Genomic DNA, 55,430 nt, shown 5'->3' on the forward strand with positions numbered 1-55,430 from the left:
ATGACAGCGCCGTCAGTCACCCGCATCACCACCCCGGCGATGACCGACACCCGTGCAGAGGCACTGATCGAAGGGGTCGTCAGCGCGGTCCGCGGCGGTCAGGACCAGCGCGTCCGGGAACTGATCACCGCACTCGCCACCGCCGCGGCCGACCCGGCAGACCTGTAGACCCCGCCCACACCCGGACGACGTTCGGTCGACCGCGCTCCGCGGACGGTACGGAGTGTGCGCGGGCATCCGTACCCGGCACTCCCGGTGACTGTCGACAGGCGGGCGGGCAGGGTGGCGAAGGTCAGGCCGGGGTGATGTTCTCCGCCTGGGGGCCCTTCTTCCCTTGCGTGCCGTCGAACGTAAATGCCACGCGCCCACAACGGCCAGTCACCAGAAGAAACGAGGACACGCCACACCTTGGACCAGGTCTTGCGGTCCTGCCGAGGGCAGGCAGGGTGCGCTGCAGCTCAGGCCGCCGTCGCCGGGTTCGCTGGCTGGGCGGCGTGGCGGTGTTCGGCGTTGAGGCGCTGGGCTTCCTCGAGCTGATCTTCAAGGATGATGATCCGGCAGGCGGCCTCGATGGGGGTGCCCTGGTCGACGAGTTCGCGGGCGCGGGCGGCGATGCGCAGCTGGTAGCGGGAGTAGCGGCGGTGTCCGCCGGGTGAGCGGAGGGGAGTGATCAGGCGGTGCTCGCCGATTGCGCGCAGGAAGCCTTGGGTGGTGCCGAGCAGCTCGGCGGCCCGGCCCATCGTGTATGCGGGGAAGTCGTCGTCGTCCAAGTGACCGCCGGGCGGGCCGGCGGGGCTGGCTGCTGTCATTTCACCTCTCTGTCGAACGCGTGGAGGGGCCCGGGAGCATGTGGCTCCCGGGCCCCGAAGGAACTGCTACACCATCTGCCGGCCCTGATACTGCGCCGGCCTTCTGTTTCCGCCGACCCGACCTGAGCTCTGTCGGGATTGCGGGGATCGCGGATGCGTGACCGGAGACCACCTCACTATCGATGTCCTGCGGTACCCGGACTCGCGTGGCGTCCGGGCGATCCTGATGGCGTCTGGTTCCTCCGTTCTTCCCTCTGGATCAATCACTTGCCAAACGGGAACTGCGAACTGCCTCTACTGCTTGGTGTTGCGTACTGCTGGTGACCTGTCACAGCGCCACTTCCGGCAGCCAGCCCCGTCGCCCATCCTGCATCTGCTCTGGCTTAGAACCCCACTGCCGAACTTCCCGGTGCGCGCGCCCGCAGCCGACGCCTTCACCGAGGTACCGCTTCACAACTTCACTGCTGGTACTGCGAACTGCACTACTGCTCACGGCGGCCCCTGATCACTGCGGGCCACCCGGTCCGGTCGTCAGTCCCGTCGCCGTCCTGCAACCGCTCTGGCTTCGAAACTCCACCACCGCACCGTCCTGCGTACTGCACCTGCGGGTACTGCTGCCCGGCAGTTCGTCTCTGCCGGGCCCTGCGGTCTCTCTGCGTTACGAGAGAAACCATAACCACCCCGCCGCCGAATGTCTACTCCGGCCGCCACAGATTTTCACGTGTGCGATGAGGAGGTAATCGGCCTCGAACGCCGGCGGTACATGGGGAGCACTTCGGGTTGAGCGCCTCAGCGACGGACACAGGAACGGACAGGGCCGGCGTCGCCAGGCTCAGAGAGGCCAGGGTGACCTGATGGGGCGATGAGCATCGCCGCTCCGATCATCCTGACGGACAGCACGGGCCTCGCCGTGTCGGTCGGCCCATCCACGGCCTCCCTCGGCGACGCGCGGGCCCGTACGCGGGATTTCCTCGACCGCCTGGTGCAGCCGTAGTCCGATCCCCCCATCCCCGGCCCGGCGGCATCCCCACCGCACCCTCTACTCGGCGAGACAGGCGCGTCACCCACGAGGTCGTCCCCCAGCCGGCGCTTCTGGGCCCCGCAGGGGACGGCACCGACCGTGCGGGGAGGCGCGCATGCGTTCGGTCAAGCCGATGCCGATCAGATACTCGTCCACGCGTCGAGAAAGGCCTTTCGCCGGGCCGGATCCGCTGATTTGTGGTCCGCGTGCAGGACCCGCCAGGCGGTGAGTTCGAGGTCCCGGAGCCACAGCTCGCCGATGACCTGCGTTTTGAGGTCGGGGAGGTGGTCGGACTCGGAGAGCGCCTGGCCGATGACCTCCCCCGCTGCGATGCGCTGGGGCGAGGTCATCTCGTCGACAGCCGAGAGGATCTGTCCGGCCAGACCGGTGCCTTCGCCCGCCAGCGAACTCAGGACGTAGTCCTTGATGTTGGCAGGCAGCAGGTAGAGGGACCCCGAAGACCTCCACAAGTCCGACCAGAAGTGCTCCCCCGCCTCGGTGGGAGCGGGGAGCGCGGCCAGGAGTCCGAGGAGATGCGCGGTGGCCGCGTACCCGTCGGAGTGAGCCGATGCGACGACGGCGATGTCCGCGACGCGCTCCACGTCGATTCGGCCGGCCTCGAGGCGGGGGTCCAGTCCCAGCCGCTGTTCCAGCTGATGGGAGAGGGGGGCGGACGCGTGGGAACTGAACTCGGGAAGCATCGGCGGTCCTTGAGCGTAGGAGAGCGGAGAGGCCGGCTCATTCGGAAGCTCTGATCGTTCCCAGGGCCCGCCGAATTACCCGAGTTCCACGGCCCTGCTTGGCGGAAGACAACGGCACCAACGGTTGGCGGACGCGAGAACTCCCCGGCGGTTGCCGAGGTGGTCGAACGGGCGGCCGACCTGGCGGAACCGATCAAACCGAAGCTTCAAGGCTGGCTTCACGCCGGGATGGTCCCCGCATCGCCGGCTGCGGGCATCGTCCTCATCTGCCTGGCGAAGACACCGCAAGCCACCCTCGGCTGCACCGTGTACGCCGTCACCACCCGGCAGGGTCGCGCCCTGGATCGGGAACGGGACCTTCATCCCCAGAAGCCGGCACGGGCGGGAGCACCGGTACGGCCCGTGTGGGGGGAACCGCTCTGGCCGCCGGAGCGGGGGCGGGAACAGCGGTCGTTCGTGCGAGTGCTGCGGTCCATGGGGGGCCTTCCTCGATGCGGCACGCTTCGTGGAATTCCCGTGACGGCATTCGAGAGAACGGGCCGAAGAAAGACGGGGCAGAACCATGCCGCGAGAAGAGCGGACACGGCTTGCGGAGATAGTGCCGCGCAGGCGTCAAGAAGGCCGGGTGAGCGGCGGGCGACTTACAGCCGACAGTGGGGCCGGGCGGGCGCTGCGTGAGAACGTATCCGCCGGGCCGGACAATGGAGCGGGTCGACGCGAGGCGCCGCTGCCCGCCGGATCTCACGCTGAAACGTCGCGATGCGACGTGGAGTGTGAGGGTGTGAGGGGAAAAAACGAGCTGGGGCCCGCACTCCAAGGTGCGGGCCCCAGCTACGTATACGCGTCAGCGTCAGGCGGGAACGATGTTCTCGGCCTGCGGGCCCTTCTGGCCCTGCGTGACGTCGAAGTTCACCTTCTGGCCTTCCTGAAGCTCGCGGAAGCCGGAGGAGGCGATGTTCGAGTAGTGAGCGAAGACGTCAGCGCCGCCACCGTCCTGCTCGATGAAGCCAAAACCCTTTTCCGCGTTGAACCACTTCACGGTGCCAGATGCCATATTGATCTCCCTTGGGGCAGTGCCCGGAATCACACTGTGCGGTTCCGGAGTCGCCGCGTTGATTGCCCCGACCGGAAAATCGGCGGAAATACAAAGCGTTTCCAGCGGGCGAGGCCAGCAGGGGAAGCGCTTGAATTTTTGCGAACCAAGACTGCAACTGGGAACGACAGTAGCACGTCGGAGCGCCCGCCGCAGGTAAGGTCATTTACTCAGCCCCCGGCGATAAAAACCCTTCGCCTTATGCGCGGCAAATTCTCACCTAACGGTCACAGATTTTGCGCCCGGAACACATGCGCACGACCGAACCGGCCGAGTTCTGCCGGTGGAGGCGCGGTGGAGCGGGCCACCGTCCGGGACCGGTCCCTCAGGTTGCCGAGAGCGATGCGTCGGCGAGGTTGGCGCCGGTCGCGGCGTCCCGTTGGGTGGGGGCGGTGCCGTGCCAGTCCAGGCACATGACGGTCGCGTCGTCCTCCAGATGCCCGTTTCCGGCATCGACGATCGCCCCGATGAGGGTGCGCGCGGCTTCCCGGGGATGCAGGTCGCGGGTGCGGACGATGAGCCGGGACAGGTCCACGGTGTCGGCGTTGCGTTCCAGCATGCCGTCCGTCAACATCACCAGCCGGTCGCCGGGCCGCAGGTCCAGTGACTGCACCCGATAGTCACGCGGGCTGAGGATGCCGAACGGCAAATCGACCTCCGGAACGATCCGGGTCACTTCGCCGTCGCGCATCCGCAGCGGCCAGGGGTGTCCGGCGTTGATGAACTCGGTGGCGCCGTCGAGCAGGCTGATCCGCAGCAGCTGACCGGTCACGTAGCCCTCGCGGCCGTGCTCGCGCATGGCCAGGTCGGCCTGTCGGGCCTGTTCCCGCAGGCCCTCGCCGGCCCGCCGGGCCCGGCGCAGGGCGCCCACCACCAGGGTGGCGAGCAAGGAGGCGGCGACGTCATGACCCATGGCGTCGGTGACCGACAGCTGGACGGTGTCCCGGTCGACCACGTAGTCGAAGGTATCCCCTCCCACGTGGTCGGCCGGCTCCAGCGCCCCGGCCACCGCGAACTGCGCGGCCTCGCACGCCAGCGACGCAGGGAGCAGCCGGTGCTGGATCTCGGCGGCCAAGTTGAGCGGGCGCGTACGCCGGCCCCATTGGTAGACGTCGGTGAAGGAGCGGTTCGCGATGACGATGTAGGCCAGCGCGTGCGCCGTCTCACCGATCTGCCGCATCACGTCCTCGTCCGGCGGCGCGGGCAGGAACAGTTCCAGGAGTCCGATGGCGTCCCCGCGGTTGGTCACCGGAGCGACCACCCGTACCGGCGTCGCCGGGCCTTCGTCCTGCGCGCTCGGGCGCTGGCTGCGGATCACGTCGTCGTACAGCGTGCCCCGCAGCGTGATGCGCCGGGCGCACTCGCCCGTCTCGACGCTGTCCGCGGCGCCCAGCCGTACGACCGAGCTCCCCGTGAAGTCGGTGATCAGGAAGGACACCGACACCGCCCCGAGATGGTCCTTGAGCATGCGCGCGACCACATCAAGGGATTCCACGGGTGGCGCGGCCTCCGCCGCCTCCAGCATCCCCGCGAGCGTCATCCCCTCACGGACGGGACCACCCTCCACGCGAAAACCAGAATCAGGCGCACCGCTCCCGCCTGGCTCTCCTGCGATCACAGACCCTCCATCCGAAGCGATGGCGCGCTCACCAGTCAGCCGCCCTTGCGACACACGGCGCCCGTCCCGGCGAGCGTAGTGGGGTGACCAGGCGGTGCTCACCGATCGCGCGCAGGAAGCCTCGGGTGGTGCCGAGCAGCGCGGCGGCCCGGCTCCTGCTACACCCCGCCGGCCCTGATGCTGCGCCGGCCTTCTGTTTCCGCCGACCCGACCTGAGCTCTGTCGGGAGTGCGGGGATCGCGGATGCGTGACCGGAGTGGGCGGTCGAAGAACGCGTCAGCTGACCCGAAGGCCGACCGCGAGCGTCAGTTCGAGGACCCGGCGCGGGGACCCGAGGTCCGGAAACAGCTCCCGCAGTTGCGACATCCGGTACCGGACGGTCTGGGGGTGGACGAACAGCGACGTCGCCATCTCGTTCCGCTTGCCCTGGTGCAGCAGCCACGCCCACAACGTCTCCTCGAGCCGTCGCGCGGTCGCGACAGGCAGGCTCTGCAACGGTGCGAGGGCTCGGGTACGCAGATCTGCGAACGCGTCCGCGTCGGCGCTCAGTACCAGCTCGGGCAGGTGTTCCTCGGTGTCGCGAATCTCAGGCGAGAGGCCGCGCGCGCGTACGGCTCGTGCGTACGAGGCGGACGCACGCATCCATGGCCGGGCCGGGCCGACCACGGTGGTGTGGTCGGGCAGCTGCCTCAGGAGATGTGCTCGGTCGGCATCGGGGACGAGCAGCACGCCGGAGGCGTCCGGCAGGTCGTCGAGGACGAGGGTGCCCGGGTCGAGCGTGCGGTAGGCCGGCCGGGCCTGGGCGGCGGGCAGCAGGACCGCGGTCAGCGAAACCGGAGGCTGCCATCCGGCCCGTCCGGCAGCGGCGAGGAGCACGTCCGGGCTCGCGCCGGAGAGGAGGTCGCGGGCCAGTTGTTCCAGGTGGCGCTCGTGGGCCCGGCCCCGCGCGGCGAGTTCGTCGGCGTGGCCCGCGGCGCTCGCGGCGGAGAGCTCGTCGATGTAGGCGAAGGTCAGCTCGGCGAACTTGGCGACCTGGGCGGCGGGCAGACCTGCGGGTACGGCACGTGCGGCCAGGCCTCGCCAGGCCACGCGGGCGCCGACGCGGTAGGCGCTGAGCAGGGCGTCCATCGAACGGCCGTCGCGGACCTCGCCGCGGCCCAGCTCGTAGGCCGCGTCGCCGGCGTCGCCGCCCGTGGCGTTCCCGCTCGCGAGGTCGAGGTAGAGGCCCAGGGCGGTGCGGACGGCTCGGCGGATGGTGGCGCCCATGCGGCCCGAAAGGGCGTTGGCGTAGGGCGGGACCTCGTCGATGATCGCCTGGACGATCTCGTCGGCGGTGGTCTTCAGCGCGGCCCGAAGCGCGTTGACCGTCGTCTCATCCAGGACCAGTTCGCCGGCCCTCCGGACTGCATGCCCCACTTTTTGTTCCTTGCGAACAATTCAGCCGATCATTTTCACGTCTTGCGGACAGGACTTTACCCCCTGAAGCACATCAAGCTGGGGTCATGACGAGTGCAGCCCTCCGCAGTAGGGCGTGGAAACTGCTGGAGATGGTCACGACGCCGCTGCTGCCGTCGGACTACCTCGACCTGGTCAGCCCGCTGCGTGCGGGCGCTGACCTGCGGGGGCGCATCGAGGCCGTGCACCCCGAGACGGCCGACGCCGCCACCCTCGTGATCAGGCCGGGACGGGGCTGGCGCGGTCACACGGCCGGTCAGTACGTGCGGATCGGGGTCGATGTCGACGGGGTGCGCCTGTGGCGTGCCTACTCGCTCACCTCGCCGACGAACCGCCAGGACGGCCGCATCACGATCACCGTGAAGGCGATCCCGGACGGCAAGGTCAGCAATCACCTGGTCCGCAGCGCGAAACCGGGCACGCTGATCCAGCTCGACCAGGCGGCCGGTGACTTCGTACTGCCGCAGGCCAGGCCCGCCAAGGTGCTCTTCCTGACGGCCGGCAGCGGCATCACGCCGGTGATGGGCATGCTGCGCGACACCGAGTTCGACGACGTCGTCATGGTCCACTCCGCGCCACAGCCGCACGACGTGATCTTCCGCAAGGATCTGCACGACCTGGTCGCGGAGAAGAGGCTGCGGCTCACCGAGCTGCACACCGACACGGACGGTACGCTCGACGTCGCACGTCTCGGCGAACTCGTGCCCGACTGGGCCGAGCGCGAGACCTGGGCTTGCGGGCCCGGGGGCCTGCTCGACGCCGCCGAAGATCACTGGCGTGAGCACGGCGTCCAGGAGCGCCTGCACACCGAACGCTTCCGCCCCGGCATCGTCGTCGCCGGTGACGGTGGCCGGGTCACGTTCAGCACCACCGGCAAGACCGTCGACGCGGACGGCGCCACGCCGCTGCTGGACGTCGGCGAGGAGGCCGGTGTACTCATGCCGTCCGGATGCCGCATGGGCATCTGCTTCGGCTGCGTCACGCCGCTCAAGGCGGGCGCCGTCCGCGACCTGCGCACCGGTGAGATCACCGAAGCCGAGCCGGGCGTCCTCATCCAGACCTGCGTGTCCGCCGCGGCGGGCCCCTGCGACATCGAACGATAGGAGCACATTGACCGCCATCGACCCCACCGCCCACCTGACCGCGGAGCAGATCGAGGAACTCGGCCGCGAACTGGACGCGATCCGCGAGGAGGTGATCGCCGGCCGGGGCGAGAAGGACGCCGCCTACATCCGCAAGGTCATCGCGGCGCAGCGCAAGCTCGAGCTGGCCAGCAGGGGCGTGCTGCTGTTCTCGTTCTTCCCGCCCGCGTGGCTGATCGGCACCGCCGGTCTGTCCGTGGCGAAGATCATGGACAACATGGAGATCGGCCACAACATCCTGCACGGCCAGTGGGACTGGATGCGGGACCCGAAGATCCACTCCACCACCTGGGACTGGGACCACGTCTCGCCGGCCGAGCAGTGGAAGCACTCGCACAATGAGCTGCACCACACGTACACCAACGTGATCGGCAAGGACAACGACCTCGGCTACGGCATCATGCGCGTCGACGAGGACCAGAAGTGGCACCCGTTCCACCTCGGCCAGCCGCTGTGGAACTTCATCAACGCCTGCTTCTTCGAGTACGGCATCGCCGCCTACGACCTGGAACTCGGCAAGAACCTGCCCAAGCACCGCCGCAAGAACCCGGAGTTCCGCGCGCGGGCCCGGGCCGTGGGCCGCAAGATCCGCAAACAGGTGCTCAAGGACTACGTGATCCACCCGCTGCTGTCGGGCCCGTCGTTCCTCACCACGCTCGCCGCCACGTTCACCGCGAATCTGGTCCGCAACATCTGGACCCACTCGGTGATCATGTGCGGGCACTTCCCCGAGGGCGTGCAGGTCTTCGAGCGCCGGTCGATCAATGGCGAGACGCGCGGCCAGTGGTACCTGCGCCAGATGATGGGCTCGGCGAACATCAGCGGCAGCAAGGCCATGCACTTCATGACCGGCAACCTGTCGCACCAGATCGAGCACCACCTGTTCCCCGACCTGCCGAGCAACCGGTACGCCGAGGTCGCGGTGAAGGTCCGCGCGTTGTTCGAGAAGTACGAGCTGGAGTACGTCACCGGGCCACTGCCCAAGCAGGTGTTCTCCGCGTGGCACAAGGTCTTCCGGCTCTCGCTGCCGAACAGGAAATCCAAGGTCAAGGCGCCGGACCGCAAGCAGGAACTCGTCGCAGCCTGATTCCCGCTACCGGTTCGGATCCGTCGCCCGCCCCGGCGCCACCGCCGGTTCCGGTGAGCTAGCGACACCCTTCCATGGCTGACGACCTGACGGACAGCCTTGACCTACAGGTCAGAGGCCCTTTGCCGCCGGTTCGAGGATCGCGACGCACTCCACGTGGTGGGTCATCGGGAAGAGGTCGAAGACGCGGAGCGTGCGGACCTTGTAGCCGTTCTCCGCGAAGTACGCCAGGTCGCGTGCCAGGGCCGCCGGGTCGCAGGCCACGTAGGCGATGCGGCGGGCCGAGAGGCTCGCGATGTGGCGGACCGTCTGCTTGCCGGCGCCCGCGCGGGGCGGGTCCAGGACTACCAGGTCGCACTCCGTGATGCCGGTGCGCGGGAGGGCGCTGTCGACCTTGCCCTGCTCGATGCGGACCCGCGGGAAGTCCGCCAGGTTGTGGCGGGCGTCCTCCACCGCGCGCTTGCCCGACTCGATGCCGAGGACGGCCCCCGTCTCCCCGAGGCGCTCCGCCAGCGCGCCCGCGAAGATGCCGACGCCGCAGTACAGGTCGAGGGCCATCTCGCCCTTGCGCGGCATCAGGCCCTGCATGACGGCCTTGATCAGCGTGTCGGCGGCCTGCGGGTGGACCTGCCAGAAGCCGCCCATGCCGACCCGGTACGTACGGCCGTCCGCCCGCTCGCGGACGAAGGGGCGGCCGTGGACGCGGTGGACGCCGCCGTCCTTCTCCTCGACCCGGAGCACCGAGACCGGCTTGTCCAGCTCCACCAGGGGCAGGCGGCCGCCGGGGCGGGGAGTCAGGACGACCTGGCGGTCGCCGGAGCCGGAGGCGGCGATCGCCTCGACCGTCGCCATCTGGGGCCAGTCCTGCTTCTCGATGCCGAGCTCCGAGACGCCCTCGGCGGCGATCATGCAGTGGTCGATCGGCTCGATGTCGTGCGAGCGGTGCTTGCGCAGGCCCGCGCGGCCGGTCTCGTCGATGGCGTACTGGACGCGGGTTCGCCACTGGGGGACCTGGCCCGCCGGCAGCTTGTCGCCCTCGGCCGGCATGACGGTGCCGTCCCAGCCGGCCTCCTCCGGGGTGAGACCGGCGAGCCGCTTCAGCTGCTCGGCGACGACCTCGCCCTTGAGCCGGCGCTGGGCGCCCGGCTTGGCGTGCTGCCAGTCGCAGCCGCCGCACTTGCCGGGGCCGGCGTACGGGCAGGGGGCCTCGACGCGGTCCTTGGAGGCCGTCAGGACCGTGACCGCGTCGGCGCGCAGGAAGCGGGAGTCCGTCTCGCCCTCGGTCACGCGGGCGACGACCTTCTCGCCGGGCAGGGTGTGGCGGACGAACAGGACGCGCCCCTCGGCGGTGCGGGCGATGCAGTGGCCGCCGTGCGCGACGGGACCGACCTCGACCTCGTACTCCTCCCCGACCAGTGACTGCTTCTCGTTCTGCTCGGTCATGGTGAGGGGGCTCCAAGGATCAAGGAAAGGAAAACGGCCGGAGGACCGACCCACCAGTTTACGTGGATCTCCTCCGGCCGTTCACCACCAGGACTACTTGCCCGCCGGGTCCTTCGGACGCTGCCGCGGCGTGTCCACGGGTCCGCGGCGCACGGCGCCGGGCGCGTTCCACTCCTGGCGCTTCTTCGCCCGCCGCTTGGCGAGCTCCGAGGACTCCAGCTGGTAGGGCACCGAGGTGACCATCACGCCGGGCGTGAACAGCAGCCGGCCCTTGAGGCGCAGCGCGCTCTGGTTGTGCAGCAGGTGCTCGTACCAGCGTCCGACGACGTATTCGGGGATGTAGACGCTGACCGCGTCGCGCGGGTTCTCGCTGCGCAGCCCCTTCACGTACTCGACCACCGGCCGGGTGATCTCGCGGTACGGCGAGTCGAGGATCTTGAGCGGGACGTTGATCCCGCGCCGCTCCCACTCGGCCCGCAGCGCCTTGGTCTCGGCCGGGTCGACGCTGATGCTGAGCGCTTCCAGGGTGTCCGAGCGGGTCAGCTTGGCGAAGGCCAGGGCGCGCAGCGTCGGCTTGTGGACCTTGGAGACCAGGACGATGGAGTGGACCCGGGAGGGGCGCACGCTGTCGTCGCTGGGGCCTTCGTCGGCGGCGATCTCGGCGGCGACCCGGTCGTAGTGCTTCCGGATCGCGGTCATCGTGCCGTAGAAGATCAGCATGCCCAGCAGGGCGACCCAGGCGCCGTGCGTGAACTTGGTGGCCAGTACGACGACCAGCACCATGCCGGTGAAGAACGCGCCGAAGGTGTTGATGGCCCGCGAGCGGATCATCCGGCGCCGGGCGGCCTGGTCGCGCTCGGCCTTCAGGTGGCGGTTCCAGTGCCGGACCATGCCGATCTGGCTGAGCGTGAAGGAGACGAACACGCCGACGATGTAGAGCTGGATCAGCTTGGTGGAGTCGGCGTCGTAGATCCACACCAGCAGTATGGCGGCGCCCGCGAGGAGCACGATGCCGTTGGAGAAGGCGAGCCGGTCGCCGCGGGTGTGCAGCTGGCGCGGCAGGTAGCGGTCCTGGGCGAGGATCGAGCCGAGCAGCGGGAAGCCGTTGTAGGCGGTGTTCGCGGCCAGGAACAGGACGAGGGCGGTGGCGGTGGCGAGGATGATGAACAGGAAGCTGCCGTTGCCGAAGACGGCCTCGGCGACCTGGGAGATCACCGGGTGCTGGACGAATCCCTCTCCGACCGGGACGCCGTCGTTCAGCAGGTTGGTGGCGGGGGCCTCGGCCATCTTCACGTCGGTGGCCATGGCCAGCCCGATGATCCCGCAGAACATGGTGACCGCCAGGCCGCCCATGAGGGCCAGCGTGGTGGCGGCGTTCTTGCTCTTGGGCTTGCGGAAGGCCGGTACGCCGTTGCTGATCGCCTCGACACCGGTCAGGGCGGCACAGCCGGAGGAGAACGCCCTCAGCAGCAGGAAGACCAGCGCGAAGCCGGCCAGCCCCTGGTGCTCGGCCTTGATCTCCAGGCCGGCGGTCGGCGCCTCCATCGAGTCGCCCATCACGAGGCCGCGCCAGGCGCCCCAGGCGATCATCACGAACACGGCGCCGACGAACACGTACGTCGGGATGGCGAAGAGCTTCCCGGATTCCTTCACACCGCGCAGATTCATCAGCGTGAGCAGCAGAATCATGACGATCGCCGAGAGCACCTTGTGCTCGATGACGAAATCGACGGCAGAGCCGAGATTCTCGACGCCGGAGGAAATGGAGACGGCGACGGTGAGGACGTAGTCGACGAGCAGGGCGCTCGCGACGGTCAGGCCGGCCTGGGGTCCGAGGTTGGTGTTGGCCACCTCGTAGTCGCCGCCGCCGCTCGGGTAGGCGTGGACGTTCTGCCGGTAGGAGGCGACCACGGTGAACATCAGCACGACGACCGCGACCGCGATCCAGGGGCTGAAGTGGTACGCCGACACACCCGCGATGGACAGGACCAGCAGCACCTCGCCGGGCGCATATGCCACCGAGGAGAGGGGGTCGGATGCGAACACGGGAAGGGCGATCCGCTTGGGGAGGAGCGTTTCCCCGAGGCGGTCGCTGCGCAGCGCCCGGCCGATCAGGATCCGTTTGGGCACGTCGGTCAGTTTGGACACGCAGAGGATCGTAAGCGTTCGAAATGTGCCTGACGAACCCCCCACCCCCGATCCGCACCAATGCGCCGCCAATGAAGCACCGGCTGGACCCCAAAGGGCCACACTGGTGACCGCCCGTGTGTAGCTTGGGCCATGGTCTGAGACCCTGATTAGCCAGAGCATGCAATGAGGCTGGAAACCAGCGAGCCGCTGTCAGCCGGAAGGACGGCCGTGCACATCGTCATTATGGGCTGCGGAAGGGTGGGCTCCGCCCTCGCGCAGACCCTGGAACAGCAGGGGCATACGGTCGCCGTGGTCGACCAGGACCCCACCGCATTCCGCCGGCTCGGGGCCTCCTTCGGCGGCCGCCGCGTCACCGGTGTCGGCTTCGACCAGGACACGCTCCGCGAGGCGGGGATCGAGGAGGCGGGTGCCTTCGCCGCCGTCAGCAGTGGTGACAATTCCAACATCATCGCCGCCCGCGTGGCCCGCGAGATGTTCGGCGTGGAGAACGTGGCCGCCCGCATCTACGACCCCAAGCGCGCCGAGGTGTACCAGCGCCTCGGGATCCCCACCGTCGCGACCGTGCGGTGGACCGCCGACCAGATGCTGCGCCGGCTGCTCCCCTCGGGCTCGGAGCCGCTGTGGCGTGACCCGAGCGGCGGGGTGCAGCTCGCGGAGGTGCACACCTCCCCGGCCTGGATCGGGCACAAGGTCAGCACGCTGCAGGAGGAGACCGGCGTCCGCGTCGCGTTCCTCACCCGCCTGGGCGAGGCGACGCTGCCGACTTCGCAGACCGTCCTCCAGGAAGGCGACCTCGTCCACGTGATGATGCGCACGGACGAGATCGACAAGGTCGAGGCGGCCTTCGCCGAGGGCCCCGAGGAGGCACACGCATGAGGGTCGCGATCGCCGGAGCCGGGGCCGTGGGCCGCTCCATCGCGGGTGAGCTGCTGGAGAACGGCCACGAGGTGCTCCTCGTGGACAAGGCGCCGACCGCCATCTCGGTGGAGCGGGTGCCGCAGGCGGAGTGGTTGCTGGCCGACGCCTGCGAGATCACCTCGCTCGACGAGGCGGCACTGCAGCGCTGCAACGTGGTCATCGCCGCGACGGGCGACGACAAGGTCAACCTGGTCGTCTCGCTGCTCGCGAAGACCGAGTACGGGGTGCCCCGGGTGGTGGCCCGGGTGAACAACCCGAAGAACGAGTGGCTCTTCAACGAGTCCTGGGGCGTCGACGTCGCGGTGTCCACGCCGCGCCTGATGTCGGCGCTGGTCGAGGAGGCCGTCAGCGTCGGCGACCTGGTGCGGCTGCTGCGCTTCAGCCACGGCGACGCCAACCTGGTCGAGCTGACCCTGTCGGCGGACTCCTCGGTCGCCGGCACCCAGATCAGCGAGATCTCCTGGCCGGAGGACACCTCCCTGGTCACGATCATCCGGGGCAACCGCGTGCTCACCCCGCACGGCGAGGAGACGCTGGAGCCGGGCGACGAGCTCCTCTTCGTGGCCGCCCAGGCCCGCGAGGAGCAGCTGGAGGACCTCCTCCAGGCCCGCCACTGAGCCGCGGGCACGCTCAAGGGCGGACGTGAAGGGGCGGGGTGGCCTGGTGGTCACCCCGCCCCTTCACGTCACGGACACCGGCGCGGCCCGGTCCCGCCGCTCAGGCCTTCTTCTCCCGGGCGGCCAGCTCCTCGGCCTCGTACTCGGCGATCACGTCGATCGGCGGCGGCGCCTTCGCCAGGAAGACCCAGGTGAAGTACACGGCCAGCACCATCGGCGGGAGCTTCAGCGCGATCAGCACCCAGCCCAGCTGCGTCTCGTCACCCCACCAGTACAGGGGGAAGAGGATCGCGTACTTCGCCAGGAAGACGAGCCCCCAGGCCAGGCTGGCCTTGGTGTACGCCTTCTTGCGCCCCGGGTTGCGGGTGCGCCAGGACAGGTTCTCCTTGAACACCGGCCCCAGGATCACCCCCAGCAGCGGGAACCCCACCAGCGCCGAGACCGTGAAGGCCACGCCCAGGCCGACCCCGTAGATCATGCCGGGCAGGTAGAAGCCCTTGGCGCTGCCCGTGAAGAGGGCGAAGGCCACGCCCACGCCGACGCCGAAGACCCCGCTGAAGGCGTGCTTCACGGTGTCCTTGCGCAGCAGCCGCACGATCACCAGCAGGACCGCGACCACGCCCGCCGCGACGGCGGACATCTTCACGTCCTTGTTGATGGTGTAGATCATGACGAAGAGCAGGCCGGGGAGCATCGTCTCCACGGTGCCCCGGATGCCGCCGAAGGCGTCGAAGAGCGCCGCCTGCGTGACCGCCTTCTGGTCGTCGGCGGGTGCGGCGCCGGGGTCCGGCGTGGTCGGTTTGTCGAGTGACGTCACCGGTCAGTGCTCCTGTCCGAGCGGTCGGAGTTCGTACTTCGGGTTGAAGAGCACCCGGCGCCCGTGGCTCATCGAGATGCGGCCCGAAGCGATCATGCGCCGCCCGGGCTCGATTCCCACGATCGAGCGACGCCCGAGCCAGACCACGTCCAGCGGGGCCGAGCCGTCGAACAGCTCGGCCTCCAGGGCGGGCACCCCGGCCCGCGGCCGCAGGGTGACGGTGCGGAGGGTTCCGGTCACCTTCACGATCTGGCGGTCGTGGCAGTCGCAGATCCGCGTGCACCCCGCGGCTTCTGCGTCCTCCTGCAGTTCCGCCGAATGCAGCTCCTCCTGGGAGGTGGACAGCCGCTCTATCATCCGGCGGAACCGGCCCGCCGGCCTGGCCGGTTTCGCGGGCTTCTCGGGACGCGGTTCAGCACTCATACAGGAAGCCTACCGGCGCCCCGGCCGCCTCTCGAAGCCCCGCTACCGCTCGAAGCGGTACCCCATGCCCGGTTCGGTGATGAAGTGCCGGGGGTGCGAGGGGTCCGCCTCCAGCTTGCGGCGCAGCTGGGCCATGTAGACGCGCAGGTAGTTGGTCTCCTTGCCGTAGGCGGGCCCCCACACCTCCCGCAGCAGCTGCTTCTGGCCGACCAGCCTGCCGCCGCCCCGCACCAGCACCTCCAGCAGGTGCCACTCGGTGGGGGTGAGGCGTACGTCGCGCCCCTCGCGCACCGCCTTCTTGGCGGCGAGGTCCACCGTGAACCCCTCCGTCTCCACGAGCACCTCGTCCCCGCCCGTCCCGGCGGCGGGCTCCGCCCGGCGGACCGCGGCGCGCAGCCGGGCCAGGAGCTCGTCCATGCCGAAGGGCTTGGTGACGTAGTCGTCGGCGCCGGCGTCGAGCGCCTCGACCTTCTCGTCGGAGCTGTGCCGGGCCGAGAGCACCAGGATCGGCACCCGCGTCCAGCCGCGGAGCCCCCTGATCACCTCGACGCCGTCCATGTCGGGCAGGCCGAGGTCGAGGACGACCACGTCGGGGTGGCGGGCGGCCGCGAGCTCCAGGGCGCCCGCCCCGTCGCCGGCCGCGTCGACCTCGTACGCGCGCGCCCTGAGGTTGATCACGAGGGCTCGGACGATCTGCGGCTCGTCGTCCACCACGAGCACCCGGGTCATCGGGGACCTGCTTCCTGTCGTGCGGGGAGGTCCCCGGCTTCCGTCGGTCCCCGCTCCGGGTTCCGCGCTCCGTCCGCGCCGCCGGGCCCCTCCTGCGGGCGGCCGCGGGTCGCCGCGCGCATGCAGAGCACCATCGTCAGCCCGCCCCCGGGGGTGTCCTCGGCGGCGAGGGTGGCGTCCATGGACTCGGCAAAGCCCCGGGCCACCGCCAGCCCCAGGCCGACGCCGGCGCCGCGCGGGGCGTCGCCGTGCCGCTGGAACGGGGCGAATATCCGCTCCTTGGCCTCGTCGGGGACCCCGGGGCCCCGGTCGACGACGCGCACCTCGACCCGGTCGCCGAGGACGCTGGCGGCGACCAGGACCCGCTGCCCGGGAGGGCTGTACTTGACGGCGTTCTCCACCACGTTGGCCACGGCCCGCTCCAGCAGCCCCGGGTCCGCCGCCACCATCGGCAGGGTTTCCGGCACGTCCAGCAGCACGCTGTCCTCCGGTACGCCGCCCAGCGCCACCGGGACCACCTCGTCAAGGTCGACCTCCCGGATCAGGGGCGTCACGCTGCCGGTGCGGAGCCGGGACATGTCCAGCAGGTTGCCGACCAGGTGGTCGAGCCGGTCGGCACCCTCCTCGATGCCGGCCAGGAGCTCGGCCCGGTCCTCCTCGGACCAGTCCACGTCGTCGGAGCGCAGGGAGCTGACGGAGGCCTTGATGGAGGCCAGGGGCGTACGCAGGTCATGGCTGACGGCGGCCAGCAGGGCGGTCCGGATCCGGTTGCCCTCGGCCAGCCGGCGGGCCTCCTCCGCCTCCCCCACGAGCCGCTGCCGGTCCAGCACCACGGCGGCCTGGGCGGCGAAGGCGCCGAGCACCCGGCGGTCCTCGGCGGGCAGCACCCGCCCGGTCAGGGCCAGGGCCATGTGGTCGCCGATCGGCATGTCCACGTCGGCGTCCTCGGGCCGCGCCGCCGGGCGGGGCCCGACGCTGCCGGCCCGGGTCCACGGCTCCGCCCCGCCCGCCCGCTCCAGCAGGGCCACCGACTCCATCGCGAAGGTCTCGCGCACCCGCTCCAGCAGCGCGTCCAGGGCCGCCTCCCCGCGCAGCACGCTCCCGGCCAGGAAGGAGAGGACCTCGGACTCGGCCCGCAGCCGGGCGGCCTGGTGCGTGCGCCGGGCGGCCAGGTCCACCACCGAGGCCACCGCGACGGCGACCCCGAAGAACACGGCGATGGCCATGATGTTCCGGGGGTCGGAGACGGTGAGGCGGTGCAGCGGCGGGGCGAAGAAGTAGTTCAGCAGCAGCGACCCGGAGGCCGCCGAGGCCAGCGCCGGCCACAGCCCGCCCAGCAGCGCGGCGGCGACCGTCAGCGCCAGGAAGAGCAGCATGTCGTTGGCGAGGCCGGGATCGGTGTCGATGTGCGTCAGCAGCGCGCACAGCAGCACGGGCAGGACCACCCCGGCCACCCACCCGGCCGCGATCCGGGTCCGGCCGAGCCGGGCCGCCGAGCGGACCCCGGGCAGCCCCCGCCCCCGGGCGACCTCCTCGTGGGTGACGATGTGCACGTCGAGGTCGGGGCCCGAGTCGCGGGCGACGGTGGCGCCCACCCCGGGCCCCAGGACGTACTGCCAGGCCTTGCGGCGGCTGGAGCCCAGGACGATCTGGGTCGCGTTGACCCCGCGGGCGAAGGCGAGGAGCGCCTCGGGGACGCGGTCGCCGATCACATGATGAAACGTTCCGCCAAGATCCTCGACCAGGGTCCGCTGCACCGCGAGCTCCTTGGGGGTGGCCGAGGTGAGCCCGTCGCTGCGGGCGATGTACACGGCGAGGACCTCGCTGCCGGAGCCCTTGGCGGCCATCCGGGCGGCCCGGCGGATCAGGGTGCGGCCCTCGGGCCCGCCGGTGAGGCCCACGACGATCCGTTCGCGGGCCTGCCAGGTCGAGCGGATGCCGTGCTCACCCCGGTACTGCTGGAGGTGCTCGTCGGCCCGGTCGGCGACCCACAGGAGCGCCAGCTCCCGCAGCGCGGTCAGGTTGCCGGGCCGGAAGTAGTGGGACAGGGCCGCGTCGACCTTGTCCGGCCGGTAGACGTTGCCGTGCGCCATGCGCCGGCGCAGCGCCTGCGGGGACATGTCGACCAGCTCGATCTGGTCGGCCCGCCGCACCACCTCGTCCGGCACGGTCTCGCGCGGACGCACCCCGGTGATCGTCTCCACCACGTCCCCGAGGGACTCCAGGTGCTGGATGTTGACGGTGGACACCACGTCGATCCCGGCCCGCAGCAGCTCCTCGACGTCCTGCCAGCGCTTGGCGTTGCGCGAGCCGGGGGCGTTGGTGTGCGCGAGCTCGTCGACCAGGGCCACGGCCGGGCGCCGGGCGAGCACGCCGTCCACGTCCATCTCGGAGAAGGCGGCGCCCCGGTCGGACAGAGGCCGCCCGGGCACCTGTTCCAGGCCGTGCAGCACGGCCTCGGTACGCGGCCGCCCGTGGTGCTCGACGAAGCCGACGACGCAGTCGGTGCCCCGCTCCACCCGGCGGTGGCCCTCCGCGAGCATGGCGTACGTCTTGCCCACCCCGGGGGCCGCGCCGAGATAGATCCTTAGCCTGCCGCGTCCCATGCGCTCATTCTCGGGGACGTTCCCGCCGTTCCCGTGCGGATGAGGGCGCCTGACGGACATCCCTGACGCATCCCTGACGCGGTCCTCCGCCCGCCGGGCGCGCCGAAGCCGGCGCGCCCCGCCCGCGAACGGAACGGGGCCCACCGGCGGAAGGCCGCCCTATGGCGTCAGCGGACCTCGGTGATCTCCGGGCCCCGCTCGAGCTGTCCCATGCCGCCGGAGAAGCGCGAGCCCTCCTGGTCCTCGGCCGTCTGCACGCCGTCCGGCACCATCTGCGCGTCGTTCGGCAGCTTCAGGACGATCGGGTCGCGCGGGGCCATGGGGCCGTCGCCGCGGACGACGACGGTGTCCCGGAAGATCTGCTCCAGCACGCCGGCCGCCTCGGGGCGCACCGCGCCCTGGCCGGAGATGACGCCGCGCAGGAACCAGCGCGGGCCGTCGACGCCGACGAAGCGCACCAGCTGGGCGCCGGTCTGTCCGTCGGGCAGCGGTACGGGGACCTGCGCGCGCAGCTCCCAGCCGAGCGCACCGTCGACCTCGTCGATGATGCCGCCCTGCTGGGTGATGCCCGAGGCGATCTCGTCGCGGACCTCGCCCCAGATGCCCTCCTTCTTGGGCGCGGCGAAGGCCTGCAGCTGCACGGCGCTGTCGCCGAGGACCACGGTGGCCGCCACGATCGCGTCACCGGCGACCTCGACGCGCAGTTCCATGCCCTCGACACCGGGTACGAGGATGCCGCCCAGGTCGACCCGGCCGTCAGCCGGGTTGCCGAGCACCTCGGAGACGTCCCACGGGCCGTCGGGCCGCGGGGCGGGGGGCAGGTTCAGCCGGCGCGGTGCGGCGGTTTCCTCGCCGCCGTCCCGCTCGTCGGCAGCCACGCCGTTCGCGACCTGCTCGGCCGCGCCGCCGTCGTTGGCGGAGTCGTTCTTCTTGCGACGTCCGAACACGTCACTGTCCTTCCCGGTCGGATACGACCGAAGCGTAGCCATTCCCACCCTGCTGCTGACCAGCCCCGGATCCGGCCACGGCCGCATGACCGCCGGTGGAGCCGAACCCCCCGTCGGCCCGGGCCGAGCCGGGAAGTTCCGCGACCTCGTGGAAGCGCACCTTCTCGACCCGCTGGACAACCAGCTGGGCAATGCGGTCGAAGCGCTCGAACCGGACGCTCTCGCGCGGGTCGAGATTGACCACGATCACCTTGATCTCCCCACGGTACCCGGCATCCACCGTCCCCGGGGCATTCACGAGCGCGAGCCCGCAGCGGGCGGCCAGGCCCGAGCGCGGGTGCACGAACGCCGCGTACCCGTCGGGCAGGGCGATGGAGACTCCGGTGGGCAGCACGGCCCGCTCCCCCGGCTCCAGCTCGGCGGCCACGGTGGTCACCAGGTCGCAGCCGGCGTCGCCGGGGTGGCCGTAGGCGGGGATGGGCACGTCGGGGTCGACGCGGCGGATCAGCACGTCGACGTCATGGCGGACGGCTTGGCTGTTCTGGGACATCAGGGGTTCACCTCGAAGGCGCGTGCGCGCCTGACCTGGTCCGGGTCGGACATCGCCGCCCGGATCTCCTCGGGCCGACCGTTGTCGATGAAGTGGTCGACCTTCACCTCGATGAAGAGCGCGTCGGCGCGGACGGCGACGGGGCCGTCCGGGCCGCCTATCCGGCCCACCGCCGTGGAGTAGATCTTCCGGCCCGCCACGGCCGTGACCTCCGCCTCCAGGTACAGGACGGTGTCCACGGGGACGGGCCGCACGAAGTCGGTCTCCAGCCGGCCGGTCACCGCTATGACGCGCAGCAGCCAGTTCAGGGAACCGAGCGTCTCGTCGAGCGCGGTGGCCAGCACGCCGCCGTGGGCGAGGCCGGGTGCGCCCTGGTGGGCGGGCTTGACGGTGAACTCCGCGGTGATGCGTACGCCCTCGCCCGCGCGGGCCTCCAGGTGGAGGCCGTGCGGCTGGCCGCCGCCGCAGCCGAAACAGTGCTCGTAGTGCGCGCCGAGCAGCTCCCCGGGCGCCGGGGCGTCGGGGTGCCGGACCGGTGCCGTGGCATCGGCCGGGGGCGTCAACGCTGTGTTTCGTCCACTCACAGCCGCTGACCTTACCCGCGCGGCTACCCGCCGGTCGCCTCGTGGGAGGCTTGGTTCCATGCAGCTCTCCCCCGCGCACCACGACGAACGCCTCTCCGCCCCCCGCTCCTGGTGGGGCATCGCCGCACTGACCGGTCTGGCGTGCGCGCTGATGCTGCTGCCGCTCGGCACGCTGCCGATGCTGGCGGGGCTGGTCGGCGGCGCCGCGCTGGCGGGGCTGCTGGTGAGCTCGTACGGTTCCGCGCGCGTGCGCGTGGTGGGCGGCGCGCTGGCGGCGGGCGACGCCCGGATCCCGGTGGCGGCGCTGGGCGAGCCGGAGGTGCTGGAGGCGGAGGAGGCGCGGGCGTGGCGCACCTACAAGGCCGACCCCCGGGCCTTCATGCTGATGCGCAGCTACGTGCCCACGGCGGTGCGGGTCGAGGTCACCGACCCGGCGGACCCGACCCCTTACGTGTACGTGTCCACGCGCGAGCCCCAGGCCCTGGCGGCGGCCGTCCGGGCGGCGAAGAGCGCCCGCGCCGACGTCTGAGGCCGGCTCCGGCGCAGGCCGCGACGGCGCCCTTCAGCGCCGGGCGTCCGGATCGCCGCCTTCGAGGGCGGCCCTGGTGGCCTCGGGAAGGGCCTCGGAGGGGTGCTCCAGGGGCGGCAGGGCGGGCAGGGCGTCCCACGGCACGGCGCGGCTCCGCAGGTCCCCACGGACCTTCTCGGCGAGTTTCCTGGTGTCGCGGCGGTTCAGGACCGCTCCGACGGCGGCGCCCACCATGAACGGCATCAGGTTCGGCAGGTTGCGGACCATCCGCTTCATGATCTGCTGGCGCAGTTCGCGCTTCATCTGGCCACCGAGGGCCGCGTTGAGCGTGGTCGGCTTGGTCAGGTCGATCCCGCGCTCCTCGGTCCAGGAGGACAGGTAGGCGATGCTGCGGTCCTTCAGGCCGCCCGGCGGGCGCTGCCCGTAGACCTCGTGCAGCTCGGCGATCAGCTTCAGCTCGATCGCGGCGACCGCGGTGATCTCCGCGGCCAGCTCGGCCGGCATCGCGGGAGGGACCGGCAGCATGGCCGCGGCGCCGATGCCCGCGCCCACGGTGGAGGTGCCGTTGGACGCCCCGGCGATCAGCTTGTCGGCCAGCTGGTCGGGACCGAGGCCCGGGAACTGCGCGCGCAGGGTCGCGAGGTCCCGTACCGGAACGCGCGGGGCGTTCTCGATGACCCGGTCGGTGATGTACAGGGCGGCGGCTCGCGCACTCTCGCCGCCCTTGCGCACACCGTTCTTGACGGCTTGCATCCGACGCGTCCCGGGCCTGCCCCGGGACTCCTCGTCCACCCCTGTGGCCGACGGCACCGCCGCTGCGGTGTCGGACGGCACGACGGCCTTTCCGGTGGCCTGGCCGCCGGCGGTCCCGGGGCCCGTTGCCGGGCCCGTTGCCGCCGCCCGGTCCGGTGCCGCCGGATCGCCGGATTTCCGGAAACGTCGCTTGCGGAAGGGCGTCGAGCCGGTCACGACCGACCTCAGTCGCAGTCGCGGCAGATCGGCTGGCCGTTCTTCTCGCGCGCCAGCTGGCTGCGGTGGTGCACCAGGAAGCAGCTCATGCAGGTGAACTCGTCGGCCTGCTTGGGCAGCACCCGGACGGCCAGCTCCTCGTTGGAGAGGTCGGCGCCCGGGAGCTCGAGGCTCTCGGCGCCGTCGAAGTCCTCGATGTCAACGCTGGAGGACGACTTCTCGCTGCGCCGAGCCTTGAGCTCCTCGATGCTGTCGTTGTCGACGTCGTCGTCGGTCTTGCGTGGGGTGTCGTAGTCCGTTGCCATTTTTTCGCTCTCCCCCTCTGGGATTTAGCGGTGTCTCAGCGCACGTAACGCGCGAGAGGCCGGACTTGTGCCCGACCTGAGGCGGAGATTTTGCCTCACATCAAGGTCTGTTACTCAATCGACACCCAGCCGTCGCCCGGGAGAGCTCGTGGCCGGGATGTCGAGCGGGACCGTACACGGTCCGGGGGTCGTCTTGCACAAACGCCACCCCGTGTATTTCCCGCCATACAGGGGGCCGGAAACCCGGACTTCCCGGGCTTTCCGGCCGTCTTGGGGTCACAGAACGCGCATGACCCGACACCCGCCACTGTGATCGATCACACAGGCGGTGTCCACGGACGCCGTCCGGGCGTTCCGCTCACGGCGAACGGAACCCGGGCGGCTCAAAGGGGCAGCGTGACACGCATCACGAGGCCACCGCCCTCCCGGGGCGTCGCGAGGATGCGGCCGCCGTGTGCGCGCGCCACAGAGCGCGCGATCGACAGGCCGAGCCCCACACCCTTGTCACTGCCCGTTCGCTCGGTACGCAGCCGTCTGAAGGGCTCGAAGAGGCTGTCCACCTCGTACGCGGGAACCACGGGACCCGTGTTCGATACGACGAGCACCGCCTGGCCGTGCTGCGCCTCGGTCGTGACCTCCACCCAGCCGCCCTCCGGCACGTTGTACCGGACGGCGTTCTGCACCAGGTTGAGGGCGATCCGCTCCAGCAGGACACCGTTGCCCTGGACCACGGCCGGGGCGCGCTCGCCGCGGATCTCCACGCCCTTGGCGACGGCCTCGCCGCGGGCCTGGTCGATGGCGCGCGAGGCGACCTCCGCGAGGTCCACCGGTTTGCGTTCCACGATCTGGTTCTCGCTGCGGGCGAGCAGCAGCAGGCCCTCGACCAGCTGCTCGCTGCGCTCGTTGGTGGCCAGCAGCGTCCTGCCCAGCTGCTGGAGCTCCACCGGGGCTCCGGGGTCCGAGAGGTGGACCTCCAGCAGCGTCCGGTTGATGGCCAGCGGGGTCCGCAGCTCGTGCGAGGCGTTGGCCACGAAGCGCTGCTGTGCCGTGAAGGCCCGCTCCAGGCGGTCGAGCATCTCGTCGAAGGTGTCCGCGAGCTCCTTGAGCTCGTCGTCCGGGCCGTCCAGCTCGATGCGCCGGGTCAGGTCGGAACCCACCACCCGGCGGGCGGTCCGGGTGATCTTGCCCAGCGGCGAGAGCACCCGGCCGGCCATCGCGTAGCCGAAGGCGAAGGCGATGACGCTGAGGCCCAGGAGGGCCATCAGGGACCGGCTGAGCAGGTCGTCCAAAGCGTGCTTGCGCTGGTCGAGGATGCACTGCGCGATCGCGGCGTTGAACTGGTCGATCGACTGGTCGATGCCGACCCCGGAGCAGGTGGTGCTGGAGACCTCGACCTTCTGCCCGCCGACGATCTTGAACGGGAGCGCGTTGCCCTCCCTCAGGGCCTGCGCGGCCAGCAGGTAGATGATCGACAGCAGCAGGATCCCGGCGATCAGGAACATGCCGCCGTACAGCAGCGTGAGCCTTATCCGGATGGTCGGTCTCAGCCAAGGGAAGGGACCCTCGGGGTGGCCGGGGTCCCAGGTCGGTTTCGGTGGCGCCGCGGGTGGCGCCGGAGTAGAGGCCACCGGGTCAGATCCGGTAGCCGGAGCCGGGCACGGTGACGATCACCGGGGGCTCCCCGAGTTTGCGGCGCAGCGTCATGACGGTCACCCGGACGACGTTGGTGAACGGGTCGGTGTTCTCGTCCCAGGCCTTCTCCAGCAGCTGCTCGGCGGACACCACGGTCCCCTCGCTGCGCATGAGCACCTCCAGCACCGCGAACTCCTTGGGCGCCAGCTGCACCTCGCGGCCCTCGCGGAAGACCTCGCGCCGGTTCGGGTCCAGCTTGATGCCGGCCCGCTCCAGTACGGGCGGCAGCGCGACGGTGGTGCGCCGGCCGAGGGCGCGCACGCGGGCGATCAGCTCGGTGAAGGCGAAGGGCTTGGGAAGGTAGTCGTCGGCCCCCAGCTCCAGGCCCTCGACGCGGTCGCTGACGTCCCCGGACGCCGTGAGCATGAGCACGCGCGTGGGCATGCCGAGCTCGATGATCTTCCGGCAGACGTCGTCGCCGTGCACCAGCGGAAGGTCCCGGTCGAGCACGACCACGTCGTAGTCGTTCACCCCGACGCGCTCCAGGGCCGCGGCACCGTCGTACACGACGTCCACGGCCATGGCCTCCCGGCGCAGGCCGGTGGCCACCGCATCGGCGAGCAGCTGCTCGTCCTCGACGACGAGTACGCGCACGTCGTTTCCTTCCTTCGAGCCCGGCTGGGCAGGCACACGTGTATTGCGCCTCCATCCTGCCGGTTTCGGCCGTAAACCGGCTGTAAGGCGCCCCTGGACCCCGTTCGGAAGGGGATCCGGCGCCGGAACTGAGGATTCCCTCGCCTTACGAGGTTTCTGTGCCCAGGGTGCCGGGGAGGACGACTGCACACCCCAACCACCCTGACGCGGCGGACTGCTTCGCGCTCTCCCGCCGCCGACCCACGCAGAGGGGGCGCACCCACCATGGACGCATTCACCGCGGGTCTCCTGCAGCGCATCAAGGCCACGCAGTCGGACCTGAGCAAGGCCCGTGAGACGGGCGACGACTACCTCGCGGATGTGGAACAGGCCGAACTGGAGGACCTCCAGCGGCTCGCCGCGGAACACGGCGTGCCGGTCACGGCCGCCTGACCCGACGCACCACCGGGCTCCCAGCGCACCCACCGGACCCCGGCCGCCCCATGGCGGCCGGGGTCCGGTGCCGTGCCGTGCCGTGCCGTCAGTCGTGCCAGGCCCCGGCTTCCTCCAGCAGCGGCTGGAGCGAGGCGAAGACCGCCGGGGAGGCCGCCAGCACCAGCTCGCCGGAGGCCGGCCGTCCGGGCCGGCCTCCGGTGAGGGCCCCCGCCTCGCGGGCGATCAGGTCGCCCGCGGCGAGGTCCCAGGGGTTGAGCCCGCGCTCCCAGTACCCGTCGAGGCGCCCGGCCGCGACGTCGCACAGGTCGAGCGCCGCCGAGCCTGCGCGCCGGACGTCCCGGACCAGCGGGATGATCCGCGCGGCCACCTCGGCCTGGTGGGCCCGTCGCGTCTGGACGTACGCGAACCCGGTGGCGACCAGCGCCTGGTCCAGCGGCGCGGCCGCCCGGCAGGCCAGCCGGGCGGTGCCCGACCAGGCGCCGCCGCCCAGCACCGCGTGGTACGTCTCCCCGCGCATCGGCGCCGCCACGACGCCCACCACCGTCTCGCCCCCGTACTCGGCCGCGATGGACACGCCCCAGCCGGGCAGCCCGTAGAGGTAGTTGACGGTGCCGTCGAGCGGGTCGATCACCCAGCGCACCCCGCTCGTGCCGGGGCTGTCCGCGCCCTCCTCGCCCAGCAGCCCGTCCGCGGGCCGCCGTTCGGCGAGGATGTCGGTGATCAGCTTCTCGGCGGCGATGTCCATCTCGGTCACCACGTCGATCGGGCTGCTCTTCGTCGCGGCCACCGCCAGGTCCGCCGGCCTGCCGTCGCGCAGCAGTTCCCCGGCCCGCCGGGCGGCCTCCAGGGCGACGTCCAGCAGTTCGGCCTTCAGCTCTTCGGAGATCATGCCGTCCCCCTACGCGTACGGGCTGTCGGCGCCGGCGGCGGCCGGCCGGGGAGCGCGGGCCGGGCAGCAGCCCACCGCGCACAGGTCGTGGCTCTGGCCCAGGCTGCCCACCCAGCACTCTTGGGCCCGCTCGCCGCGTTCGCGCGCGGCGCGTTCCAGCACCAGCTCCCGTACCGCTGCGGCGAAGCGCGGGTCGGCGCCGACCGTCGCGGAGCGTTGGGCGGGCAGGCCGAGTTCGGCCGCCTTGGCCGTGGCCTCGGTGTCGAGGTCGTACAGGACCTCCATGTGGTCGGAGACGAAGCCGATCGGCACCATGACGACGGCGGGCGCCCCGTCGGCGTGCAGGGCCTCGAGGTGGTCGCAGATGTCGGGCTCCAGCCACGGGACGTGCGGGGCGCCGCTGCGGGACTGGTAGACCAGCTTCCAGGGGTGTGCGCGGCCGGTCTCCACCGCCACGGCGTCCGCGATCACCCGGGCCACGTCCAGGTGCTGCCTGACGTACGCGCCGCCCTCGCCGCCCTCGGTGTGCTCCTCGACCGGGCCGGAGGCGTCGGCGGCGGCCGTCGGGATGGAGTGGGTGGTGAAGGCGAGGTGGGCGCCGTCGCGGACCTCGGCGGGCAGCGCCGCGAGGGAGGCCACCACCCCGTCGATCATGGGCTCCACGAAGCCGGGGTGGTTGAAGTAGTGCCGCAGCTTGTCCACGCGCGGCAGCTCCAGGCCCTCCTCGGCCAGGGCGGCCAGCGCGTCGGCGAGGTTCTCGCGGTACTGGCGGCAGCCCGAGTACGAGGCGTAGGCGCTGGTGGCGAGGACGGCGATGCGGCGGCGCCCGTCGCGGACCATCTCCCGCAGGACGTCGGTCAGGTACGGGGCCCAGTTGCGGTTGCCCCAGTAGACGGGCAGGTCCAGCCCGTGCTCGGCGAAGTCCTTGCGCAGGGCATCCAGCAGCTCGCGGTTCTGCGCGTTGATCGGGCTGACCCCGCCGAAGCCGAAGTAGTGCTGCCCGACCTCCTTGAGCCGCTCGCGCGGGATGCCGCGCCCGCGCGTGACGTTCTCCAGGAACGGCACGACGTCGTCGGGTCCCTCGGGGCCGCCGAAGGACAGCAGCAGCAGGGCGTCGTAGGGGGCGGCGGGGCCTTCGGCCGCGGGCTCGGCGGTGGAACGGAGCTGGTCTGACATGCCCCGAATCCTGCCACCCGGGGTCCGCCGGGGAGAACCGGCCGGTCCGCATCCCGGACGCGTCGCAGGTAAGGTGACCCTAAGTCCATGCGTTGATTCCTCCCCATGCGGGCGCCTTGTCGGCCGTCATAACCTGTATGGGCCGACGACGTCCCTACGGAGCGACCTTGCCCAGTCCCTACCGCGCGATCTTCGCGGCCCCCGGCACCAAGGGGTTCAGCGCGGCCGGCCTCATAGGCCGGCTGCCGATATCCATGGTGGGCGTCGGCATCCTCACGATGATCTCGGAGATGACCGGCCGCTACGCCATGGCCAGCGCCCTCACCGGCACCCTGGCCCTCGCCGTCGCGTTCATGGGCCCGCTGGTGTCCCGCCTCGTGGACCAGTACGGGCAGCGGCGGGTGCTGCGGCCCGCGACCCTGGTCTCGGTCGCCTCGGTCACCGCCCTCGTGCTGGCCGCCGCGAACGGCCTCCCCGACTGGACGCTCTTCGTGTTCGCCGCCGTCGCGGGGTGCGTGCCGAGCGTCGGCTCGATGGTCCGCGCCCGCTGGACGGAGCTGTACCGCGCCTCCCCGCGCGAGCTGCACACCGCGTACTCCTTCGAGTCCGTGGTCGACGAGGTCTGCTTCATCTTCGGCCCGATCCTCGCCATCGGCCTGTCCACCACCTGGTTCCCCGAGGCCGGGCCGGTGATCGCGGCGGGCTGCCTGCTCGTCGGCGTCTGGCTGCTCACCGCCCAGCGCTCCACCGAGCCCGCCCCGCACCCGCGCAGCCCCGACGCCGACCGCGCGTCCGCCCTGCGCTCCCCCGGCCTCCAGGTGCTGACGGCCACCTTCGTGGCGACCGGCGCGATCTTCGGGTCCATCGACGTGTCCACGCTGGCCTTCGCCGAGGAGCAGGGCAGCAAGTCGTCCGCCAGCTTCATCCTGGCGATCTGGGCAGCGGGGTCCTGTATCGCCGGAATCGTCTTCGGGGTGCTGCACCTCAAGGGCAAGGCCGAACGCCGTTGGGTACTGGGCATCTGTGCGATGGCCGTGAGTATGATCCCCCTCCTACTGGCCGGGAACCTTCCGTTTCTGGCCGTGGCGCTCTTCGTCTCGGGCCTCGCCATCGCTCCCACGATGATCACCACGATGGCCCTGATCGAAGCGCACGTACCACGCGCGAAGCTCACCGAGGGCATGACCTGGATCAGCACCGGCCTGGCGGTCGGGGTCGCGGCCGGCTCCTCGGTGACCGGTCTGGTCATCGACGCGGCCGGGGCCCAGCGCGGGTTCGTGGTCTCGATCTCCTCGGGAGTGGCCGCGGCGGCGGTGGCGTTCGCGGGTTACCGCCGGCTGACGAGGCCGGCGCAAGGGGAGGAGCCAGCCAGCGATGGCGACGTCGGGGACAGCAGCAGCGAAGAACGGACAGGCCGCGTGGCGTAACTGGGCGGGCAACGTCCGCGCCACGCCCGCGCGCGTGGTGACTCCGGCCTCGGTCGGGGAACTCCAGGAGGCGGTGCGCCGGGCCGCCGAGGAGGGGCTGCGGGTGAAGGCCGTCGGCACCGGGCACTCCTTCACGGCGGCGGCCGCGACCGACGGGGTGCTCGTACGGCCGCAGGCGCTCAGCGGCGTCCTGTCGGTCGACCGGGCGGCCGGCACCGTCACCGTGGCGGCCGGCACCGCCCTCAAGGACCTGAACCGGGACCTGGCCCGGCAGGGCCTGTCGCTCACGAACATGGGCGACATCATGGAGCAGACGGTCTCCGGCGCCACGAGCACGGGCACCCACGGGACCGGCCGCGACTCGGCCTCCATCGCCGCCCAGATCCGCGCGCTGGAGCTGGTCACGGCGGACGGCAGGCTGATGACCTGTTCGGAGAAGGAGAACCCCGAGGTCTTCGCCGCGGCCCGGCTGGGCATCGGGGCCCTCGGCATCCTCACCTCGATCACCTTCGCGGTGGAGCCGCTCTTCCTGCTGACCGCCCGTGAGGAGCCGATGGGCTTCGAGCGGGTCACCGCCGAGTTCGACCAGCACGTCGCGGAGAACGAGCATTTCGAGTTCTACTGGTTCCCGCACACCGGCAACTGCAACACCAAGCGCAACAACCGCAGCCAGGGCCCCGCCGCCCCGCCCGGCGCGGTCAGTGCCTGGATCGAGGACGAGCTGCTCTCCAACGGCCTCTTCCAGGCCGTCAACTCCCTCGGCCGCGCCGTCCCCGCGGCCATCCCCTCGATCGCCCGCGTCGCCAGCCGCGCCCTGTCGGCCCGTACCTACACGGACATCCCGTACAAGGTCTTCACCAGCCCCCGCCGGGTCCGGTTCGTGGAGATGGAGTACGCCCTTCCGCGCGAGCGCGCGGTCGAGGCGCTGCGGGAGCTCAAGACCATGGTCGACCGCTCCGGCCTGCGGATCAGTTTCCCGGTGGAGGTGCGCACGGCCCCGGCGGACGACCTCACCCTGTCCACGGCCTCGGGGCGGGAGACGGCCTACATCGCGGTGCACATGTACCGGGGCACCCCGTACCAGGCCTATTTCACGGCCGCCGAGCGCATCTTCACCGCCCACGGCGGACGGCCCCACTGGGGCAAGGTGCACACCCGGGACGCGGAGTACCTGGCGGCGGCCTACCCGCGCTTCGGCGAGTTCACCGCGCTGCGGGACCGGCTGGACCCCGACCGGCTGTTCGGCAACGACTACCTGAGGCGGGTCCTCGGGGACTGACCCCCGCTCAGGAGGCTCCGGCGGCCGCCCCCATGCGCCGCCGGCGCCCGTGCCGGGCCCGCCGCCGCTCACCGGCACCCGCGCGAACGGAGCATTCCGTTTCTGTGGATACCGTGGAGCCGGACACCCCGAATCCGGCGCGTACGCAGGTGGACCCGGATGCGGACCCGATTCCGGGCAGGCCAACTCCCGCCGCCCGGGACAACTTCGGCGGCGCGGCGGTCCACCCGGGTGGCCCGAATGGAGTACTGTGGCGAGCCCTGGGACCGTCCTTCCTTGCGGATGTCCGGACCCCGGGAGAGGGGGCCGGCTGATGGAGAAGCGGCACTCAAGACCGGTGATGCCGCGGTATCGCACGGGCTCCTGCTGCGCACAGTAACCACGTGGTCACTGTGCGTGCCCAACAGGTAACCGTGCCATAACGTCGATCAAGGGCGCACGCCCGACACGCCGGTTTAACTCGGCAAGGTTGTGGCAGGCTGCACCCGGGCAGGCCACACTCGACTAGCGGAAGCAGCGACGCACGTGACGTCGGCAGGCACCACCCGGGAGGTCCCCATGCCCGAACTCCGTGTCGTGGCCGTCTCGAACGACGGAACACGACTGGTGCTCAAGGCTGCGGACAGCACGGAGTACACGCTTCCGATCGACGAGCGGCTGCGCGCTGCCGTGCGCAACGACCGCGCGCGCCTGAACCAGATCGAGATCGAGGTGGAGAGCCACCTCCGCCCCCGTGACATCCAGGCCCGCATACGGGCCGGTGCCTCCGCGGAGGAGGTCGCCCAGCTCGCCGGCATCCCGGTCGACCGGGTCCGCCGCTTCGAGGGTCCGGTGCTGGCCGAGCGCGCCTTCATGGCCGAGCGGGCCCGCAAGACTCCCGTACGCCGCCCCGGCGAGAACACCGGACCGCAGCTCGGCGAGGCCGTCCAGGAACGCCTCTCGCTGCGCGGGGCCGACAAGGACTCCGTGCTGTGGGACTCCTGGCGCCGCGACGACGGCACCTGGGAGGTCCTGCTGGTCTACCGGGTGGCGGGCGAGCCGCACTCGGCGAGCTGGACGTACGACCCGCCGCGCCGGCTGGTCGTCGCCGTGGACGACGAGGCCCGCTCCCTGATCGGCGAGGCCGACGACCTGCCGTCGACGCCGGAGCCGAGCTTCCCCTTCGTGCCGAGGATCGCCCGGCTCCCCCGGGACCGGCCGCTGGACCGCGCGCTCGACCGGCAGCTGGAGCGGCCCGAGAACCGGCCCGCCCCGCCGCCGCCGGAGTCCGAGGAGGAACGGGACTCGCTGACCAGCCTGCTGGAGGCGGTGCCCAGCTTCCGGGGCGACCTGGTGGTGCCCGACCGTACGGAGCCGCCCGCCGAGGAGGCCGAGGCCGAGGAGCCCCCTGCCGCTGCGGCATCGGCCGGCGCCGGCGCGGCGTACGCGGACGTGCTCATGCCGCGCACCGTGGCGGGCCACCGCGAGCGGCTGACCGGCACCACCGACCGGCAGGCCGAGGCCGACGGGGTCCGGCCGGGACGCCGGGCGGCCGTGCCCAGCTGGGACGAGATCGTCTTCGGCACCCGGCGCAAGAAGCAGGAGTAGCCCGCGCGGTGGCGCCCCCTCGGGAGGCGCCACCGGCCGGCGGGAGCGTCAGGGGTTGGGGCCGGTGGCGACGGGCCGCTCCGGGTCCGAGGACCACTGCGACCAGCTGCCCGCGTACAGGGCGGCCGGAATGCCCGCCACCTCCAGCGCGAGGACCTCGTGCGCCCCGGAGACCCCGGAACCGCAGTACACGCCCACCGCGGTGTCGCCCGCCGCGCCCAGGGCCGCGAACCGGGCGCGCAGTTCCCCGGCGGAGAGGAACCGCCCGTCCGGGCCGACGTTCTCCGTGGTCGGCGCCGACACCGCGCCGGGGATGTGCCCGCCTACCCGGTCGATCGGCTCGACCTCGCCGCGATAGCGCTCGCCCGCCCGTGCGTCCAGCAGCAGGCCCGTACGGGCCAGCGCGGCCGCGTCATCGGCCTGCAGCAGCCCGAACGACCCCGGGTTTGGCTTGAAATCACCCTCGACCGGTGCCGGCGCCTCGGCGGTCAGCGCACCGCCCGCCGCCGTCCACGCGGCGAGCCCCCCGTCCAGGACGCGCACCGCAGGGTGCCCCGTCCAGCGCAGCAGCCACCAGGCGCGGGCGGCCGCCCAGCCCAGACCCCCGTCGTACACGACCACCGGCTCGTCCGCCCGCACCCCGGCCCGGCGCATCGCGGCGCCGAAGACCTCCGGGTCCGGGAGCGGATGGCGGCCGCCGTCCCCCGGCGGACCTGCCAGTTCGCGGTCGAGGTCGACGTAGACGGCACCGGGGATGTGGCCCGCGTCGTAGGCGGGGCGCTGGTCGGGGCCGCCCAGCTGCCAGCGGACGTCCAGGAGCACCGGCGGCCGGGGAGCGGCCAGCTCGTTCATCAGTTCGGAGGCCGAGAGGATCGCAGTCATGAGCCCATCTTCCTCCCCGCGCTCGAACCCGTGTGACAAGCCGGACACCGACGGGCCGCAGTGATTCGGTCATCTCTGTACCGGGCGCCGTCCACGCGGCCGGTCGGGGGGCGGCGGGCGGTGCGGAGTGGAAGCATCTGCGGGGGAACTCCGCGGGGGAACAGGGACACGACGGCAGGAGACGGCTGACATGACGGAGGCATCTGGGGCTTCGCGGCGCACACCCGGCACACCGTGCTGGGTGAGCCTGATGGTGCACGGCCTCGGGAGCACGGAGGACTTCTACGCCGACCTCTTCGGCTGGGAGTACGAGCCCGGCCCCACCCAGCTCGGGCCGTGCGTCCGGGCGTTCCTCGACGGGGAGGAGGTCGCGGGGATCGGCGAGATGCCCCCGGACCGCCACCTTCCGGTGGCGTGGACCCCGTACTTCGCGACCGACGACGCCGACTGCACCGCCGAGTCGATCCGGGCCTGCGGCGGCACGGTCGCGGTGGGCCCGCTCGACGCGGGGGCCGCGGGGCGGATGGCGATCTGCTCCGACCCGCTGGGTGCGATCTTCGGGATCTGGCAGACCGACGGACACCTCGCGCCCCGGCGGGCGGGGGCGGCGGGCACCCCGGTGTGGAACGAGCTGCTCACCCAGGACACCTCGACGGTGGGCAAGTTCTACGAGCACGTTTTCGGCCACGAGGCCGAACGGCACCCGGACGCCTCCGCCGACTTCGACTACCTGACCCTGCGCCTGGCGGGCCGTCCGGTCGCCGCCGTCCACGGGGTCGGCCGGTCGCTCCCGCACGACCGGGGGCCGCACTGGATGACGTACTTCGAGGTGGCGGACCCGGACGCGGCGGCCGCCCGGGTGACCGAGCTGGGCGGCCGGGTCGTCACCCCGCCCCGGGAGCGGATCACGGGCCGGCTGGCCGTGGTCGCGGACCCGGAGGGGGCGGTCTTCGCCCTGCTGCGGACGGCGCCCGCCTGAGGCCGTCTAGGCCGCCTGGGCCTGGACGGGGAGCAGGTGCGGGCGCTTCGCGCTGCGGCCGTCGCCGGAGGAGGCGCCGCGCAGGCGGCGGCCGAGCCAGGGGCCGAGGAACCCGGCCGCCCAGGCCAGCTCGGCGGCGACGGTCCGGGCGCCGCCGCGGGGCCGGTGGGGCGGCAGCGGGTCCTTCCAGGTCCCGTCGCTGCCGGGCAGCTCCAGGGCCTCGGCCAGGGCCGCGGCGATCCGGGCGTGGCCGAGGGAGCTGGCGTGGAGCCGGTCGGCGGCCCACATGCGCGGGTCGGTGGCGACGGCCTCCCTGCCGGTCTCGGCGACCACGACCCCGTGCCGGGCCGCGGCGGCGCGGACGCGGTCGTTGAGGTCATGCACGCGGGGGCTCAGCGGCCGGGCCAGGGGGACGATCCGTGCCACGTCGGGGAAGGTCACGGTGGCCACCCGGGCGCCCGCGGCCGTGAGCGCGGCGAACATCTCCTCCAGCTCCCCGGCCACCGCGGCGGCGTCGAAGCGCGGCCGGAGCAGGTCGTTGACCCCGGCGGTGACGGTGGCGACGTCCGGCCGCAGCGCCAGGGCCGGTCCGAGCTGTCCGGCGCGGACCTGTCCGGCGAGCCGGCCCCGGACCGCGAGGTTGGCGTACGTCAGCCCGGGGGAGGCCGCCGCGAGGTGCCCGGCGAGCCGGTCGGCGAAGCCGCGCAGGCCCACCGTGTCGTCCCCGTCCCCCAGCCCCTCGGTCTGGCTGTCGCCCAGGGCGACGTAGCGCAGGTACTCACTGTTCCGCACCGATGCTCCCCTTCCTCTTCCTCAGCACGTCCGCGGTCCGCCGGCACCAGTCGCGGTGGCCCTCTTCGAAGGCGATGCCGCGCAGGCAGGTCAGGTAGCCGCCGATCCGCTCGCCCCGGAGCAGGTACTCGTCCTCGTCCAGATCGCCGCGCATGTTCCGCAGCAGCTTGCCGAGGAGTTCGAGCTTGGCCTCGGCGGCGGCCGCCCGCTCCTCGAGCTGCGCGATGACCGGTGCGGTGCCGATGCGGTCGGCGCTCTGGACCTTCACGAGGAGGTCGTCACGGATGGAGGAGGCCTTGGCCGGGGCCGCGGCGAACCGCTCCAGCTCGGCCCGGCCGGTGTCGGTGACCCGGAACAGCCGCTTGTTGGGGCGGGATTCCTGCACCACCTCCCGGCCCGCGACCAGCCCGTCCGCCTCGAGCTTCGCCAGTTCGGCGTAGAGCTGCTGGGGCAGCGCGTGCCAGAAGTTCGCGACGCCGATGTCGAACGACTTCGCCAGCTGGTAGCCGCTGTACTCGCCGTCGAGCAGCGCCGCCAGTACCGCGTGCCGCAAGGCCATGGCCGTTCCCTCTTCCCTTTCGGTGCCCGCCCCGGCACCATACTCAAAAAACTGACTACTCGCATTCTTGAGTAGTCACGGATCAGAGGAGGGGCCCATGGAGACCGCCGAACGCTTCCGCGCCGCCGTGGAGAAGCGCGACCTCGACGCGCTCGACGAGCTGTTCGCACCCGGCATCCGGCTCTACAGCCCGGTGAAGTTCGTCCCGTTCGAAGGCAAGGACGCCGTGCTCGGCCTCTTCGGCGTCCTGATGCGCACCTTCGAGGACCTGCGCTACCTGGGGCGGCTGGAGGGCGCGGCCGAGACGAGCGGCGACGGCGAGGAGGCCCCGTCGGTGATCCTGCCCTTCCGGGCCGTGGTGGCCGGCAGGCAGATCCACGGGATCGACCTGCTCCAGTTCGACGACGCGGGCCGGGTGAAGGAGTTCACGGTGATGGTCCGCCCCCAGTCCGCCGTCCACGCCCTGGGCCAGGCGGTCCTGGCCGGCCTGATCGCCGACGGCCTCGCCCCGGAGGCCTGACGGCACCGGGAGGTGCCCGCGAGTAGGGTGGAAGGGCTCCGGGGGTGCACCGGCGGATGGGGTTGACCGTGTCCACATCGAGTCACGAGACGTTCGGCGCACCCTGCTGGGTCAGCCTCATGGCCCGCGACCTCGGCGCGGCCAAGGAGTTCTACAGCGCGGTCCTCGGATGGGAATTCGGGCCCGCGCACCTCGGCGAGGCCTTCGCCGTCGGCTTCGCCTCGGGGGTGCCGGTGGCCGGGCTCGGCGCCCTGCCCCCCGCGCTCTCCATCCCCGTCGCCTGGACCCCGTATTTCGCCGTGGACGACGCCGACGCCACGGCGGCACGGATCCTGGAGCGCAGCGGCACCGTCGCCGTCGGCCCCCTGTCCTTCGGCACGGGGCGGGCCGCGCTCGCCGCCGACCGCGACGGGGCGGTCTTCGGGATCTGGCAGGGCGAGGCCATCCCCGACTGGGGTATGGGCGGCGAGGCCGCGCCGGCCTGGCTCGAACTGCACACCCGCAACGCCTTCGACGCCGTCATCTTCTACGGCGAGGTGCTGGAGTGGGCCGGCGGCCACGCCGGCTGCTGCGAGGTCGCCTACGTGGAGGAGAACGACCGCATCCTGCTCCGCCGCGCCGGCCGGACGGTGGCCCGCCTGCACGGAGGGACGCTCGCGGAGGCCCCCGACCCGCACCTGCGGCCGCGCTGGCGCATCCACTTCCGGGTGCCCGGCCTCGAAGCCGCGGTGGAGGCGGCCACCGCGCTGGGCGGCAGCCTCCTGACCACCCCGGGCTCCGGCTCGTTCCCGCACGAGCGCACCCTGCGCGACCCCGACGGGGCGGTGTTCAGCATCGTCGGCCCGGCCGCGCCCGGCCGGTTCTGACGCCCGCCCGCGTCCCGGGGGCCGTCAGGCGTGGTTGACGGGGAGGACGTCCGGCGAGAGGGCGCCGGCGTGGGCCGCGGCCGAGGTCATCCGCTTGCGGTGGTGGCGGCGGCAGAGGACCTCGTAGCCGATCTCCTCCGCCGGGCGGTTGACGTCGCCGACCACCACCTGGGCGCCCTCGACCACCATCTCCCCGCCGACGGTACGGGCGTTGTGCGTGGCGCGGGCGCCGCACCAGCACAGGGCCTCCACCTGGAGCTGCTCCAGGCGGTCCGCCAGCTCGATCAGGCGCTGCGAGCCCGGGAAGAGCTTCGTGCGGAAGTCCGTCGTGATGCCGAAGGCGAAGACGTCCAGACCGAGGTCGTCGACGATGCGGGCCAGCTGGTCGATCTGCTCGGGGGCCAGGAACTGCGCCTCGTCCACGATCACGTAGTCCGCCTTGCCGCCCTTCGAGAGCTGCGCGACCAGGTACGCGTACAGGTCCATGCCCTCCGGCGCCTCGACCGCCTCCGTCACCAGCCCCAGGCGGGAGGACAGCTTGCCCTCGCCCGCCCGGTCGTCACGGGTGAAGATGACGCCCTGGAGTCCCCGCGCGTCGCGGTTGTGGGCGATCTGGAGCGCCAGGGTGCTCTTTCCGCAGTCCATCGTTCCGGAGAAGAACACCAGCTCGGGCATGGGAAGTACGGACCTTTCAGGTCAGGGGCGGGGGCAGGGGGACCGGGGGGCCGGGGCCGTCAGGTGCGGATCTCGAGCAGCGGGACCAGCTGCTCGGCCGCGGTCATGGAGCCGTGCATGCCGGTCAGCGCCGACTCGTTGGGCTCGTTGCGGGAGGCGGTGATCGCGACGTCGGCCTGGGCGGCGGCGACCACGTCGCCGATCCGCCCGAGGACGCGCTCGTCGCACTCCCCCGGCGGTCCGAACCAGCCCAGTTCCAGGGCCTCTTCGCGGCTCGCCACCCAGAAGCGGTCGCCGAGCACCTCGCGCCACACGGTCAGTACGTCGGCCTCGGCGCCCGGCACCGCGTAGACGTGCCGGGCGCGGCCCTCGCCGCCCAGCAGGGCGACGCCCGCGCCCAGCTCCCAGTCCTCGTCGAAGTCGATCCGGGAGTCCTCGTCGAAGGGGACGTCGACCATGCCGTGGTCGGCGGTGACGTACAGGGCGGTCCGCGGCGGCAGCTGCTCCGCGAGGCGCTGCACGAGGCGGTCGACGTACATGAGCTGGCCGCGCCAGGCGTCGGAGTCCACGCCGTGCCGGTGGCCGGCGCCGTCGAGTTCGCTGTAGTACGTGTACACGAGCGAGCGCTCACCGCCCGCGAGCTGGATGGCGGCGAGGTCCATCCGCTCCTCGCCGGTCATCCGGCCGTGGAAGGTACCGCCGCTGAGGGCGATCTTCGTGAGCGGGGTGGTCTGGAAGTTCGGCGCGGACACCTGCGCGGTGTGCACTCCGGCCGCGTCCGCGAGCTGGAAGACGGTCGGGTACGGCTGCCAGGGCTTGGGCGGGGTCCACGGGTGCCAGCGGAGCTGGTTCATCAGCTCGCCGGAGGCCGGGTTGCGGACGGCGTAGCCGGGCAGGCCGTGCCGGGCGGGCGGCAGGCCCGTGCCGACGGAGGCCAGGGAGGTGGCGGTGGTCGCGGGGAAACCGGACGTGATCGGCAGACCGGTGCCGCCGCGCGAGCCCGCGAGGAGGGACGTCAGGAACGGCGCCTCCTGCGGGTGGGCCCTGATCTGCTCCCATCCCATGCCGTCGACCAGGAACACGCAGTTCCGGTCGGCCGGGCTCAGCTCGGCGATCCCGGCGGTGAGGCCGGGTACGCCCTGACCGGCCGCGAGGGTCGGCAGCAGGTCGGCGAGGGAGCCGGTGCCGTACTGCGGGACCGGGGCGCCGGCGAGGTCGAGCAGTTCCGGTTCGTCCTGCCAGTTCGGCGGCGCGGAGTACGACATCAGCGGGCGGGACCGGAGGTGGCCGCCGTCGCCTCGCTGAGCGCCTGCGCGAAGAGCAGCGCCTGGCGCACCGTCTCGGGGCCGTCGCCGGCCTCGCTGACGCGCAGGCTGAGGTCGTCGGCGGTGGAGTTGCCGGTGTAGCCGTGGTCGGCGTCGCAGTTCTGGTCGCCGCAGGCGGCGGGCTCCAGGTCGATGCGCGAGACCGCGCCCCAGCCGATGGTCAGGACGACCTCGCGGGGCAGCTGGCCGGGGGTGTACGACTCGGGGTTGGCGACGACCCTGCTGAGCACCACGGAGGAGATGCTGGCGAGCTTGACCGACTCGGTGGAGGTGGTCGCGTACGGGGACGGCGATCCGGCGTCGGCGGCCTGCTCGTCGGTGTGGCTGACGATGAACCGGTTGCCGGTCAGGACCAGCACGGTGACGTGCCGACGCACCTCGTTGGAGTCGAAGGTGGTCTCCTGGTGGACCAGGTACGACGAGATCGGCTCGCCGCCCACCGCGGCCTCCACCGCCTCGGCCACGAGGGCCGGGTAGTAGCCGCTGCGCTCGATGGCCGTGCGCAGTCCCTGGGTCGTCGTACCGGATTTCGCCATGGGGTCCATCCTAAGGCCCGTGCGGGGTACCCCTACCTGTCCTGCGCTCAGTAGCTCGGCAGGGTACGCGGGCCGAGGTCGGTCCGTACGGGCGGGTGTGCCACGCGGACGGTGGCGCTGAGCACGGACAGGCCCTCGGTGGCGACGACGACCGGCTCCAGCGAGACCCCGGTGACCTCGGGGTGGTCGTCCACCAGCCGGGACAGCCTCAGCAGCAGCTCCTCGAGGGCGGGGGTGTCGACGGGGTCGCTGCCGCGCCAGCCGAAGAGCAGGGGCGCGGTGCGGATGGAGCGGATCAGTGCGGCCGCGTCCCGGTCGGTGGCGGGGACCAGGCCGTGGGCGGTGTCGCCGAGCAGCTCGGAGGCGACTCCGGCGAGCCCGAAGGACAGCACGGCTCCGGCGGCGGCGTCGACGGTGGCGCGGACGACGGTGTCGACCCCGCGCGGGGCCATCGCCTGCACCACGGGCTGGAGCTCGGCCGGCTTGCCGAGGGCGTCGGTGAGCTCCTCGTACGAGCGTCTCAGCTCGGCCTCGGTGGTGAGATCGAGGCGTACGCCGCCCAGGTCGGCGCGGTGGCGCAGGTGCGGGGCGGTGGTCTTGAGGGCGACCGGGTACCCGAGGACCCGGGCCGCGCGGACCGCGGCGTCGGGGCTGGGGGCGGGCAGGGTGGGCAGCACCCGGATCCCGTAGCGGGCGAGCAGGTCGCGGGCGGCGTCCTCGTCCAGGGTCAGGACGGCGCCGGCGTCGACGCCCGCCAGCAGGGTGGCGAGCCGGGCGGCGGCGCCCGCCTCGTCGATGTCCTCGTACTCGGGGACGTGGCCGGTCTCCGCGTTGTCCCGGCGCCAGCGGGCGTACCGCACGGCCTCGGCGACGGCCTTGACGGCCCGCTCGGCGGCCGGGTAGGCGGGGATCCGGCCGGCGCCCTCCACGCCGGGCCCGCCATCGGTGCCGTGTCCGCCGGGCCGCCCGTCGGCGCCGGCCGGGGGTCCGGCGGGCGGGAGCGGCTCGGCGGCGGGCGCCGCCGGGGACGCGCCCCGGGCGGCGGAGAGGGCCTCGACCAGCTCGCCCAGTTCCACGTGCACCACCGCCACCGGCTTGCCCGGGACCTCGGCCACGGCCTGGCGCAGAGCCTGCGCGAGGTCGTCGGCCAGCTCGCGGTCGCTCACGGACGGGATGGCGGTGACGACGACGGCGTCGCAGTCGCCGGAGGCGAGCGCGGCGCACAGGGCGGCCCGGAAGTCGGCCGGGCCGGCGGCGGTCGTCAGGTCCAGCGGGGGCAGCGGGCGCAGCCCCTCGGTCAGGCAGGCGTCGTAGGTGAGCACGCCGAGGGACTCGGAGTTGCCGAGGATCGCGACCCGGGGGCCGGCCGGCAGCGGCTGTCCGGCCAGCAGCAGGCCGACGTCGACCAGCTCGGTGACCGTGTCGACCCGGATGACGCCGGCCTGGCGCAGCAGCTCGGAGACGGTGGCCTCGGGGAGCCGGGTGCCGGGGACGACGTGCCCGGCGGGGGTGTGGCGGCCGCCGCGGGCGACGACCACGGGCTTGGCGGCGGCGGTGCGGCGGGCGAGGCGGGTGAACTTGCGGGGGTTGCCGAGGGTTTCCAGGTACATCAGGGCGACGTCGGTGGCCCCGTCCTCGTACCAGTACTGGAGGATGTCGTTGCCGGAGACGTCGGCCCGGTTCCCGGCGGAGACGAAGGACGACAGCCCCTCGCCGCGCCGCAGCAGCGCCGACAGCAGGGCGATGCCGATCGCCCCGGACTGGGTGAACAGGCCGATCCGGCCGCGGGCGGAGGCGGGCGCCGGGGCGAGCGAGGCGTTCAGCCCCACCTCGGGGGCGGTGTTGATCACCCCGAAGGCGTTGGGGCCGATGAGGCGCATCCCGTACGAGCGGACCTGGCGCACGAGTTCGCGCTGCCGGGCGAGTCCGGCCGGGCCGCTCTCGCCGTATCCCGCGGAGAGGACCACGAGGCCCTGCACCCCGTGCTCGCCGCAGGCGGCGACGGCGTCGGGGACCCGGCCGGCGGGGACGGCGATGACGGCGAGGTCGACCGGGGCGCCGATGTCGGCGAGGCCGCGGTAGGCCCGTACGCCCTCCAGGAGGTCGCCCTCCATGCCGGGGGCGCGGGCTTCGTTGACGGCGTAGAGGTGCCCGCGGAAGCCGCCGTCGCGCAGGTTGCGCAGGGCGGTGGCGCCCACACCGGCCCCCGAGCGGCTGGCGCCGATCACGGCGACGGAGCCGGGGGCGAGGAGGCGCTGCACGGAGCGGGCCTCGGCCCGCTGTTCGCGGGCGCGCTGGACGGCGAGGGACTCGGCGGTGGGTTCCAGGTCGAGGGTGAGGTGGACGGAGCCGTCCTCGAAGCTGCGCTTCTGCTGGTAGCCCACGTCGGTGAACACCTTGATCATCTTGGTGTTGGCGGGCAGCACTTCGGCCGCGAACCGGCGGATGCCGCGCTCCCGGGCCACCGCGCCGATGTGTTCGAGGAGGGCGGAGGCGACCCCGCGGCCCTGGTGGGCGTCCTGGACGAGGAAGGCCACCTCGGCCTCGTCGGCGGGGGCGGAGGCGGGCCGCCCGTCCGGGCCGATGCGGTCGAAGCGGACGGTGCCGATGAACTCGCCGCCGATGGTGGCGGCGAGGCCGACCCGGTCCACGTAGTCGTGGTGCGTGAAGCGGCGGACGTCGCGGTCCGAGAGGCGGGGGTAGGGGGCGAAGAAGCGGTAGTACTTCGACTCGTCCGAGACCTGCTCGTAGAAGCTGACCAGCCGGCCCGCGTCCTCGGTGGTGATGGGGCGGATGCGGGCGGTGCCGCCGTCGCGCAGCACGACGTCCGCTTCCCAGTGGGCCGGGTACGAGGGGTCCGACGCGGTGGTCATGGGGTCACCTTAAGGGGCGATCCGGCCGGGTGGACGGGTGCGGCGGGCGGCCCCTCCGACCTACGCGCGGCGAATGCGGCGGGCCGGGGCAAACCAGTGCAAGCTGGGGAGGGCCGAACGGCGGTGGATGCGGGCCGAAGGCCGGTGCGAGCATTCCGGACGGCGTGAGAGACTGGTCTAGACAACCGTTGAACCTGAAGGGCATCACCATGGCAGAGCGCCGCGTCAACGTCGGCTGGGCCGAGGGCCTGCACGCTCGTCCCGCCTCGATCTTCGTCCGCGCGACGACCGCTTCCGGCGTCCCGGTGACCATCGCGAAGGCGGGCGGCGACCCCGTCAACGCCGCTTCGATGCTGGCTGTCCTGGGTCTGGGCGCCCAGGGCGGCGAGGAGATCGTCCTGGCCTCCGACGCCGAGGGCGCCGAGGTCGCGCTCGACCGCCTCGCGAAGCTGGTCGCCGAGGGTCTCGAGGAACTCCCCGAGACCGTCTGACCCTTCGGGTCCGGTAGGCCCTCGCCGCCCCGCGCGGTACGACGGAAGCCGCAGCCCCCGCCACCACGGGGACTGCGGCTTCCGCGTTTTCCGGCCGCACGGCGGCTGGAATTCCAGGGCCTTTCCCGCCCTTCCGGGTCGTCCCGGAATTGCGCGCGGCGAATTCGGGCCACGGCGGCGGTCAAGAGGGCAGAGAATTCGCCTGCGGCCGGAACCGGGCGGATATCGCTCCGTTGTATACGGAGTGTGTTAATGCGGAGCGCTCGCCGTGTTTACGGCAGGTTGCGGATTCCTCACCCTCGGGCGGTGCGCCTGCGCCGCCCGCTGCGCGTGCAGCGCGGTCAGGGCCCGGGCCCGCTCCGCGTCGCCGCGCGCGACGGCGTCCACGATCGCCCCGTGCTCGGCCCAGCACTCCACGGGCTGCACCGGCGCCCCGACCGCGAACATCCAGGCGATCTTGTGACGCGTCTGGGTCAGCAGGGCGATCAGCCCCGGGCTGCCCGAGGCCTGGGCCAGGGTCTCGTGGAACCAGCCGCCCAGGGCCCGCAGATCCTCCCCCTGCCCCCGCCTGGCCCCTTCCCGTCCCAGCCTGACCAGTCCGCGCAGCACCTTCAGGTGGCCGTCCGTGCGGCGCCGGGCGGCGCGCGAGGCGGCGAGCGGCTCCAGCAGCACGCGCAGCTCCAGGAGGTCGGCGGCCTCCTGCTCGGTCGGCTCGGCGACGCAGGCGCCCGCGTGCCGGCGGGTGGTGACGAAGCCCTCGGACTCCAGGGTGCGCAGCGCCTCGCGGACCGGGACGCGGGAAACCCCGTAGCGGCGGGCGAGCACCTCCTCGGTCAGCCGGCTGCCCGGCCCGAAGAATCCGGAGACAATATCGTCGCGGATCGCTGTGCACACCGCGTGCGCCGGAATACGCAAGGCCGGACCTCCGCTGGTTTCGTTTTTCGGTTTATCGTGGCCGTGCTGCGACTCTATTGCACCACACGGCAATTCCCGAAGAGGGCCTGCAATCCGGACGGCGGCACGACGAAGAAGGCCCCGGCTCGGTGAGCCGGGGCCTTCTTCGGTGGAGCGTGCTGCGGGTCAGATCCCGACGCCGTGGTTGCGCAGGTACGTCAGCGGGTTGATGTCCGTGCCGTACGTGGCGCCGGTGCGGGCCTCGAAGTGCAGGTGCGGGCCGCTGGAGTTGCCCGTGGAGCCCGACAGGCCGATCTGCTGGCCGGGGGTGACCGTCTCGCCGGCGGAGACGCTCAGCGAGAGCAGGTGGCCGTACTGGGTGTAGGTGCCGTCGTTGTGGCGGATCACGACGTTGTTGCCGTAGGCGCCGCCCCAGCCGGCCTCGACGACGGTGCCCGCGCCCACCGCGTGGACGATGCTGCCCTCGTCGGCGTGGAAGTCGATGCCCGTGTGGCTGCCGGAGGACCACATGCCGCCGCCCGCGCCGTACTGGGTGCTGACGTAGGAGCCGTCGACGGGGGCCACGAAGGTGTTGAGGCGCTTGCGGGCCTCCTCGCGGGCGGCCTTCTCGGCGGCCTCGCGCTCGGCCTTCTCCTTGGCCTCGGCGGCGCGCTTGGCCTCGGCGGCACGCGTCTTCGCCTCGGCCTCGGCCTGGGCCTGGGCGGCGACGGCCTCGGCGGCGCGCTGCTGGGACTCGGCCTGGACCTCGATGTCGTCCTGCAGGCCGTCGGCGACGACGACCGCGTTCTGGCCGGTGTCCTCCATGGACGGGGCGTTGTGGTGGTCCGCCGCGAAGGCCGGAGCGGCCAGGGTGCCGACCACGCCCGTGGTGGCGAGGGCGGCGATGCCGGCGTAGCCGGCGGTCTTGCGGCTCAGACGGCTGGAACCACGGTGCTTACCAGAACCGGCGGCACGACTGCCAAACGCCATGAAGGGGGTGATCCTTTCCTTCCCTCTCGCCTACCGGGTTAGCTGACGGGTTCGGAGCAGGAAGGTCTCCTACGGGCCTCCTCTTGCGAGGGGGTCCGATTCACCCCAGGGACTCATGTGGGTCCCCGGCTCCCCAGGCTCGCGCCTGACGGGGACTCGGCGATCGCTGTCCGGTGCCGCGGGGGTGCGGCGGGTTCAACTGACGAACAGCACGGCCGACGCTAGGCGGATCATCAGTCAATCGCCAAACACACGCGCGCTTTTGTTGCGTACGCCACACCGCATACGAGCAACGACGCCACTAAACGGACAAAGGGGGCTCCGGTGGATGTTCCACCGGAGCCCCCCGGAAACGGACTCGTCACCGGTCCGTCTCGGGTCCCTCGACGTGCAGTTGGGGACGGTCGCGCCGCCCGGCCGGGGACGGTCGCGCCGCTCAGTTGGAGACGACGGTGACCTCACCGATCCCGAGGGCCAGGACGGGCTCCTCGATCTGCGCCGCGTCACCCACCAGGATCGTGACCAGGCGGTCCACCGGGAAGGCGTTCACGACCGCCGAAGTGGCCTCGGCGGTACCGGTTTCGGCCAGCCGCGCGTACAGCCGCGCCTGGTAGTCGTCCGGCAGCTCCTGCTCCACCTGGTCGGCGAGCGTCCCGGCGACCGAGGCGGCCGTCTCGAACTTCAGCGGAGCCACACCCACCAGGTTCTGCACCGCCACGTCCCGCTCGGCGTCGGTCAGTCCGCCCTCCGCGAGGGTCCGCAGCACCTGCCACAGGTCCTGCAGCGCCGGACCGGTGTTGGGGGTGTCCACCGAACCGCTGATGGCGAGCATCGAGGCGCCCTTGCCGTCGGCGGTCGAGCGCAGCACCTGCCCGAAGGCCCGCACGCCGTAGGTGTAGCCCTTCTCCTCGCGCAGCACCTTGTCCAGGCGGGAGGTGAGGGTGCCGCCGAGGCAGTACGTGCCGAGCACCTGCGGGGCCCAGACAATGTCGTGCCGGTCCGGCCCGATCCGGCCGATCAGCAGCTGCGTCTGGACGGCGCCCGGCCGGTCCACGATGACCACGCGGCCCGTGTCGTCGGCCGTCACCGGCTGCACGGGGCGGGGCGCGGCGGTGTTGCCGGTCCAGGTGCCCAGGGTGTCCGCCAGCAGGGCGTCCAGGTCGGTGCCGGTCAGGTCGCCGACGACCACCACGGTGGCGGTGGAGGGGCGTACGTGGGCCTCGTAGAAGGCGCGTACGGCGGCGGAGTCGATCCGCGCGACCGTCTCCTCGGTGCCCTGGCGCGGGCGGGACATCCGCAGCGACGCCGGGAACAGCTCCTTGGAGAGCTCCTTGGCGGCGCGGCGCTGGGGGTTGGCCAGCTCGTGCGGGATCTCGTCGAGCCGGTTGCGCACCAGGCGGTCGACCTCGCTGTCGGCGAAGGCGGGGGCGCTCAGCGCCTCGGCGAGCAGTCCGAGCGCCTTGGGCAGGCGGGAGGCCGGGACCTCCAGGGAGACCCGCAGGCCCGGGTGGTCCGCGTGGGCGTCCAGCGTGGCGCCGCAGCGCTCCAGCTCCGCGGCGAACTCCTCGGCGGAGTGCTTGTCGGTGCCCTCCGACAGGGCGCGGGCCATGATCGTGGCGACCCCGTCGAGGCCCTCGGGCTCGGCGTCCAGCGGTGCCGCGAGGTTGACCTCGACCGCCACCACCTGCTGGCCGGGGCGGTGGCAGCGCAGCAGGGTCAGGCCGTTGGGGAGCGTGGAGCGCTCGGGGGCCGGGAAGGCCCACGGCTTCGCCTCGCCGGCCTGCGGCCGCGGGTGGAAGGTCATCGTGACGGCTGCGGTGTCGCTCACTGCTCCGCCCCCTCGTTCTCGTCGTGCTGCTCGGTCTCGTGGGCCTCGGCGCCGGCCAGCGGCTCGTAGACCAGTACCGCGCGGTTGTCGGGGCGCAGCCGGGCCGCGGCCACGGCCTGCACCTCCTCGGCGGTGACGTCCAGCACCCGCTGGACGGCGGTCAGCGCGAGCTGCGGGTCGCCGAACAGGACCGCGAAGCGGCACAGTTCGTCGGCGCGGCCGGCCACCGTGCTCAGCCGGTCCAGCCATTCGCGCTCCAGCTGTGCCTGGGCGCGCTCCATCTCCTCCGCCGTCGGGCCCTCGGCGGCGAACCGGGCGAGCTCCTCGTCGACGGCCGCCTCGATGGCGGGCACCTCGACGCCGCTGGAGGTCTTGACGTCCAGCCAGCCCAGCGAGGGCGCGCCGGCCAGGCGCAGCATGCCGAAACCGGCCGCCACGGCCGTCTGGTCGCGGCGTACCAGGCGGTTGTGCAGCCGGGAGGACTCGCCGCCGCCCAGCACGGTCAGCGCCACGTCGGCGGCGTCGCACTCGCGGGTGCCGTCGTGCGGCAGCCGGTAGGCGGCCATCAGCGCGCGGGCCGGGACCTCCTCGACGATCTCCTCGCGCAGCTGCCCGCCCATGGTGTCGGGGAGCGTGCCGTCGCGGGGCGGCTGCTTGCCGTCGTGCGCCGGGATGGTGCCGAAGTACTTCTCGATCCAGGCGAGGGTCCGCTCGGGGTCGATGTCGCCCACGACCGACAGCACGGCGTTGTTGGGCGCGTAGTACGTACGGAAGAAGTGGCGCGCGTCCTCCAGGGAGGCGGCGTCCAGGTCGGCCATCGAGCCGATCGGGGTGTGGTGGTACGGGTGGCCCTCGGGGTAGGCGAGGGCGGTCAGCCGCTCGAAGGCGGTGCCGTACGGGACGTTGTCGTAGCGCTGGCGGCGCTCGTTCTTGACCACGTCGCGCTGGTTCTCCATGGACTCGTCGTCCAGGGCGGCCAGCAGCGAGCCCATGCGGTCCGCCTCCAGCCACAGGGCGAGTTCCAGCTGGTGCGCCGGCATCGTCTCGAAGTAGTTGGTGCGCTCGAAGCTGGTGGTGCCGTTCAGCGAGCCTCCGGCCCCCTGGACGAGCTCGAAGTGGCCGTTGCCCGGTACGCTCGCCGAACCCTGGAACATCAGGTGCTCGAAGAGGTGAGCCAGACCGGTCCGCCCCTTGACTTCGTGGCGGGAGCCGACGTCGTACCAGAGGCAGACGGCGGCGACCGGAGTGAGGTGGTCCTCGGACAGCACCACGCGCAGGCCGTTGGCCAGCCGGTGCTCGGTCGCTGTCAGGCCGCCGGAGCCGGCCTGAGCTGTGGCCGTGTGACCCATGGGCATGTGGTCCCTTCGATCGCGATGCAGAGATTTCTGTCAGACCTGCCACTGTATGCAAGCGCGCCGACGGCCGGATAAGTTCCCGGGTCACTCCCCCGCACTCCGTACGGGGGGACCCCCGGGGTCGGAGTCGGCGTTGTCGGTGCCTCGGGCCACAATGGTCCGCGTCAACCACGCCAGATCCACCCAGTACACCCCGAACCTTGGTTAAGGAGCCGCGCAGCGATGGCCCGCCGCAGCACGAAGACCCCGCCGCCGGAGGATTTCGAGGAGAAGATCCTCGACATCGACGTCGTCGACGAAATGCAGGGCTCCTTCCTCGAGTACGCGTACTCGGTGATCTACTCCCGCGCCCTGCCCGACGCCCGCGACGGGATGAAGCCGGTGCACCGGCGCATCGTCTACCAGATGAACGAGATGGGCCTGCGGCCCGACCGGGGGTACGTCAAGTGCGCCCGCGTCGTCGGCGAGGTGATGGGCAAGCTGCACCCGCACGGCGACGCGTCGATCTACGACGCCCTCGTGCGCATGGCCCAGCCCTTCTCGATGCGGCTGCCGCTGGTCGACGGCCACGGCAACTTCGGCTCGCTCGGCAACGACGACCCGCCGGCCGCGATGCGCTACACCGAGTGCCGGATGGCCGACGCCACCTCGCTGATGACGGAGTCGATCGACGAGGACACCGTCGACTTCACCGCCAACTACGACGGCCAGGAGCGCGAGCCCGTCGCCCTGCCGGCGGCCTATCCGAACCTCCTGGTGAACGGCGCCTCCGGGATCGCCGTCGGCATGGCCACCAACATGGCCCCGCACAACCTGGGCGAGGTCATCGCGGCCGCCCGCCACCTGATCCGGTACCCGGAGGCGGACCTGGAGGCGCTGATGCGCTTCGTGCCGGGCCCCGACCTGCCGACCGGCGGGCGGATCGTGGGGCTGTCCGGCATCAAGGACGCCTACGAGAACGGCCGCGGCACGTTCAAGATCCGCGCGACGGTCTCCGTGGAGGACGTCACCGCGCGCCGCAAGGGCCTGGTCGTCACCGAACTGCCCTTCACGGTGGGCCCCGAGAAGGTCATCGCGAAGATCAAGGACCTGGTCGGCTCGAAGAAGCTCCAGGGCATCGCCGACGTCAAGGACCTCACCGACCGCTCGCACGGCCTGCGCCTGGTGATCGAGATCAAGAACGGCTTCCACCCGGAGGCCGTGCTGGAGCAGCTGTACAAGCTGACGCCGATGGAGGAGTCCTTCGGCATCAACAACGTCGCGCTGGTCGACGGGCAGCCGCTGACCCTGGGCCTCAAGGAGCTGCTGGAGGTCTACCTCGACCACCGCTTCGAGGTCGTGCGCCGGCGCAGCGAGTTCCGCCGGACCAAGCGCCGCGACCGGCTGCACCTGGTCGAGGGGCTGTTGGTGGCCCTGCTCGACATCGACGAGGTCATCCGGATCATCCGCGACAGCGACAACTCCGCGCAGGCCAAGGAGCGCCTGATGGAGCACTTCTCGCTGAGCGAGGTCCAGACCCAGTACATCCTGGACACCCCGCTGCGCCGGCTCACCCGCTTCGACCGGATCGAGCTGGAGAGCGAGCGCGACCGGCTGACCGGCGAGATCGACGAGCTGACCGGGATCCTGGATTCCGACGCGGCGCTGCGCAAGCTGGTCTCGGCGGAACTGGCCGCGGTGGCGAAGAAGTTCGGCACCGAGCGCCGCACCGTGCTGCTGGAGTCGGCGGGCACCTCGGTGGCGGCGGTCCCGCTGGAGGTCGCGGACGACCCGTGCCGGGTGCTGCTGTCCTCCACCGGCCTGCTGGCCCGCACGGCCAACGCCGATCCGCTGCCCCTGGACGAGGGCGGGGCCCGCGCGAAGCACGACGTGATCGTCTCGCAGGTCGCGGCGACCGCCCGGGCCGACGTCGGCGCGGTCACCTCGTACGGGCGCCTGCTGCGCCTCCCGGTGATCGACCTGCCGCGGCTGCCGGACACGCACGCCGCGCCGAACCTGGCCGGCGGCGCCCCGGTCGCGGAGTTCCTCTCCGGGCTGGAGGCCGACGAGACGGTGGTCTGCCTCCTCTCCCTCGACGAGTCCTCGCAGGGCCTGGCCCTGGGTACCGAGCAGGGCGTGGTCAAGCGGGTCGTGCCGGACTATCCGGCGAACAAGGACGAGCTGGAGGTCATCACCCTCAAGGAGGGCGACCGGGTCGTCGGCGCGGTCGAGCTGCGCACGGGCGAGGAGGACCTGGTCTTCATCACCGACGACGCCCAGCTGCTGCGCTACCCGGCGAGCCAGGTGCGCCCCCAGGGCCGCCCGGCGGGCGGTATGGCCGGCATCAAGCTCGCCGGGAACGCCAAGGTGATCCACTTCTCGGCGGTGGACCCGGCCCGGGACGCGCTGGTGTTCACCGTGGCGGGCTCGCACGGGACGCTGGACGACTCGGTGCGCTCGGGCAAGCTGACCCCCTTCGACCAGTACCCGCGCAAGGGACGGGCCACCGGCGGCGTGCGCTGCCAGCGGTTCCTGAAGGGCGAGGACGTCCTGACGCTGGCCTGGGCGGGCAACGCCCCGGTCCGCGCCGCCGCCAAGAACGGCTCCCCGGCCGCCCTGCCGGCCCCGGACCCGCGCCGCGACGGCTCGGGGACCGCGCTGCCGGCCGTCGTGGAGACGCTGGCGGGGGCCGCGCTGTAGCGGTGTGATCCGCGGAGGCGGGCGGAGCGGGCGGACAGCGGCGTTGCCGGGTCGCCCGCCCCGTCCGCCGACTACTGTTTTCCCCGTACACGCGGGTGGGGGGAGTGCAGGGCTGATGAGTCGTCGGACCGGCGGGTTGATCGGGGTCTGGGCCGAGGCCCAGCGACAGCAGCAGCAGACGCAGCTGATCCAGACGCGTGAGGCGGAGCGCCGGCAGCGGGCGTACGCACGCGACGCGGCCCGGGACCGGCGCGAACAGCAGGCCGCCTACCGGCAGCACCGCGAGGCCGAGGCGCGCCGCCGGACCGAGCAGCTCGACGCGCAGGTGGCGGCCCTACAGGGGCTGCTGGCCGCGGGGTGCCGGGCGCCCGCCTTCCGGATGGCCGCCCTGGTACGGGACGAGCGGCTCCAGCCCTTCGACCCCGGCGGCCTCGCCCACCCCGTGCCCATGCCCCAGCTCGCGCAGTTCCACCAGCAGGACGGCGGCTGGGCCCTGGGCTCGCGCGGCCGGGCGGAACGGGAGGCCCACGACCGGTACACCCGGGCCTGGCAGGCCGCGCACGCCGCCGAGCAGGAACGGCTGCGGCAGCTGGCGGCGTACCGGCAGCAGTACGACCAGTGGGCGGCGGAGCAGCTCGCGGGGATCCGCCGGCACAACAGCGGCCTGACCGAGCTGGCGGGCGCGCTGCGCGCGGGCGATCCCGAGGCGGTCGTGGAGTACTTCTCGGCTGCCCTGTACGCCTCCTCCGCCTGGCCGGGGGAGCTGCCCCGCCAGGTGTCGGCGGCGTACGACCCGGCGGCGCGCCAGCTCGTACTGGACTGGGAGCTGCCCCGGTTCGAGGTGGTGCCGCAGACGAAGTCCGTGCGCTACATGCCGAGTACGGACCAGGACCGGGAGACGGCGCGGCCGGCCACGCAGCGCCGGGCGCTGTACCGGGACCTGCTCGCGCAGTGCCTGCTACTGGTGCTGCGCGAGCTGTACGCGGCGGACGAGTTCGGCGCCCTGGACTCCGTGGTCGTCAACGGGTTCGTGGACGACCACGATCCGGTGACGGGCCGGGAGGCGCAGCTCGTCCTGGCCACCGTTCAGGCGGCACGCACCGCCTTCGCCGGGCTGCGGCTGGAGCAGGTGAGCGCGGTGGACTGCCTGGTCGAGGGGTTGCGCGGGCAGTTGTCGGCGCGCCCCGACCAGCTGACGGCCGTCCGGGCCGGCCGCCGGCCGGGCGAGGTCGGCGGGGACGTCGTCAGCCACGGCGGTCACGACGGGGGCGAGGAGGACGAGCCGGACCTCTTCCAGATGGACCCGATCGCCTTCGAGAACCTGGTCGCCGAGCTCTTCCGGGCGATGGGCATGGAGGCGGTCACCACGCAGCGGTCCGGCGACGGCGGCGTGGACGTCGAGGCCGTGGACCCGGCGCCGATCCGGGGCGGGCGGATCGTGGTGCAGGTCAAGCGCTACCGCAACACCGTGCCGCCGACGGCGGTACGGGACCTGTACGGCACGGTGCAAGACAAGGGGGCGAACAAGGGGGTGCTGGTCACCACCGCCTCCTTCGGGCCGGGGTCCTACACCTTTGCCAACGGCAAGCCGCTGGAATTGGTTCCCGGGGCGGAACTGGTGGAGCTGCTGCACCGGTACGGGCTGCGGGGCCGCCTGGGCGGCTCCGTCCCGGCCCAGCGGACCGGCGGGCGCACCGCCTCGGCCGCCTCCGCGCCCACGTCCTCGGCCGCCCCCACGGTCGCCGCCCCCACGGTCGCCGCCTCCGCGTCCGCCGCCTCTCCGGACGCCACGCCCACCCTGGCCGAGGTGCCGCCCGTCCCCGCCGACCGCAACGTACTGGGCATGACCTGGGCGGGCGGGGTCGTGCTCGACGTGTGCGCGCTGGTCTGTGAGGGCGGCCGGGTGCTGAGCGAGGACCACTTCGTCTTCTTCAACAACCCGCGCACCCCGGACGGTTCGGTGCGTTCCCGGCCGCACTCCGCCCCCGACCGGGCGGCCGTCGAGGTCGGCTTCGACGCCCTGCCGCAGCGCGCCGACCGCCTGGTGCTGGTCGCCGCGGTCGACCCCGAGGCGAATCCGGACGCCGACCTGGCCGGATTCACCGACGCCCGGATCCGGTTGCTGGACGCCTCGGGCGCCGAGATCGACCGGCTGGAGGTCTCCGACGGCCGGGCCGGCGAGACGGCCCTGGTCCTCGGTTCCTTCCGGCGCCGGCCGAACGGCGACTGGAAGTTCGTCATCGGCGGCAAGGGCTACCGGGGCGGCCTCGCCGACCTGCTGCGCGAATACGGCGTAGAGGTCGCCTGAGGCCCGCCCGGCTCAGGGCTCCTGCGGGAACGGGTCGCAGGGCGCGGGCGGTTCCGGCTGGGGGACGTAGCGCAGGACCGCCCACATGCTCTCGGGCCGGGCGTCCTGCGGGGCCGGCTCGCGGCAGTCGGCCAGCTCGCGCAGCAGGGCCGGGGCGTCGATGCCGGAGCCGATCAGGACGAGCTGCGTGCGGCGGCGCTCCCCCCGCCCCCAGGGGCCGGGGCCGAAGCGCAGGAAGCGGCCGACCGCGTGGACCTCGTACCGTTCCTCGTGGCCCGGCACGCCGAACCACACGAAGCCCTTGATCCGGTAGAGGCCGGCCGGGCGGCGGTCGAGGAAGTCGATGAGCCGCCGCGGCGACAGCGCCTGGTCGGAGGTGAACTCGACGCTCTCGTAGCGGGTGTGGGCGTGCCCGGCGTGGTCGTCGTCCCCCGGACGGGCCTCGGCGAGCAGGTCCTCGAAGGACAGCTGGCCCCGCGTCTCGGTCCAGGGGCGGCGGTCGAAGAGCAGTTCCGGGTCGATCCGCCCGTGGTCGGCGCCGACCAGGGGTGTCCCCGGGGCGCAGAGCGCGGCGATCTCCGCCTCGATGCGGGCGCGTTCGGCGGAGTCCACCCGGTCGGTCTTGTTGAGCACCACCAGGTCGGCGACGGCCAGGTGCCGGTCGGTCTCGGGGTGCGCGGCCCGCGTCCGGTCGAACTCGGCCGCGTCGACGACCTGTACCAGGCCGCCGTAGCGGATGGCCGGGTTCTCGTTGGCCATCAGCATCCGGACCATCTCCTGGGGCTCGGCGAGCCCGCTGGCCTCGATGACGATCACGTCGATGCGGTGGACGGGGGCGGCCAGCTTGTCCAGGTACGCGTCCAGCTCGCTGCCGTCGACCGCGCAGCACAGGCAGCCCCCGCCGAGGGAGACCATCGAGTCGCCGACCTGTCCGGCCACCGACATCGCGTCGATCTCGATCGATCCGAAGTCGTTGACGACGACCCCGATCCGGGTGCCGCCGCGGTTGCCGAGGAGGTGGTTGAGCAGGGTGGTCTTGCCGGAGCCGAGGAATCCGGCGAGGACCACGACGGGAATGGGCTGGACACTGTTCACCCGGACGATCGTAGTCAGCCCAGGACGGGTACCGGCTGCGGCGGCGTCGGTCCGGTGTAGCGCGCGGCCGGGCGGATGATCTTGGAGTCGGCGGCCTGCTCCAGGACGTTGGCGCTCCAGCCCACCACCCGGGCCGCACAGAAGGTCGGGGTGAACATCCCGCGCGGCAGTCCGCACAGTTCCATGACCACGCCCGCGTAGAACTCCACGTTGGTGTGCAGCTCGCGGCCCGGCTTGAGCTCGGCGAGGATCTCCTCCACCTGCCGCTCGACCTCGACGGCGAAGTCCACGAGCGGCCCGCCGAACCGCCGGGCGATGTCCCGCAGCATCCGCGAGCGCGGATCCTCGGTGCGGTAGACCGGGTGCCCGAACCCCATGATCCGGTCCCCGGCCAGGACCCGCTCCCGGATCCACGGCCCGATCCGCTCCACGGTGCCGATGGCGTCGAGGGTGTCCAGGGCACGGCTGGGGGCCCCGCCGTGCAGCGGGCCGGAGAGCGCGCCGACCGCCCCGGTGAGGCAGGCGGCCACGTCGGCGCCGGTGGAGGCGATGACGCGGGCGGTGAAGGTGGAGGCGTTGAAGCCGTGGTCGACGGTGGAGATCAGGTACTGCTCGACGGCACGGGCCCGAGCGGGGTCGGGCTCGCTGCCGGTCAGCATCCACAGGTAGTTGGCGGCGTACGGGAGGTCGTCGCGCGGCTCGACCGGCTCCAGACCCTGGCCCAGCCGGTGCAGGGCGGTGAGCAGGGTGGGTACGGCGGCGCAGGCGGCGAGCGCGTCGGCGGCCCGGCGCTCGGAGGTGAGGTCGTAGACCGGGCGGAAGCCGGCACTGGCGCCTAGCAGCGACAGCGCGGTGCGCAGCCCGGCGAGCGGCCCGGAGGGGGCGGTGGCGCGGGCGAGGGCGGGCAGGGCGTCCCGGACCTCGGCCGGAAGGTGGCGCAGCGCGGCGGTCTCGGCGGTGAAGGCGGCCCGCTCGGCGCCGTCCGCGGGGAGCGTCCCGCGGAACAGCAGGTGCCACACGTCCTCGAAGGTGCGGCTCGCGGCGAGCTCGACGGCCGAGTACTGGCGGTAGTGGTAGAAGCCCTCGCGGCCCCGGACGTCACCGAGCCGGGTGTCGGTGACCACGACTCCCGCGAGACCGCGGGGTACTTCGACGGTGGTGTTCATGCGGGGACCATCCACCATTGACCGGATCGATGTCAATGTTGATTCAATCAATATATATAGGGTGGGTGTCATGAGTGATCTGGCCGGGGAGCGGCCCTCCGACACCAGCGCCGGGAGACGGCTCACCACCCGGGAAGCGGCGCAGCTCCTCGGGGTGAAGCCCGCGACCGTGTACGCCTACGTCAGCCGCGGCCAGCTCGGCAGCCGCCGCGATGCGGCCGGCCGGGGCAGCACCTTCGACGCGCGCGAGGTGGAGGCCCTGGCGCGGCGCAGCCGGCGCGAGGCCGCCGGCCCCGCCGGGGAACTCGCCGTGCGTACCGCGCTCACCCTCATCGAGGCCGACCGGTACTTCTACCGGGGCGTCGACGCGGTGGAGCTGGCCTCCCGGTACGCCTACGAGGAGGTCGCCGAGTGGCTCTGGACGGGCAGCCTGCCGCACGGGGCCCGGTTCGCCGCTCCCCCCGAGGCCCTCGCCGCCGCCCGGCGGGCGGTGGCCGCGCTGCCCGACCACGGCGGGCCCCTCGACCGGCTCCGGGTCGCGGTCGCCGCCGCGGCGGTGGTGGACCCGCTGCGCTTCGACCTGTCCGAGGAGGCGGTCCTCGGCTCCGCGCGCTGCCTGATCCCGACGCTGGTCGGTGCCCTGCCCGAGGCGGCCCCGGCCTCCGTCCCGGCCTCCGCTCCGGCCTCCGCTCCGGCCTCCGTCCCGGGCGACGGTGACGGCGACCGCGACGGCGACGGACGGCTCGCCCGGGCGCTGTGGCCCCGCCTGACCGGGCGGGAGCCGGACCCGGCGGCCGTGGACGCCCTGGACCTGGCCCTGGCCCTGCTGGTCGACCACGACCTGGCCGCCTCCACCCTGGCGGTACGCGTCGCCGCCTCGGCGCGGGCCCATCCGTACGCGGCGGTCTCGGCCGGGCTCGGCGTGCTGGAGGGCCCCCTGCACGGTGCGGCCGGGCGGCTCGCGCACCGGATGCTGGTGGAGGTGCTGGAGCGGGGCGGCGCCGCGCCGGTGGTGGCGGAGCAC

51 protein-coding genes, 1 pseudogene and 1 riboswitch (1 of these 53 only partly in view) are annotated in these 55,430 nt (G+C 72.5%); of the genes and pseudogenes, 18 read left to right on the plus strand and 34 right to left on the minus strand.

All coding sequences use genetic code 11. The features are described 5' to 3' along the window. On the plus strand, nucleotides 1-168 hold the full coding sequence (locus ACZ501_RS24245) for a hypothetical protein (protein WP_468798002.1): 168 nt from the start codon (nucleotides 1-3) through the stop codon (nucleotides 166-168). Between the two features lie 290 nt (nucleotides 169-458). Here the strand turns inward: ACZ501_RS24245 and ACZ501_RS24250 are convergent, their stop codons facing one another. Next, nucleotides 459-809, minus strand: a complete 351-nt coding sequence (locus ACZ501_RS24250; protein ID WP_361599557.1) for a helix-turn-helix domain-containing protein — start codon at nucleotides 807-809, stop codon at nucleotides 459-461. A gap of 862 nt (nucleotides 810-1,671) precedes the next feature. Between ACZ501_RS24250 and ACZ501_RS24255 the strand changes: the two genes are divergently transcribed. Further along, the gene (locus ACZ501_RS24255; RefSeq protein ID WP_468798005.1) at nucleotides 1,672-1,803 is read left to right on the plus strand and encodes a hypothetical protein; all 132 of its coding nucleotides are present in this window, start codon (nucleotides 1,672-1,674) and stop codon (nucleotides 1,801-1,803) included. Between the two features lie 167 nt (nucleotides 1,804-1,970). On the opposite strand, the gene ACZ501_RS24260 is transcribed toward ACZ501_RS24255, so the two are convergent. The 5 genes and pseudogenes from ACZ501_RS24260 to ACZ501_RS24280 form a co-directional block, all read right to left on the minus strand. After that, a complete protein-coding gene (locus tag ACZ501_RS24260) occupies nucleotides 1,971-2,531 on the minus strand; it encodes a hypothetical protein (protein WP_361599563.1) in 561 nt (186 codons plus the stop codon). 850 nt (nucleotides 2,532-3,381) lie between these two features. After that, nucleotides 3,382-3,585, minus strand: a complete 204-nt coding sequence (locus ACZ501_RS24265) for a cold-shock protein (protein WP_064071132.1) — start codon at nucleotides 3,583-3,585, stop codon at nucleotides 3,382-3,384. 364 nt (nucleotides 3,586-3,949) lie between these two features. Beyond that, the gene (locus ACZ501_RS24270) at nucleotides 3,950-5,164 is read right to left on the minus strand and encodes a PP2C family protein-serine/threonine phosphatase (RefSeq protein ID WP_468798169.1); all 1,215 of its coding nucleotides are present in this window, start codon (nucleotides 5,162-5,164) and stop codon (nucleotides 3,950-3,952) included. Nucleotides 5,165-5,306: 142 nt separating this feature from the next. Beyond that, nucleotides 5,307-5,393 (minus strand): annotated as a pseudogene (locus ACZ501_RS24275) (MerR family transcriptional regulator); the annotation flags it as partial. A 125-nt stretch (nucleotides 5,394-5,518) separates the two neighbouring features. Continuing rightward, nucleotides 5,519-6,658, minus strand: a complete 1,140-nt coding sequence (locus ACZ501_RS24280; RefSeq protein WP_361599569.1) for a PucR family transcriptional regulator — start codon at nucleotides 6,656-6,658, stop codon at nucleotides 5,519-5,521. Between the two features lie 86 nt (nucleotides 6,659-6,744). On the opposite strand from ACZ501_RS24280, the gene ACZ501_RS24285 reads away from it, so the two are divergent. Together ACZ501_RS24285 and ACZ501_RS24290 are read left to right on the plus strand one after the other, a co-directional pair. Continuing rightward, entirely contained in the window at nucleotides 6,745-7,800 is a 1,056-nt protein-coding gene (locus ACZ501_RS24285; RefSeq protein ID WP_468798008.1) for a ferredoxin reductase, read from the plus strand. 7 nt (nucleotides 7,801-7,807) lie between these two features. Further along, a complete protein-coding gene (locus ACZ501_RS24290; protein ID WP_468798011.1) occupies nucleotides 7,808-8,926 on the plus strand; it encodes a fatty acid desaturase family protein in 1,119 nt (372 codons plus the stop codon). A gap of 111 nt (nucleotides 8,927-9,037) precedes the next feature. Here ACZ501_RS24290 and ACZ501_RS24295 read toward each other — a convergent pair whose 3' ends face one another. After that, on the minus strand, nucleotides 9,038-10,369 hold the full coding sequence (locus ACZ501_RS24295) for a class I SAM-dependent RNA methyltransferase (protein WP_468798014.1): 1,332 nt from the start codon (nucleotides 10,367-10,369) through the stop codon (nucleotides 9,038-9,040). Between the two features lie 93 nt (nucleotides 10,370-10,462). Next, nucleotides 10,463-12,517 (minus strand): APC family permease, encoded by a 2,055-nt coding sequence (locus ACZ501_RS24300; protein WP_361599581.1) that lies wholly within the window; start codon nucleotides 12,515-12,517, stop codon nucleotides 10,463-10,465. A 210-nt stretch (nucleotides 12,518-12,727) separates the two neighbouring features. Here ACZ501_RS24300 and ACZ501_RS24305 point away from each other — a divergent pair, with 210 nt between their 5' ends. Together ACZ501_RS24305 and ACZ501_RS24310 are read left to right on the plus strand one after the other, a co-directional pair. Further along, entirely contained in the window at nucleotides 12,728-13,396 is a 669-nt protein-coding gene (locus tag ACZ501_RS24305; RefSeq protein ID WP_361599584.1) for a potassium channel family protein, read from the plus strand. Continuing rightward, a complete protein-coding gene (locus ACZ501_RS24310) occupies nucleotides 13,393-14,055 on the plus strand; it encodes a potassium channel family protein (RefSeq protein ID WP_007267059.1) in 663 nt (220 codons plus the stop codon). The genes ACZ501_RS24305 and ACZ501_RS24310 overlap by 4 nt, the downstream gene beginning before the upstream one ends. A 100-nt stretch (nucleotides 14,056-14,155) precedes the next feature. Here ACZ501_RS24310 and ACZ501_RS24315 read toward each other — a convergent pair whose 3' ends face one another. The 7 genes from ACZ501_RS24315 to ACZ501_RS24345 form a co-directional block, all read right to left on the minus strand. Then, a complete protein-coding gene (locus ACZ501_RS24315) occupies nucleotides 14,156-14,872 on the minus strand; it encodes a DUF3159 domain-containing protein (protein WP_468798017.1) in 717 nt (238 codons plus the stop codon). Nucleotides 14,873-14,875: 3 nt separating this feature from the next. Continuing rightward, nucleotides 14,876-15,295: an OB-fold nucleic acid binding domain-containing protein gene (locus tag ACZ501_RS24320; protein ID WP_078950496.1), complete on the minus strand. Its 420-nt coding sequence runs from the start codon at nucleotides 15,293-15,295 to the stop codon at nucleotides 14,876-14,878. A gap of 42 nt (nucleotides 15,296-15,337) precedes the next feature. Then, complete coding sequence (locus ACZ501_RS24325) at nucleotides 15,338-16,024, minus strand: response regulator (RefSeq protein ID WP_361599590.1); 687 nt, start codon at nucleotides 16,022-16,024, stop codon at nucleotides 15,338-15,340. After that, entirely contained in the window at nucleotides 16,021-18,630 is a 2,610-nt protein-coding gene (locus ACZ501_RS24330) for a DUF4118 domain-containing protein (RefSeq protein WP_468798020.1), read from the minus strand. The genes ACZ501_RS24325 and ACZ501_RS24330 overlap by 4 nt, the downstream gene beginning before the upstream one ends. Nucleotides 18,631-18,797: 167 nt before the next feature. Beyond that, nucleotides 18,798-19,577: a DUF3710 domain-containing protein gene (locus ACZ501_RS24335; RefSeq protein ID WP_361599596.1), complete on the minus strand. Its 780-nt coding sequence runs from the start codon at nucleotides 19,575-19,577 to the stop codon at nucleotides 18,798-18,800. Nucleotide 19,578: 1 nt separating this feature from the next. Further along, entirely contained in the window at nucleotides 19,579-20,127 is a 549-nt protein-coding gene (gene dut, locus ACZ501_RS24340) for a dUTP diphosphatase (protein ID WP_468798023.1), read from the minus strand. After that, complete coding sequence (locus tag ACZ501_RS24345) at nucleotides 20,127-20,711, minus strand: PaaI family thioesterase (protein WP_361599602.1); 585 nt, start codon at nucleotides 20,709-20,711, stop codon at nucleotides 20,127-20,129. Before ACZ501_RS24345 ends, dut begins: the two co-directional genes overlap by 1 nt. A 58-nt stretch (nucleotides 20,712-20,769) precedes the next feature. Between ACZ501_RS24345 and ACZ501_RS24350 the strand changes: the two genes are divergently transcribed. Further along, on the plus strand, nucleotides 20,770-21,240 hold the full coding sequence (locus tag ACZ501_RS24350; protein ID WP_361599605.1) for a DUF3093 domain-containing protein: 471 nt from the start codon (nucleotides 20,770-20,772) through the stop codon (nucleotides 21,238-21,240). A 33-nt stretch (nucleotides 21,241-21,273) separates the two neighbouring features. Here the strand turns inward: ACZ501_RS24350 and ACZ501_RS24355 are convergent, their stop codons facing one another. The 4 genes from ACZ501_RS24355 to ACZ501_RS24370 form a co-directional block, all read right to left on the minus strand. Next, nucleotides 21,274-22,209, minus strand: coding sequence for a hypothetical protein (locus ACZ501_RS24355; RefSeq protein ID WP_362458282.1), 936 nt, complete (start codon nucleotides 22,207-22,209; stop codon nucleotides 21,274-21,276). Between the two features lie 8 nt (nucleotides 22,210-22,217). Further along, nucleotides 22,218-22,514 (minus strand): DUF4193 domain-containing protein, encoded by a 297-nt coding sequence (locus ACZ501_RS24360; RefSeq protein WP_361599611.1) that lies wholly within the window; start codon nucleotides 22,512-22,514, stop codon nucleotides 22,218-22,220. Between the two features lie 383 nt (nucleotides 22,515-22,897). After that, on the minus strand, nucleotides 22,898-24,142 hold the full coding sequence (locus ACZ501_RS24365; protein WP_361599614.1) for a sensor histidine kinase: 1,245 nt from the start codon (nucleotides 24,140-24,142) through the stop codon (nucleotides 22,898-22,900). A gap of 4 nt (nucleotides 24,143-24,146) precedes the next feature. Next, nucleotides 24,147-24,800 carry a response regulator transcription factor gene (locus tag ACZ501_RS24370; protein ID WP_361599617.1) on the minus strand — a complete coding sequence of 218 codons (654 nt, stop codon included), beginning with the start codon at nucleotides 24,798-24,800 and terminating at the stop codon, nucleotides 24,147-24,149. A 264-nt stretch (nucleotides 24,801-25,064) separates the two neighbouring features. Here ACZ501_RS24370 and ACZ501_RS24375 point away from each other — a divergent pair, with 264 nt between their 5' ends. Then, nucleotides 25,065-25,232, plus strand: a complete 168-nt coding sequence (locus tag ACZ501_RS24375; RefSeq protein WP_361599620.1) for a hypothetical protein — start codon at nucleotides 25,065-25,067, stop codon at nucleotides 25,230-25,232. An 88-nt stretch (nucleotides 25,233-25,320) separates the two neighbouring features. On the opposite strand, the gene ACZ501_RS24380 is transcribed toward ACZ501_RS24375, so the two are convergent. Both ACZ501_RS24380 and ACZ501_RS24385 read right to left on the minus strand, forming a co-directional pair. Continuing rightward, a complete protein-coding gene (locus ACZ501_RS24380) occupies nucleotides 25,321-26,124 on the minus strand; it encodes an inositol monophosphatase family protein (RefSeq protein ID WP_468798026.1) in 804 nt (267 codons plus the stop codon). 9 nt (nucleotides 26,125-26,133) lie between these two features. After that, a complete protein-coding gene (locus ACZ501_RS24385) occupies nucleotides 26,134-27,300 on the minus strand; it encodes a ferrochelatase (protein WP_468798029.1) in 1,167 nt (388 codons plus the stop codon). 167 nt (nucleotides 27,301-27,467) lie between these two features. Here ACZ501_RS24385 and ACZ501_RS24390 point away from each other — a divergent pair, with 167 nt between their 5' ends. From ACZ501_RS24390 to sepH, 3 genes are all read left to right on the plus strand, one after another. Next, the gene (locus ACZ501_RS24390; RefSeq protein WP_361609979.1) at nucleotides 27,468-28,727 is read left to right on the plus strand and encodes an MFS transporter; all 1,260 of its coding nucleotides are present in this window, start codon (nucleotides 27,468-27,470) and stop codon (nucleotides 28,725-28,727) included. Next, nucleotides 28,675-30,006 (plus strand): D-arabinono-1,4-lactone oxidase, encoded by a 1,332-nt coding sequence (locus ACZ501_RS24395; protein ID WP_468798032.1) that lies wholly within the window; start codon nucleotides 28,675-28,677, stop codon nucleotides 30,004-30,006. Before ACZ501_RS24390 ends, ACZ501_RS24395 begins: the two co-directional genes overlap by 53 nt. A gap of 525 nt (nucleotides 30,007-30,531) precedes the next feature. Continuing rightward, nucleotides 30,532-31,593 (plus strand): septation protein SepH, encoded by a 1,062-nt coding sequence (gene sepH / locus ACZ501_RS24400; protein WP_468798035.1) that lies wholly within the window; start codon nucleotides 30,532-30,534, stop codon nucleotides 31,591-31,593. 48 nt (nucleotides 31,594-31,641) lie between these two features. Here the strand turns inward: sepH and ACZ501_RS24405 are convergent, their stop codons facing one another. Then, entirely contained in the window at nucleotides 31,642-32,475 is an 834-nt protein-coding gene (locus ACZ501_RS24405) for a sulfurtransferase (protein ID WP_468798038.1), read from the minus strand. 190 nt (nucleotides 32,476-32,665) lie between these two features. Here ACZ501_RS24405 and ACZ501_RS24410 point away from each other — a divergent pair, with 190 nt between their 5' ends. After that, entirely contained in the window at nucleotides 32,666-33,454 is a 789-nt protein-coding gene (locus ACZ501_RS24410) for a VOC family protein (RefSeq protein WP_361609975.1), read from the plus strand. Between the two features lie 6 nt (nucleotides 33,455-33,460). Here the strand turns inward: ACZ501_RS24410 and ACZ501_RS24415 are convergent, their stop codons facing one another. Beyond that, nucleotides 33,461-34,246, minus strand: coding sequence for an SGNH/GDSL hydrolase family protein (locus ACZ501_RS24415; protein WP_468798041.1), 786 nt, complete (start codon nucleotides 34,244-34,246; stop codon nucleotides 33,461-33,463). Beyond that, nucleotides 34,233-34,805, minus strand: a complete 573-nt coding sequence (locus tag ACZ501_RS24420) for a PadR family transcriptional regulator (RefSeq protein WP_361598860.1) — start codon at nucleotides 34,803-34,805, stop codon at nucleotides 34,233-34,235. The genes ACZ501_RS24415 and ACZ501_RS24420 overlap by 14 nt, the downstream gene beginning before the upstream one ends. Nucleotides 34,806-34,902: 97 nt before the next feature. Here ACZ501_RS24420 and ACZ501_RS24425 point away from each other — a divergent pair, with 97 nt between their 5' ends. After that, nucleotides 34,903-35,325 (plus strand): nuclear transport factor 2 family protein, encoded by a 423-nt coding sequence (locus tag ACZ501_RS24425; protein WP_468798044.1) that lies wholly within the window; start codon nucleotides 34,903-34,905, stop codon nucleotides 35,323-35,325. 119 nt (nucleotides 35,326-35,444) lie between these two features. Continuing rightward, complete coding sequence (locus tag ACZ501_RS24430) at nucleotides 35,445-36,191, plus strand: VOC family protein (protein ID WP_361598869.1); 747 nt, start codon at nucleotides 35,445-35,447, stop codon at nucleotides 36,189-36,191. Between the two features lie 24 nt (nucleotides 36,192-36,215). Here ACZ501_RS24430 and ACZ501_RS24435 read toward each other — a convergent pair whose 3' ends face one another. The 4 genes from ACZ501_RS24435 to ACZ501_RS24450 are packed head-to-tail and all read right to left on the minus strand — an operon-like array spanning nucleotide 36,216 to nucleotide 41,600. Then, nucleotides 36,216-36,866 carry a thymidine kinase gene (locus tag ACZ501_RS24435; protein ID WP_330298993.1) on the minus strand — a complete coding sequence of 217 codons (651 nt, stop codon included), beginning with the start codon at nucleotides 36,864-36,866 and terminating at the stop codon, nucleotides 36,216-36,218. A 59-nt stretch (nucleotides 36,867-36,925) separates the two neighbouring features. Further along, entirely contained in the window at nucleotides 36,926-38,131 is a 1,206-nt protein-coding gene (locus tag ACZ501_RS24440) for an alkaline phosphatase family protein (protein ID WP_361598851.1), read from the minus strand. Next, the gene (locus ACZ501_RS24445) at nucleotides 38,131-38,736 is read right to left on the minus strand and encodes a DUF5998 family protein (RefSeq protein WP_361598848.1); all 606 of its coding nucleotides are present in this window, start codon (nucleotides 38,734-38,736) and stop codon (nucleotides 38,131-38,133) included. Before ACZ501_RS24445 ends, ACZ501_RS24440 begins: the two co-directional genes overlap by 1 nt. 38 nt (nucleotides 38,737-38,774) lie before the next feature. Further along, nucleotides 38,775-41,600: a bifunctional acetate--CoA ligase family protein/GNAT family N-acetyltransferase gene (locus ACZ501_RS24450; protein ID WP_468798047.1), complete on the minus strand. Its 2,826-nt coding sequence runs from the start codon at nucleotides 41,598-41,600 to the stop codon at nucleotides 38,775-38,777. A 209-nt stretch (nucleotides 41,601-41,809) separates the two neighbouring features. Here ACZ501_RS24450 and ACZ501_RS24455 point away from each other — a divergent pair, with 209 nt between their 5' ends. Continuing rightward, a complete protein-coding gene (locus ACZ501_RS24455; protein WP_362052369.1) occupies nucleotides 41,810-42,091 on the plus strand; it encodes an HPr family phosphocarrier protein in 282 nt (93 codons plus the stop codon). 249 nt (nucleotides 42,092-42,340) lie between these two features. On the opposite strand, the gene ACZ501_RS24460 is transcribed toward ACZ501_RS24455, so the two are convergent. From ACZ501_RS24460 to ACZ501_RS24475, 4 genes are all read right to left on the minus strand, one after another. Then, entirely contained in the window at nucleotides 42,341-43,006 is a 666-nt protein-coding gene (locus ACZ501_RS24460) for a GntR family transcriptional regulator (RefSeq protein ID WP_361598839.1), read from the minus strand. A 165-nt stretch (nucleotides 43,007-43,171) separates the two neighbouring features. Next, nucleotides 43,172-43,975, minus strand: a complete 804-nt coding sequence (locus ACZ501_RS24465) for a M23 family metallopeptidase (protein WP_361598836.1) — start codon at nucleotides 43,973-43,975, stop codon at nucleotides 43,172-43,174. 12 nt (nucleotides 43,976-43,987) lie between these two features. Beyond that, a riboswitch (cyclic di-AMP (ydaO/yuaA leader) is annotated at nucleotides 43,988-44,147 on the minus strand. Nucleotides 44,148-44,411: 264 nt separating this feature from the next. Then, nucleotides 44,412-45,779: a M16 family metallopeptidase gene (locus tag ACZ501_RS24470; RefSeq protein ID WP_361598866.1), complete on the minus strand. Its 1,368-nt coding sequence runs from the start codon at nucleotides 45,777-45,779 to the stop codon at nucleotides 44,412-44,414. A 20-nt stretch (nucleotides 45,780-45,799) separates the two neighbouring features. After that, nucleotides 45,800-47,152: a M16 family metallopeptidase gene (locus ACZ501_RS24475; RefSeq protein ID WP_361598833.1), complete on the minus strand. Its 1,353-nt coding sequence runs from the start codon at nucleotides 47,150-47,152 to the stop codon at nucleotides 45,800-45,802. 228 nt (nucleotides 47,153-47,380) lie between these two features. On the opposite strand from ACZ501_RS24475, the gene ACZ501_RS24480 reads away from it, so the two are divergent. Next, nucleotides 47,381-49,837 carry a DNA gyrase/topoisomerase IV subunit A gene (locus ACZ501_RS24480; RefSeq protein WP_361598830.1) on the plus strand — a complete coding sequence of 819 codons (2,457 nt, stop codon included), beginning with the start codon at nucleotides 47,381-47,383 and terminating at the stop codon, nucleotides 49,835-49,837. Between the two features lie 115 nt (nucleotides 49,838-49,952). After that, nucleotides 49,953-52,145 carry a restriction endonuclease gene (locus ACZ501_RS24485; protein WP_361598827.1) on the plus strand — a complete coding sequence of 731 codons (2,193 nt, stop codon included), beginning with the start codon at nucleotides 49,953-49,955 and terminating at the stop codon, nucleotides 52,143-52,145. A gap of 12 nt (nucleotides 52,146-52,157) precedes the next feature. Here ACZ501_RS24485 and ACZ501_RS24490 read toward each other — a convergent pair whose 3' ends face one another. Both ACZ501_RS24490 and ACZ501_RS24495 read right to left on the minus strand, forming a co-directional pair. Then, nucleotides 52,158-53,240, minus strand: coding sequence for a CobW family GTP-binding protein (locus tag ACZ501_RS24490; protein WP_468798050.1), 1,083 nt, complete (start codon nucleotides 53,238-53,240; stop codon nucleotides 52,158-52,160). Nucleotides 53,241-53,254: 14 nt separating this feature from the next. Continuing rightward, nucleotides 53,255-54,406, minus strand: coding sequence for a citrate synthase (locus ACZ501_RS24495; RefSeq protein ID WP_468798053.1), 1,152 nt, complete (start codon nucleotides 54,404-54,406; stop codon nucleotides 53,255-53,257). Between the two features lie 70 nt (nucleotides 54,407-54,476). On the opposite strand from ACZ501_RS24495, the gene ACZ501_RS24500 reads away from it, so the two are divergent. Continuing rightward, nucleotides 54,477-55,430 carry the 5' portion of a citrate synthase gene (locus tag ACZ501_RS24500; protein WP_468798056.1) on the plus strand. The gene runs 360 nt beyond the window's last position, so the window shows 954 of its 1,314 coding nt (coding positions 1-954); the start codon lies at nucleotides 54,477-54,479; the stop codon falls past the right edge of the window.

It is taken from the genome of Streptomyces sp. NPDC034085, from assembly GCF_055575555.1.

What these genes read in the sequence shown, in the direction of transcription:
- ACZ501_RS24430 (WP_361598869.1), top strand. Translation starts at nt 35,445, where the DNA reads ATGGCCCGCGACCTCGGCGCGGCCAAGGAGTTCTACAGCGCGGTCCTC.
- ACZ501_RS24395 (WP_468798032.1), top strand. Translation starts at nt 28,675, where the DNA reads ATGGCGACGTCGGGGACAGCAGCAGCGAAGAACGGACAGGCCGCGTGG.
- ACZ501_RS24245 (WP_468798002.1), top strand. Translation starts at nt 1, where the DNA reads ATGACAGCGCCGTCAGTCACCCGCATCACCACCCCGGCGATGACCGAC.
- ACZ501_RS24465 (WP_361598836.1), bottom strand. Translation starts at nt 43,975, where the DNA reads ATGGCGTTTGGCAGTCGTGCCGCCGGTTCTGGTAAGCACCGTGGTTCC.
- ACZ501_RS24455 (WP_362052369.1), top strand. Translation starts at nt 41,810, where the DNA reads ATGGCAGAGCGCCGCGTCAACGTCGGCTGGGCCGAGGGCCTGCACGCT.
- ACZ501_RS24485 (WP_361598827.1), top strand. Translation starts at nt 49,953, where the DNA reads ATGAGTCGTCGGACCGGCGGGTTGATCGGGGTCTGGGCCGAGGCCCAG.
- ACZ501_RS24330 (WP_468798020.1), bottom strand. Translation starts at nt 18,630, where the DNA reads ATGGGACGCGGCAGGCTAAGGATCTATCTCGGCGCGGCCCCCGGGGTG.
- ACZ501_RS24295 (WP_468798014.1), bottom strand. Translation starts at nt 10,369, where the DNA reads ATGACCGAGCAGAACGAGAAGCAGTCACTGGTCGGGGAGGAGTACGAG.
- ACZ501_RS24420 (WP_361598860.1), bottom strand. Translation starts at nt 34,805, where the DNA reads ATGGCCTTGCGGCACGCGGTACTGGCGGCGCTGCTCGACGGCGAGTAC.
- ACZ501_RS24475 (WP_361598833.1), bottom strand. Translation starts at nt 47,152, where the DNA reads ATGGGTCACACGGCCACAGCTCAGGCCGGCTCCGGCGGCCTGACAGCG.
- ACZ501_RS24285 (WP_468798008.1), top strand. Translation starts at nt 6,745, where the DNA reads ATGACGAGTGCAGCCCTCCGCAGTAGGGCGTGGAAACTGCTGGAGATG.
- ACZ501_RS24380 (WP_468798026.1), bottom strand. Translation starts at nt 26,124, where the DNA reads ATGATCTCCGAAGAGCTGAAGGCCGAACTGCTGGACGTCGCCCTGGAG.
- ACZ501_RS24360 (WP_361599611.1), bottom strand. Translation starts at nt 22,514, where the DNA reads ATGGCAACGGACTACGACACCCCACGCAAGACCGACGACGACGTCGAC.
- ACZ501_RS24250 (WP_361599557.1), bottom strand. Translation starts at nt 809, where the DNA reads ATGACAGCAGCCAGCCCCGCCGGCCCGCCCGGCGGTCACTTGGACGAC.
- ACZ501_RS24425 (WP_468798044.1), top strand. Translation starts at nt 34,903, where the DNA reads ATGGAGACCGCCGAACGCTTCCGCGCCGCCGTGGAGAAGCGCGACCTC.
- ACZ501_RS24470 (WP_361598866.1), bottom strand. Translation starts at nt 45,779, where the DNA reads ATGACCTTCCACCCGCGGCCGCAGGCCGGCGAGGCGAAGCCGTGGGCC.
- ACZ501_RS24495 (WP_468798053.1), bottom strand. Translation starts at nt 54,406, where the DNA reads ATGAACACCACCGTCGAAGTACCCCGCGGTCTCGCGGGAGTCGTGGTC.
- ACZ501_RS24350 (WP_361599605.1), top strand. Translation starts at nt 20,770, where the DNA reads ATGCAGCTCTCCCCCGCGCACCACGACGAACGCCTCTCCGCCCCCCGC.
- ACZ501_RS24480 (WP_361598830.1), top strand. Translation starts at nt 47,381, where the DNA reads ATGGCCCGCCGCAGCACGAAGACCCCGCCGCCGGAGGATTTCGAGGAG.
- ACZ501_RS24410 (WP_361609975.1), top strand. Translation starts at nt 32,666, where the DNA reads ATGACGGAGGCATCTGGGGCTTCGCGGCGCACACCCGGCACACCGTGC.
- ACZ501_RS24320 (WP_078950496.1), bottom strand. Translation starts at nt 15,295, where the DNA reads ATGAGTGCTGAACCGCGTCCCGAGAAGCCCGCGAAACCGGCCAGGCCG.
- ACZ501_RS24325 (WP_361599590.1), bottom strand. Translation starts at nt 16,024, where the DNA reads ATGACCCGGGTGCTCGTGGTGGACGACGAGCCGCAGATCGTCCGAGCC.
- ACZ501_RS24310 (WP_007267059.1), top strand. Translation starts at nt 13,393, where the DNA reads ATGAGGGTCGCGATCGCCGGAGCCGGGGCCGTGGGCCGCTCCATCGCG.
- ACZ501_RS24450 (WP_468798047.1), bottom strand. Translation starts at nt 41,600, where the DNA reads ATGACCACCGCGTCGGACCCCTCGTACCCGGCCCACTGGGAAGCGGAC.
- ACZ501_RS24260 (WP_361599563.1), bottom strand. Translation starts at nt 2,531, where the DNA reads ATGCTTCCCGAGTTCAGTTCCCACGCGTCCGCCCCCCTCTCCCATCAG.
- ACZ501_RS24255 (WP_468798005.1), top strand. Translation starts at nt 1,672, where the DNA reads ATGAGCATCGCCGCTCCGATCATCCTGACGGACAGCACGGGCCTCGCC.
- ACZ501_RS24405 (WP_468798038.1), bottom strand. Translation starts at nt 32,475, where the DNA reads ATGACTGCGATCCTCTCGGCCTCCGAACTGATGAACGAGCTGGCCGCT.
- ACZ501_RS24435 (WP_330298993.1), bottom strand. Translation starts at nt 36,866, where the DNA reads ATGCCCGAGCTGGTGTTCTTCTCCGGAACGATGGACTGCGGAAAGAGC.
- ACZ501_RS24265 (WP_064071132.1), bottom strand. Translation starts at nt 3,585, where the DNA reads ATGGCATCTGGCACCGTGAAGTGGTTCAACGCGGAAAAGGGTTTTGGC.
- ACZ501_RS24445 (WP_361598848.1), bottom strand. Translation starts at nt 38,736, where the DNA reads ATGGACCCCATGGCGAAATCCGGTACGACGACCCAGGGACTGCGCACG.
- ACZ501_RS24270 (WP_468798169.1), bottom strand. Translation starts at nt 5,164, where the DNA reads ATGACGCTCGCGGGGATGCTGGAGGCGGCGGAGGCCGCGCCACCCGTG.
- ACZ501_RS24375 (WP_361599620.1), top strand. Translation starts at nt 25,065, where the DNA reads ATGGACGCATTCACCGCGGGTCTCCTGCAGCGCATCAAGGCCACGCAG.
- ACZ501_RS24440 (WP_361598851.1), bottom strand. Translation starts at nt 38,131, where the DNA reads ATGTCGTACTCCGCGCCGCCGAACTGGCAGGACGAACCGGAACTGCTC.
- ACZ501_RS24385 (WP_468798029.1), bottom strand. Translation starts at nt 27,300, where the DNA reads ATGTCAGACCAGCTCCGTTCCACCGCCGAGCCCGCGGCCGAAGGCCCC.
- dut (WP_468798023.1), bottom strand. Translation starts at nt 20,127, where the DNA reads ATGTCCCAGAACAGCCAAGCCGTCCGCCATGACGTCGACGTGCTGATC.